At 62.6% G+C, this 56,718-nt stretch carries 56 protein-coding genes and 3 pseudogenes (1 of these 59 cut by a window edge); 22 read left to right on the top strand and 37 right to left on the bottom strand.

The features are described 5' to 3' along the window. Together BN9444_RS09600 and BN9444_RS09610 are read left to right on the top strand one after the other, a co-directional pair. The coding region (locus BN9444_RS09600) for an ATP-binding cassette domain-containing protein (RefSeq protein WP_141681585.1) at positions 1-405 on the top strand (405 nt) is incomplete at its 5' end. Positions 406-1,560: 1,155 nt separating this feature from the next. Further along, entirely contained in the window at positions 1,561-2,478 is a 918-nt protein-coding gene (locus BN9444_RS09610) for a S41 family peptidase (protein WP_068801825.1), read from the top strand. A gap of 62 nt (positions 2,479-2,540) precedes the next feature. Here the strand turns inward: BN9444_RS09610 and dxs are convergent, their stop codons facing one another. The 6 genes from dxs to dut all read right to left on the bottom strand — a co-directional run bounded on the left by dxs (position 2,541) and on the right by dut (position 7,404). After that, complete coding sequence (dxs, locus tag BN9444_RS09615) at positions 2,541-4,451, bottom strand: 1-deoxy-D-xylulose-5-phosphate synthase (RefSeq protein WP_066513458.1); 1,911 nt, start codon at positions 4,449-4,451, stop codon at positions 2,541-2,543. A 70-nt stretch (positions 4,452-4,521) separates the two neighbouring features. Further along, the gene (locus BN9444_RS15685) at positions 4,522-4,815 is read right to left on the bottom strand and encodes a hypothetical protein (RefSeq protein WP_077210071.1); all 294 of its coding nucleotides are present in this window, start codon (positions 4,813-4,815) and stop codon (positions 4,522-4,524) included. After that, positions 4,745-5,425 carry a TRAM domain-containing protein gene (locus tag BN9444_RS15690; protein ID WP_077210072.1) on the bottom strand — a complete coding sequence of 227 codons (681 nt, stop codon included), beginning with the start codon at positions 5,423-5,425 and terminating at the stop codon, positions 4,745-4,747. The genes BN9444_RS15685 and BN9444_RS15690 overlap by 71 nt, the downstream gene beginning before the upstream one ends. 3 nt (positions 5,426-5,428) lie before the next feature. After that, complete coding sequence (locus BN9444_RS09625; protein ID WP_082723337.1) at positions 5,429-6,040, bottom strand: DUF3159 domain-containing protein; 612 nt, start codon at positions 6,038-6,040, stop codon at positions 5,429-5,431. A 77-nt stretch (positions 6,041-6,117) separates the two neighbouring features. Further along, positions 6,118-6,918: a DUF3710 domain-containing protein gene (locus tag BN9444_RS09630; protein WP_066513460.1), complete on the bottom strand. Its 801-nt coding sequence runs from the start codon at positions 6,916-6,918 to the stop codon at positions 6,118-6,120. Positions 6,919-6,939: 21 nt separating this feature from the next. Continuing rightward, positions 6,940-7,404, bottom strand: a complete 465-nt coding sequence (gene dut / locus BN9444_RS09635; protein WP_181734599.1) for a dUTP diphosphatase — start codon at positions 7,402-7,404, stop codon at positions 6,940-6,942. Between the two features lie 45 nt (positions 7,405-7,449). Between dut and BN9444_RS09640 the strand changes: the two genes are divergently transcribed. Next, positions 7,450-8,019, top strand: coding sequence for a DUF3093 domain-containing protein (locus BN9444_RS09640; RefSeq protein ID WP_082723332.1), 570 nt, complete (start codon positions 7,450-7,452; stop codon positions 8,017-8,019). Positions 8,020-8,183: 164 nt separating this feature from the next. Here BN9444_RS09640 and BN9444_RS09645 read toward each other — a convergent pair whose 3' ends face one another. Both BN9444_RS09645 and BN9444_RS09650 read right to left on the bottom strand, forming a co-directional pair. After that, positions 8,184-8,474 (bottom strand): DUF4193 domain-containing protein, encoded by a 291-nt coding sequence (locus tag BN9444_RS09645; protein WP_066492996.1) that lies wholly within the window; start codon positions 8,472-8,474, stop codon positions 8,184-8,186. Between the two features lie 126 nt (positions 8,475-8,600). After that, positions 8,601-9,476 (bottom strand): inositol monophosphatase family protein, encoded by an 876-nt coding sequence (locus tag BN9444_RS09650; protein WP_066493276.1) that lies wholly within the window; start codon positions 9,474-9,476, stop codon positions 8,601-8,603. 222 nt (positions 9,477-9,698) lie between these two features. Between BN9444_RS09650 and ppgK the strand changes: the two genes are divergently transcribed. Further along, positions 9,699-10,469, top strand: coding sequence for a polyphosphate--glucose phosphotransferase (gene ppgK, locus BN9444_RS09655; protein WP_141681533.1), 771 nt, complete (start codon positions 9,699-9,701; stop codon positions 10,467-10,469). A 142-nt stretch (positions 10,470-10,611) separates the two neighbouring features. Continuing rightward, a complete protein-coding gene (locus BN9444_RS09660) occupies positions 10,612-12,045 on the top strand; it encodes an RNA polymerase sigma factor (RefSeq protein ID WP_066492992.1) in 1,434 nt (477 codons plus the stop codon). 140 nt (positions 12,046-12,185) lie between these two features. On the opposite strand, the gene BN9444_RS09665 is transcribed toward BN9444_RS09660, so the two are convergent. From BN9444_RS09665 to BN9444_RS09685, 5 genes are all read right to left on the bottom strand, one after another. Continuing rightward, positions 12,186-12,929, bottom strand: a complete 744-nt coding sequence (locus BN9444_RS09665) for an ABC transporter permease (protein WP_068801827.1) — start codon at positions 12,927-12,929, stop codon at positions 12,186-12,188. 4 nt (positions 12,930-12,933) lie between these two features. Then, positions 12,934-13,680, bottom strand: a complete 747-nt coding sequence (locus BN9444_RS09670; RefSeq protein ID WP_066492987.1) for an ABC transporter permease — start codon at positions 13,678-13,680, stop codon at positions 12,934-12,936. Continuing rightward, a complete protein-coding gene (locus BN9444_RS09675; protein WP_066492985.1) occupies positions 13,677-14,591 on the bottom strand; it encodes an ABC transporter ATP-binding protein in 915 nt (304 codons plus the stop codon). Before BN9444_RS09675 ends, BN9444_RS09670 begins: the two co-directional genes overlap by 4 nt. A gap of 73 nt (positions 14,592-14,664) precedes the next feature. Next, positions 14,665-15,342 (bottom strand): response regulator, encoded by a 678-nt coding sequence (locus BN9444_RS09680; protein ID WP_066492983.1) that lies wholly within the window; start codon positions 15,340-15,342, stop codon positions 14,665-14,667. Further along, a complete protein-coding gene (locus BN9444_RS09685) occupies positions 15,339-16,472 on the bottom strand; it encodes a sensor histidine kinase (protein ID WP_233423574.1) in 1,134 nt (377 codons plus the stop codon). Before BN9444_RS09685 ends, BN9444_RS09680 begins: the two co-directional genes overlap by 4 nt. A gap of 329 nt (positions 16,473-16,801) precedes the next feature. On the opposite strand from BN9444_RS09685, the gene BN9444_RS14810 reads away from it, so the two are divergent. Further along, the gene (locus BN9444_RS14810) at positions 16,802-17,182 is read left to right on the top strand and encodes a hypothetical protein (RefSeq protein WP_156452999.1); all 381 of its coding nucleotides are present in this window, start codon (positions 16,802-16,804) and stop codon (positions 17,180-17,182) included. Between the two features lie 185 nt (positions 17,183-17,367). On the opposite strand, the gene BN9444_RS09690 is transcribed toward BN9444_RS14810, so the two are convergent. The 3 genes from BN9444_RS09690 to BN9444_RS09705 form a co-directional block, all read right to left on the bottom strand. Then, positions 17,368-18,601, bottom strand: a protein-coding gene (locus BN9444_RS09690; RefSeq protein ID WP_199872861.1) for an IS3 family transposase whose coding sequence is annotated in 2 segments (ribosomal slippage) — positions 17,368-18,313 and positions 18,312-18,601 — 1,236 coding nt in all. Because the reading frame shifts where the segments join, the coding sequence is not laid out codon by codon here. A gap of 13 nt (positions 18,602-18,614) precedes the next feature. Next, on the bottom strand, positions 18,615-19,013 hold the full coding sequence (locus BN9444_RS09700) for an IS3 family transposase (RefSeq protein ID WP_084759296.1): 399 nt from the start codon (positions 19,011-19,013) through the stop codon (positions 18,615-18,617). Beyond that, positions 19,010-19,312: an IS3 family transposase gene (locus tag BN9444_RS09705; protein WP_068801830.1), complete on the bottom strand. Its 303-nt coding sequence runs from the start codon at positions 19,310-19,312 to the stop codon at positions 19,010-19,012. Before BN9444_RS09705 ends, BN9444_RS09700 begins: the two co-directional genes overlap by 4 nt. A gap of 39 nt (positions 19,313-19,351) precedes the next feature. On the opposite strand from BN9444_RS09705, the gene BN9444_RS09710 reads away from it, so the two are divergent. From BN9444_RS09710 to BN9444_RS09720, 3 genes and pseudogenes are all read left to right on the top strand, one after another. Further along, positions 19,352-19,912 (top strand): ImmA/IrrE family metallo-endopeptidase, encoded by a 561-nt coding sequence (locus tag BN9444_RS09710; RefSeq protein ID WP_082723184.1) that lies wholly within the window; start codon positions 19,352-19,354, stop codon positions 19,910-19,912. A gap of 36 nt (positions 19,913-19,948) precedes the next feature. Next, the gene (locus BN9444_RS09715; protein ID WP_066486381.1) at positions 19,949-21,508 is read left to right on the top strand and encodes a hypothetical protein; all 1,560 of its coding nucleotides are present in this window, start codon (positions 19,949-19,951) and stop codon (positions 21,506-21,508) included. A gap of 232 nt (positions 21,509-21,740) precedes the next feature. Then, positions 21,741-22,217 (top strand): annotated as a pseudogene (locus BN9444_RS09720) (response regulator transcription factor); the annotation flags it as partial. A gap of 100 nt (positions 22,218-22,317) precedes the next feature. Here the strand turns inward: BN9444_RS09720 and BN9444_RS09725 are convergent. From BN9444_RS09725 to BN9444_RS09760, 8 genes and pseudogenes are all read right to left on the bottom strand, one after another. Beyond that, complete coding sequence (locus BN9444_RS09725) at positions 22,318-22,905, bottom strand: CAP domain-containing protein (RefSeq protein ID WP_066512897.1); 588 nt, start codon at positions 22,903-22,905, stop codon at positions 22,318-22,320. Between the two features lie 141 nt (positions 22,906-23,046). Further along, positions 23,047-23,517, bottom strand: coding sequence for a hypothetical protein (locus tag BN9444_RS09730; protein ID WP_066486402.1), 471 nt, complete (start codon positions 23,515-23,517; stop codon positions 23,047-23,049). Further along, positions 23,517-23,885 (bottom strand): hypothetical protein, encoded by a 369-nt coding sequence (locus tag BN9444_RS09735; protein ID WP_066512894.1) that lies wholly within the window; start codon positions 23,883-23,885, stop codon positions 23,517-23,519. The genes BN9444_RS09730 and BN9444_RS09735 overlap by 1 nt, the downstream gene beginning before the upstream one ends. Positions 23,886-24,053: 168 nt before the next feature. Beyond that, the gene (locus BN9444_RS09740; protein WP_066512887.1) at positions 24,054-24,761 is read right to left on the bottom strand and encodes a hypothetical protein; all 708 of its coding nucleotides are present in this window, start codon (positions 24,759-24,761) and stop codon (positions 24,054-24,056) included. A 170-nt stretch (positions 24,762-24,931) separates the two neighbouring features. Continuing rightward, positions 24,932-26,159 (bottom strand): annotated as a pseudogene (locus tag BN9444_RS13660) (IS3 family transposase). Between the two features lie 337 nt (positions 26,160-26,496). Next, positions 26,497-28,026, bottom strand: a complete 1,530-nt coding sequence (locus BN9444_RS09750) for a tripartite tricarboxylate transporter permease (protein ID WP_066510155.1) — start codon at positions 28,024-28,026, stop codon at positions 26,497-26,499. A 3-nt stretch (positions 28,027-28,029) separates the two neighbouring features. Then, entirely contained in the window at positions 28,030-28,659 is a 630-nt protein-coding gene (locus BN9444_RS09755; protein WP_066486425.1) for a tripartite tricarboxylate transporter TctB family protein, read from the bottom strand. Continuing rightward, positions 28,656-29,636 (bottom strand): Bug family tripartite tricarboxylate transporter substrate binding protein, encoded by a 981-nt coding sequence (locus BN9444_RS09760; RefSeq protein ID WP_066486427.1) that lies wholly within the window; start codon positions 29,634-29,636, stop codon positions 28,656-28,658. The genes BN9444_RS09755 and BN9444_RS09760 overlap by 4 nt, the downstream gene beginning before the upstream one ends. A gap of 175 nt (positions 29,637-29,811) precedes the next feature. Here BN9444_RS09760 and BN9444_RS09765 point away from each other — a divergent pair, with 175 nt between their 5' ends. Continuing rightward, entirely contained in the window at positions 29,812-30,864 is a 1,053-nt protein-coding gene (locus BN9444_RS09765; RefSeq protein ID WP_068801831.1) for an AbrB family transcriptional regulator, read from the top strand. Positions 30,865-31,101: 237 nt separating this feature from the next. Then, positions 31,102-31,980 (top strand): hypothetical protein, encoded by an 879-nt coding sequence (locus BN9444_RS15185; RefSeq protein WP_233423575.1) that lies wholly within the window; start codon positions 31,102-31,104, stop codon positions 31,978-31,980. Positions 31,981-32,046: 66 nt separating this feature from the next. Here BN9444_RS15185 and BN9444_RS09780 read toward each other — a convergent pair whose 3' ends face one another. The 7 genes from BN9444_RS09780 to BN9444_RS09810 form a co-directional block, all read right to left on the bottom strand. Further along, a complete protein-coding gene (locus tag BN9444_RS09780; RefSeq protein ID WP_066510153.1) occupies positions 32,047-33,291 on the bottom strand; it encodes an NAD(P)/FAD-dependent oxidoreductase in 1,245 nt (414 codons plus the stop codon). A 409-nt stretch (positions 33,292-33,700) separates the two neighbouring features. After that, positions 33,701-33,973 (bottom strand): hypothetical protein, encoded by a 273-nt coding sequence (locus BN9444_RS14815; RefSeq protein ID WP_068802193.1) that lies wholly within the window; start codon positions 33,971-33,973, stop codon positions 33,701-33,703. 20 nt (positions 33,974-33,993) lie between these two features. Beyond that, positions 33,994-35,976, bottom strand: a complete 1,983-nt coding sequence (feoB, locus tag BN9444_RS09790) for a ferrous iron transport protein B (RefSeq protein WP_066486438.1) — start codon at positions 35,974-35,976, stop codon at positions 33,994-33,996. Further along, positions 35,973-36,281: a FeoA family protein gene (locus BN9444_RS09795; protein ID WP_231725009.1), complete on the bottom strand. Its 309-nt coding sequence runs from the start codon at positions 36,279-36,281 to the stop codon at positions 35,973-35,975. Before BN9444_RS09795 ends, feoB begins: the two co-directional genes overlap by 4 nt. Before the next feature lie 408 nt (positions 36,282-36,689). After that, on the bottom strand, positions 36,690-37,505 hold the full coding sequence (locus tag BN9444_RS09800) for an endonuclease domain-containing protein (protein ID WP_068801832.1): 816 nt from the start codon (positions 37,503-37,505) through the stop codon (positions 36,690-36,692). A 139-nt stretch (positions 37,506-37,644) separates the two neighbouring features. Then, positions 37,645-39,411 carry a DEAD/DEAH box helicase gene (locus BN9444_RS09805; protein WP_066486451.1) on the bottom strand — a complete coding sequence of 589 codons (1,767 nt, stop codon included), beginning with the start codon at positions 39,409-39,411 and terminating at the stop codon, positions 37,645-37,647. After that, entirely contained in the window at positions 39,408-39,662 is a 255-nt protein-coding gene (locus tag BN9444_RS09810; protein WP_066486456.1) for a DUF3039 domain-containing protein, read from the bottom strand. Before BN9444_RS09810 ends, BN9444_RS09805 begins: the two co-directional genes overlap by 4 nt. 49 nt (positions 39,663-39,711) lie before the next feature. On the opposite strand from BN9444_RS09810, the gene BN9444_RS09815 reads away from it, so the two are divergent. The 6 genes from BN9444_RS09815 (at position 39,712) to galE (ending at position 45,642) form a co-directional block, all read left to right on the top strand. Beyond that, positions 39,712-40,185 carry a DUF3099 domain-containing protein gene (locus BN9444_RS09815; RefSeq protein ID WP_233423576.1) on the top strand — a complete coding sequence of 158 codons (474 nt, stop codon included), beginning with the start codon at positions 39,712-39,714 and terminating at the stop codon, positions 40,183-40,185. Between the two features lie 9 nt (positions 40,186-40,194). Further along, positions 40,195-41,745, top strand: a complete 1,551-nt coding sequence (locus BN9444_RS09820) for a DUF7782 domain-containing protein (protein ID WP_068801833.1) — start codon at positions 40,195-40,197, stop codon at positions 41,743-41,745. A gap of 14 nt (positions 41,746-41,759) precedes the next feature. Next, positions 41,760-42,212 carry a D-aminoacyl-tRNA deacylase gene (dtd, locus tag BN9444_RS09825; protein ID WP_066486460.1) on the top strand — a complete coding sequence of 151 codons (453 nt, stop codon included), beginning with the start codon at positions 41,760-41,762 and terminating at the stop codon, positions 42,210-42,212. A gap of 193 nt (positions 42,213-42,405) precedes the next feature. Further along, complete coding sequence (locus BN9444_RS09830; protein WP_066486463.1) at positions 42,406-43,413, top strand: sigma-70 family RNA polymerase sigma factor; 1,008 nt, start codon at positions 42,406-42,408, stop codon at positions 43,411-43,413. Positions 43,414-43,742: 329 nt separating this feature from the next. Continuing rightward, a complete protein-coding gene (locus tag BN9444_RS09835; RefSeq protein ID WP_066510141.1) occupies positions 43,743-44,420 on the top strand; it encodes an iron-dependent transcriptional repressor DtxR in 678 nt (225 codons plus the stop codon). A 232-nt stretch (positions 44,421-44,652) separates the two neighbouring features. Further along, positions 44,653-45,642 carry a UDP-glucose 4-epimerase GalE gene (gene galE / locus BN9444_RS09840; protein WP_066486471.1) on the top strand — a complete coding sequence of 330 codons (990 nt, stop codon included), beginning with the start codon at positions 44,653-44,655 and terminating at the stop codon, positions 45,640-45,642. 75 nt (positions 45,643-45,717) lie between these two features. Here galE and BN9444_RS09845 read toward each other — a convergent pair whose 3' ends face one another. Continuing rightward, positions 45,718-46,875 (bottom strand): DUF4192 domain-containing protein, encoded by a 1,158-nt coding sequence (locus BN9444_RS09845; protein ID WP_077210074.1) that lies wholly within the window; start codon positions 46,873-46,875, stop codon positions 45,718-45,720. 298 nt (positions 46,876-47,173) lie between these two features. On the opposite strand from BN9444_RS09845, the gene BN9444_RS09850 reads away from it, so the two are divergent. Both BN9444_RS09850 and BN9444_RS09855 read left to right on the top strand, forming a co-directional pair. Next, complete coding sequence (locus BN9444_RS09850; protein ID WP_066510123.1) at positions 47,174-48,256, top strand: PAC2 family protein; 1,083 nt, start codon at positions 47,174-47,176, stop codon at positions 48,254-48,256. A gap of 33 nt (positions 48,257-48,289) precedes the next feature. Next, positions 48,290-50,842: a DEAD/DEAH box helicase gene (locus BN9444_RS09855; protein ID WP_066486477.1), complete on the top strand. Its 2,553-nt coding sequence runs from the start codon at positions 48,290-48,292 to the stop codon at positions 50,840-50,842. Positions 50,843-50,889: 47 nt separating this feature from the next. On the opposite strand, the gene BN9444_RS09860 is transcribed toward BN9444_RS09855, so the two are convergent. Continuing rightward, positions 50,890-51,462: a hypothetical protein gene (locus BN9444_RS09860; RefSeq protein ID WP_066510121.1), complete on the bottom strand. Its 573-nt coding sequence runs from the start codon at positions 51,460-51,462 to the stop codon at positions 50,890-50,892. Between the two features lie 86 nt (positions 51,463-51,548). Between BN9444_RS09860 and BN9444_RS09865 the strand changes: the two are divergent. Beyond that, positions 51,549-52,112, top strand: a pseudogene (locus tag BN9444_RS09865) (PTS sugar transporter subunit IIC); the annotation flags it as partial. 200 nt (positions 52,113-52,312) lie between these two features. Here BN9444_RS09865 and BN9444_RS14540 read toward each other — a convergent pair. The 3 genes from BN9444_RS14540 to BN9444_RS09875 all read right to left on the bottom strand — a co-directional run bounded on the left by BN9444_RS14540 (position 52,313) and on the right by BN9444_RS09875 (position 53,914). Further along, the gene (locus BN9444_RS14540; protein ID WP_154666913.1) at positions 52,313-52,456 is read right to left on the bottom strand and encodes a hypothetical protein; all 144 of its coding nucleotides are present in this window, start codon (positions 52,454-52,456) and stop codon (positions 52,313-52,315) included. Positions 52,457-52,679: 223 nt separating this feature from the next. After that, on the bottom strand, positions 52,680-53,204 hold the full coding sequence (gene ahpD, locus BN9444_RS09870) for an alkylhydroperoxidase, AhpD family (RefSeq protein ID WP_068801834.1): 525 nt from the start codon (positions 53,202-53,204) through the stop codon (positions 52,680-52,682). Positions 53,205-53,320: 116 nt separating this feature from the next. Beyond that, complete coding sequence (locus BN9444_RS09875; RefSeq protein WP_066486487.1) at positions 53,321-53,914, bottom strand: peroxiredoxin; 594 nt, start codon at positions 53,912-53,914, stop codon at positions 53,321-53,323. 170 nt (positions 53,915-54,084) lie between these two features. On the opposite strand from BN9444_RS09875, the gene BN9444_RS09880 reads away from it, so the two are divergent. After that, positions 54,085-55,041, top strand: a complete 957-nt coding sequence (locus BN9444_RS09880; protein WP_066486490.1) for a hydrogen peroxide-inducible genes activator — start codon at positions 54,085-54,087, stop codon at positions 55,039-55,041. Positions 55,042-55,124: 83 nt separating this feature from the next. Here BN9444_RS09880 and BN9444_RS09885 read toward each other — a convergent pair whose 3' ends face one another. After that, entirely contained in the window at positions 55,125-56,171 is a 1,047-nt protein-coding gene (locus BN9444_RS09885; RefSeq protein ID WP_066486493.1) for a hypothetical protein, read from the bottom strand. A 177-nt stretch (positions 56,172-56,348) separates the two neighbouring features. Between BN9444_RS09885 and hrpA the strand changes: the two genes are divergently transcribed. Next, positions 56,349-56,718, top strand: the 5' portion of a protein-coding gene (hrpA, locus tag BN9444_RS09890; protein ID WP_068801835.1) for an ATP-dependent RNA helicase HrpA. The gene runs 3,527 nt beyond the window's last position; only the first 370 of its 3,897 coding nucleotides appear in the window; its start codon is at positions 56,349-56,351; its stop codon lies beyond the right edge, outside the window.

A 56,718-nucleotide genomic window follows, 5' to 3' on the forward strand; every position in this document is an offset into this window, starting at 1 on the left:
GCCATGCTCACGGGGTCCTCGCGCGGCGCGGCCCGCAAGCGCGCGCAGGCGCTGCTCGATCAGCTGGGTCTGGGCGGTCTGGCTATGCGCCGTCCGGGCGACGTCTCGGGCGGCCAGGCCCAGCGCGTCGCCATCGCTCGCGCGCTTGCCGCTGAACCGTCCATCGTCTTCGCGGACGAGCCGACGGGCGCTCTTGACCAGTCCACCGGCCATGAGGTCATGCAGATGCTCACCACCATCGTCCGCCAGTCGGGCGCGAGCCTCGTCATGGTTACGCACGACCCCAAGGTCGCGGATTGGATGGAACGCCGCGTAGAGATCCGCGACGGCCTCGTCCACGACGACCGTCTCGTGGGCGGCGTGCGTATCGGAGCGCCCGCTGCAGCACAGGGAGGCGCACGATGAGCACGGCAACCCTCACTTTCCAACTGCATCGCGCCTCACTGCATGCCCGCACGGGCACGGGCACGCTATCGCTCCTGTCCATCCTGTCCATCGCCGTGGGTTCGACCGCTGCGTTTCTCGTCGCGGGTGGCACATGGATGTTCTGGGTACGCGCCCACCACCCTGAGCTCATCACTGAATCGATGCGCGCGACCTACGGCAACGAGCCGGGCTTCCTCTACTTGTGGTTCACGTTGGCGATGTTCGCGTGCGCGTNGAAATCCTCTTGCCATGGTGGGGCTACCTCGCAGTCGCCGCGACGCTGTTCTTCCTCGCGCTCGGCGCTGCGTTCGTGGGCATGCAACGCGTCCGCGTGAGCCCCCTCGGCGTGGCACGCCGCTCGACTCCGCCAGCGCTGAAGTACTGGCGTCTTATCGCATTCGTCCTTCTCGTCGCCGTCGTCGCCGTCATCGTGCGCAACTTCGACTTCGATGCCGCCATCGCAGCCATCGCCGGAATGATCGGTTTGCTCTTGCTTGTCGTGCTGAGCATCAATTTCGTGGCCCCCTACCTGCTGCAGGTGGCTGGCCACATCGTTTCCCGCTTTCCGGGCACCGCGCATTTTGTCGCATGGCAGCGCGTGGCCACGAACGGCAAGCGTGCCTGGCGCCGGGTGGCCTCTCTCGCCTTCTTCGGCTTCCTCGCGGGCTACCTCGTCTGCTCGCCGCTGAAGCAGGATAACCTCACGCTCGCCATGAGCGAGGAGGGCGGTACTCTCACCCTCTTCAAGGACGTCTCCACAGGTGCCTTGCTCACGCTGCTATTCGGTTTCATCCTCACCGGGTTGTCCATATTCCTGGGCCAGGCAAGCGCCGCCTTTGAAGGCGCTCAACTCTCGCGCTCGCTTCAGCTCATGGGAGTGCCGCGTCGATTCCACACCGCCGTGAACTTCATCGAGATCTCGGGCCCGGCTGTAGGCGTAAGCCTCCTTGGCTTTGCCCTCGGTGCCCCATTCGCGTTTGTCATGTTCTCCTCCATGGGCAGCGACGTCGACATTGCCGGCCGCCTGCTCATGGCGCTGAGCTTCCTCGGCGCCGGCTGGGGCATCACCCTCATCGCGGCACTCGCTGCCGAGCCCCTGCGCTCCCGCGTACTGGCCTCTGGGGGGCGCCACGAATGAAACTCGCACTCAAAATCACCGGTGCCGTTCTCGCGGTGCTCATCGTTGCAGCCCTCGCGCTCGTCTACGTCTTCGGCCCGTCGGTCGGCGCCGCGTACCTAGGCAAGCCCGTCTTCCTTTTCGGCGCCTCCGAGTCCCGCATCAACAAGGCAATGCTCGACGCCGCCGCCATGCAAGGTCTCTACGCCGACTCGCCCGAGTTCAAGCAAGCCTACGACGCAGCGAAAGAGGATTCGTCCCGAATCGAGGACGCCATCACAGCTGCCGGCGGCAAGCACTCCACCATCTTCACCCGCGGAGAAGAGGAATCCATGCCGCGCACCGACCCGAAGGTGGAACTGCGCGACAACGTTGTCTGGGCCACCGTGCCCGGCATCGGGCGCTTCGACGACGGCCAAGCCTACGCCGACACGCTCGCCCACGGGCTTTCCGATGCCCCCGCCTGCGCCGCCGTTGTCGACCTGCGCGGAAACGGCGGCGGCGACATGGGACCCATGCTCGCAGGACTCAGTCCCCTGCTCCCTGACGGTCCGGCGCTCTACTTCCAGTCCCGCTCGCGGAAGACTCCCGTCACCGTCGATGGTAACTACGTCGCGGGCGGCGGCACGCCCACCACGCCCTCCGGTGGCAAGCTGGACCTGCCAGTGGCGGTGCTCACCGATGGTGAGACGGCATCGTCAGGCGAGGCAACGCTGCTGGCCTTCCGCGGTCTAGACAACGTGCAGACCTTCGGCGAGCCCACCGCGGGCTACGCGTCAGCGAACGTGGTCATCGACTACCCCGACGGCCGCTCGCTCATGCTCACCGTCGCCAAGGACGTCGCCCGCACCGGCGAGGAATTCGCTGAAGACCCCATCGCCCCGGACGCGCCGCTGAGCGAGCTCGATGGCTGGCTCCACGACGTGTGCCGCTGACTTTTACGCCGACGAAGGCCCCAGAACACCACAGATCTGGGGCCTTCGTCGGATAAAAATTCCTACTCGGAGTCAGGGTCCTCGGTCAGATCCGAACACCATCCCATAATCGACTCCGCGATGCCAGCCGGGTCGAGGCCAACCTCTTGGAGGAGCTCGCCGCGCGAAGCGTGCTTCGGGTACATATTCGGGAACGCGAGGCGACGGTGCGGGGTGTCGACCTCGGCGGCGCTCAAAGCCTCGGAGACCAGGGAACCAATGCCCCCGCGCATCACTCCGTCCTCAATCGTCACCACGAGGTCGTGGTCGCCGGCGAGCCCGATGACGGACTGTGGGACCGGCACAACCCAGCGCGGGTCGACGATGGTGACGTTGACGCCCTCGGCTTCGAGGAGTGCGGCGGCATCGAGAGAGCGCTGCGACATCGCGCCGATGGACACGATCAGCACGTCGGGCGACGCCTCGTCCTTGTTGTCGCTGTAGTGGAGGATGTCCACACCGTCGGCCAAGGTGTCCACGGCCTGCTGGTCCTCGAGCAGGTTGCCCTTAGGGAAACGCACGACCGTGGGGCCGTCGTCGACCTCGATGGCCTGTTGAAAGAGCTCGCGCAGGCGCAAACCATCGCGCGGGGCCGCCACGCGAATACCCGGGACGATGGACGAAATAGCCATGTCCCACACGCCGTTGTGCGAGGCACCGTCCGAGCCCGTCACACCCGCGCGGTCGAGCACGAGCGTGACAGGCATGCCCAAAAGACCCACGTCCATGACGAGCTGGTCGAAGGCACGGTTGAGGAACGTCGAGTAGAGCGCCACGACCGGGTGCAGGCCCGCCAAAGCGAGACCAGCAGCGGAGGCCACGGCATGCTGTTCCGCGATGCCCACGTCGAAGAAACGCTCCGGGTATTTATCCGCGAAAGGCTGCAGGCCCGTGGGCCCAGCCATGGCGGCGGTGATCGCCACGATGTCATCGCGGCGCGCACCGGCGGCGAGAAGCTCCTCCGAGAATGCCGCGGTCCAGCCCGGCTGCGATTCCTTGAGTGCTACGCCCGAGACCGGGTCGATGGCACCCGTGGAATGCATTTGGTCGTTCGGCTCGTTGACGGCCGGCGCGAAACCGTGGCCCTTCTCCGTCACGCAGTGGACGATGATGGGGCCCTCGTAATCGCGGGCATAGGAGAACGCGTGGTTGAGCGCATCGATATCGTGGCCGTTGATGGGGCCGATATACTTCATGCCCAGCTCAGGGAACATCTCCTCCGGCATGACGGTGGACTTGATGCCCTCCTTCATCGCATGCAGGGCATCGAAGGCGCGCTCGCCTACCCAACCGAGCTGCTTGAGACGCTTCTTGCCGTGCTCCATGAGCTCGTCATAGCCGTGCTGCGCACGGATATAGGACAAGTTCTCGGACAGGCCACCAATCGTCGGCGAGTAGGAACGACCGTTGTCGTTGACCACCACGACGGCGTTGCGCGACTTTGTCGTCGCCAGGTTATTGAGCGCCTCCCAGCACATGCCGCCCGTCAAAGCGCCGTCGCCGACCACGGCCACGGCGTTGCGGTGCCCCTCGCCCTTGAGCGCAAATGCCTTAGACAGGCCGTCCACGATGGAAATCGCCGCCGAGGCGTGCGAGGATTCCGTCCAGTCGTGCTCGGACTCGCCGCGGTCGGTGTAGCCGGACAGGCCGCCCTTCTGACGCAGCGTATCGAATTGGTCTGCGCGACCCGTGAGCATCTTGTGCACGTAGGACTGGTGCGAGGTGTCGAAGACGATCGCATCATTGGGCGAGTCGAAGGTGCGGTGCAGCGCGATGGTGAGCTCCACGACGCCCAGATTTGGGCCCAGGTGACCGCCGGTGGCGGAGACCTTCTCAATGAGCAGCGCACGCACCTCGTCCGCGAGCTGACCCAGCTGCTGCGGGGTGAAGTTCTTCAAATCGCGGGGCGATTTCACCAGATCCAACAGTGCCATGGAGTGCTTTCTACCTCTTCTTGGAAAACAATGGGTTCTCTTCACGTTACCCGTTCAGGCACGCGGGAGACTAATACAACTCGGCGGGTTCCAGGAATGCCAGCGCCTCCATATGGTGAGTACCCGGGAAAGCATTGATGACGGCGAGGCGGCGCACGGCGTAGCCCTGCTCGCGCCACGTCGCCAAGTCCCGCGCGAAGGTCGCAGGGTCGCAGCCCACGTGCACCACAGCGCCCGGGCGTGCCGATGCTGCCTTTTCCACAACCTCGGCACCCGCGCCCGTCCGTGGCGGGTCAAGCACGATGGCATCGGGCTTGGGCAGCTGGTCGATGGCCTTTTCTACCAGGTCGTTGTGGAGCTCCACGTCGTAGTCTGCGAGCGCGTCCTGGCGTGCCTTCGCCGCAGCCGGCGAGTAGTCGACGGAGACGACGGTGACCTCGAGGCCCGAGGGGGCTTCCGAGTCCGCGTCGATATCGGCGTCGAACTCCTCGTCGAGCACGGAGGTCGCGCCGGCGGGCAGGCCGGGCGCGGTCGTGGCTAGGGTCTCGGCGAGCGCGGGGACGAAGACGCCCACGCCGCCGTAGAGGTCCCACGCCACGCGCTTGGAATCCGGGTACGGCAGATCCGCATACGCGCCGTCGACATCCGCGACAGACAGCCAGTTGCGCACGAGCTTCGCGTACGTATCCGGGGCCGCGGTATGCGCCTGCCAGAAGGCGGTGGCTGGGANCCGGGCACGAAGACTCGACGCGCAGCGGGCCGGCCTCGACGACGTCGACGAGCCGGGCGCGGCCAAAGCGCTTCTTCAGCTGCGTGAGCTCGGCGTCAACGGTGTCGCCCGGGTACGCGCCCGCGACGAAGATGGTGCGCCCGTCCGCGGCGTGGGCAATACCCCCGCCGCCGTGGGCCATGCGCTCCACGGTGAGCCGAATGGTGTCGCCTTTGGCGAGCTCGGGTGTTTCTGCGGAAGCCATGAATTATGCCTCTTTCTCGGCAGGTTCTGGAGTCTCGACGAGGCCTGCAGCCTCGACGGCAGCGTTGGCACGGCGGACCATCCAGATGGTGAGCAGGGTGACCAGGCCGGTAAGCGGCCAGCCCATGAGAATGCGGGTGACGCCCAGCGTCGTGGTGTCACCGTGGTTGTACATGCCGTTTTGGACGAGGAAGCGCGCGAGGAACACGGCGGCCCAGCCGGCGGTGGCGTAGGAGTACGCCCACATGGCCTTGGGCACCTGGCGCCAGACCATGGATTCGCCGTTGATGCCCTTCCACACCACACCCACGACGGGCCAGCGGAAGATGATAGAAGCGATGGACAGCACCGCGAGCACGAGCGAGACCCAGATGCCGTACAGGAAGTAGCCCTTCGCGTCGCCGGTAAACCACGCGATGGCCGCGCACAGCGCCACGCCCAGCAGGCCCGAGATCGCCGGCTGCAACGTCTCCTTGCGGATGATGCGCCACACCGTGATGACGAGCGCCACGCCGAGCGCGGCGAGCAACGCCGGGCCCAAGCCCCACTGATTATTGACCGGGATCAGCACGACGACGGGCAGCGTCGCCGAGACGAGACCCGTGAGCCCGCCCATCTGCTCGAGCAGCGTGGGCTCGCCCTCGGGAGCGTCGTCGGGCTCGTCGACAGGACGCTCAGTAGAATGATCTGCCACTAATTGTCTTCTTTCAGTTCACGCAGCTGTGCGGCCGCCTGTGCCTCGGCATCGGTGGGCTGCTTATTCGCCTCGGCCTTCTGGGCCTCTTCGCGCTGCTTCATGGCCTTCTGCATCTCCTCGACGAGCGGGGCCGGCATGACCACCGGCAGCGAGTTGCCGGCGAGCACTGGGTCGTCGCCACGGTAGACGAACGTGCGCGCGGCGACCTCGCGGCCGAGCACGGCGAGCTCATCTTCCATGCCCGCCGGCGCGGCGAGCGTAAGACGCAGCATCCAGCGCGGGCCTTCAATGCCCACGATGCGAATGACGCCGCTATCGCTATGGCCCAGTACCTCGCTGCCCCACGGGCCCTCCTCGACGGAGGTTGTGAGCCCATCTTTCTCGATGCCGCGCAGCAAGTCCCGCGCGGCCTCGGCCCACTGGCCCGACGAGCGCGGTGCGGCGAATGCGACCGGCGTAATCCGGCCCACGCGCGTCACGATATGGAGCATCTTCGGGCCTTCCGGGCCCATCTCCACCTGCACCTGCGAATCCTTGGGCAGCGGAATGCGCATGGAGCCCAAGTCGAGGATGCCCACCGAAAAATCCTTGAAGTCAAAAGACTCGATGTCGACCTGGTCGCCGTCGTAGGGACCATTCGCACCATTGACCGGATCGTGCGGGATGGTGACAATCTGCACGCCCGGCTGCGAGGCGGCCGAAGACTCGGCGCCAGCAGCCGCAAGGGTCGCAGAGGTGTCTGGGGTCTCGGCCGAGGGGGCATCGCCAGGCTCGGATTTCTTGCTAAAAGGCCACATAGTTTTCTCCTCAGAGTCGGGCTAGTTCACGCCGGTGGAGCCGTAGCCGCCGGCCCCGCGTTCGGTTGCATCGAGATCCTCGACCTCCACGAAGCCAGGCAACTCGACGCGCTGGACAACGAGCTGGGCAATGCGCATACCGCGCTCGACCGTAAAGGCCTCGCGCGGGTCGTGGTTGATGAGGCAGACCTTGAGCTCGCCGCGGTAATCAGCGTCCACTGTACCCGGCGTATTGACGATGGACAGGCCGTGCTTGGCGGCCAGGCCCGAGCGCGGGTGGATAAGGCCTACCGTGCCCAGCGGCAGAGCGATGGCAATGCCGGTGCCGATAAGGGCGCGCTCCTCCGGCTCGAGCGTCACGGTCTCGGCGGCATAAAGGTCAGCGCCGGCGTCGCCGCGGTGCGCGCGCTGCGGCAGCGGCAGCTCGGGGTCAAGGCGCTTGACGCGGATATCGGCGATGGGCTCCTGCGAAGTAGTAAAAGTCACGGGCCCCAGCCTACCGCCCCGCGTGCCCCGCGACCCCACCGGGAGATGGAACTTAAGTTGGACTGTCGTAGACTGTCCCTTGTGTCTGATTCCGTGTCTGATTCGCAAAACTCGCCCACTCCTGCCCCCACTGTCCTCTACCAGGAGCGGTTCTGGGTGCCGTGGTACTTCTGGCTGTACGGCGCCATCGTCATTTTCGTGGCCACCGCCACCTTCAGCTTGAACCGCGCGCCGATGTGGCTCTACATCATTGGCGCCGTCCTCACCGCGCTGGGCGTGTGGGTGCTCATCGCGTGGTCCGGCACCGTCCTGCGCGTTGAGAAGGACCCAGACGGCTCGCGCTGGCTCACCGTCAAGGGTGCGCAATTGCCTTCCGATGTCGTCTCGCGCTCTCTCGCCATCCCCTCCACCGCCCGCCGCAACGCGCTCGGCCCGCAGCTTGACCCCGCGGCCTTCCTCGTCACGAAGGGCTGGATGAAGGAGCACGTCATGCTCGTCCTCGATGATCCCGAGGACGACACGCCCTATTGGCTCATCGCCACGAAGCATCCGCGTGAGGTCCTCGAGGCCTTCGTGCCCGCCCAAGCCGAGCAGGCGGCGTCCACGCTGGACTAACCGGGTTGCTGTCGAAGACCTTCTCCCGGTGCACGATCGCAGCAGAATTCTCGGCAGGAACAACGTATTCGCCTGCGCCGCATCACAACAGCACAAAGCCCGACTCTCCCACCGCGCCGCCCCAAAGGCAGCGGCAGGAGGCCGGGCTTGCGCAGTTGTACGCTTTAAGCGCAGTCCATGCAGATAGGGTCGTCGCCTTCGTAATGGGACAGACGCTTATTGGACTGCACGAGGAAGCACGAGGCACACGTGAACTCGTTTTCCTGGCGCGGGATGACCTCGACGTTGAGCTCCTCACCGGTGAGGTCATCCATCGGCGGCGCGAAGGGCTCCACAATCTCGCCGTCGTCGTCCATGCCATTGTTTTCGGCCTCAGCGGCCTTGAGACCCTCCAGGGAGTCGGTCTCTTCCTCGTCCTCCGCGCGGCGGCGCGGTGCGTCGTAATCGGTAGCCATGATGGTCAATCCTTACAGGGTTAGGTGGGGACTTTTCTAGCTTTATCGGGGTGCATACTAAACGACGATTGGCCGCTTGTCATTCTCCGCTTGCCACGGGGTTAATCCCCGTTTACCCCCACCGCTCTACGCTGGGATTTTGTCGGTTCCCTTAGCCTCACTTAAGGTCGCCCACGCCGCCGGCGCGACGCTCGGCTGGGCGGCAAAAAAGATGGCACCATCCTTGCCGTCGGCCTCCATGCCCGGATGCACGACCGCGCACCCGGCTTCACGAGCGATAATCGTGCCCGCAGCGCAGTCCCACGCCTTGATGCCGTGCTCGTAGTAGACGTCCACGGACCCGTCCGCCACGCGGCAGATATCGAGCGCCGCTGCGCCAATGCGGCGAATATCACGCACCTGCGGCAGCAGTCGCACGAGGACTTCCGCTTGCGCGCGTCGCCGCGATGCCTCGTAGCCAAAGCCCGTCGCCACCAGGCTTAAGGCCGGGTCGGTCTCCGTACGCGGATGCACAGGCTGCGGCGACGAACCGCCGCGCACAACCGTCGCGCCATGCCCCAGCGCCGCCGCGTACGTCACGTCCTGTGCGACGTTGACCACGCAGCCTGCCACCGGCTCGCCGTCGACGACCGCGCCGATGGAGACGGCATAATCCGGCACGCCATACAGGAAGTTCACTGTGCCATCGATCGGGTCGACCACCCACGTCACCCCGCTCGAAGACTCACGTGCGGCGCCCTCCTCACCCAGCAGGCCGTCAAAGGGTCGCGCCGCCAGGAGCTCGCCCGTAATAAAGCTTTCCGATGCCTCGTCGACCTCCGTCACCGGATCCACCGCCGAAGACTTCGTGTGATGGGCATGCAGCCCCGCCCCCTGCGGTCCGGCCAGCTCCGCGCGGCGCGTACGGATGAGCGCCGCCGCCTGGCCCGCCACGCGGACCGCGAGGTCGCGCAGCTCGACGGCGTCGACGTCCTCCGGAACCTCAGGCGCCGCCGCGGACATCGTCTCCAGAGACGGCACCTCGCCGCACAGTTCCGGGTCGTTGTACGAGGACCCCACCAGCGCCGCGAAGGAGGAGCCAGGACCGGTTGGATTCTTAGGACTAGTCATGGTCTCCATCATGCCCACCCCACCACGCGCCCGCATCCCCACGACTTCGAACTAACAACACGGTTGCGCACAAACGCCCCACATCACGCGCAGCAACACCGTATGCTGGCACTTATGACTGAGAATTCCCTGCCCGCCAACGCGGGCTTTGGCATCGACGTGGGTGGCTCCGGCATCAAGGGAGCCATCGTGGACCTCGACACCGGCGAGTTCGTGGGCGAGCGCCATAAAATCGCTACCCCGCAGCCAGCCACCCCGGAGGCCGTCGCCGAGACCATCACCGCCATCATTGAGCACTTTCGTTGGGACGGCCCCGTGGGCATTACCCTCCCGTCCGTCATGAAGCACCAGGTTGCGCGCTCTGCCGCCAACGTCGACCAGCAGTGGATCGGCACCGACACCCAAGAACTCTTCGGCCGCCATCTGCCCGGCCGCGAGGTTACCGTTCTCAATGACGCAGACGCCGCGGGCCTGGCCGAGGTCGAATTTGGCGCCGCGGAAGCGCGCGAGGGTGCGGCTATCTTCCTCACGCTAGGAACGGGCATCGGCAGCGCATTCCTACTGGAAGGAAAGCTGTTCCCCAACACGGAGTTGGGCCACATGATCGTGGGCAAGAAGGAAGCCGAGAAGCAGGCGTCCTCCGCGGTCAAAGACAAGAAGGAGCTCAGCTACAAAGACTGGGCGAAGCGCGTCAACACGGTGCTCGAAGAGTACGAGAAGCTCTTTAACCCGGACGTCTTCCTCATCGGCGGCGGCATTTCCCGCAAGTTCGACAAATGGAGCGGCTACCTCACGCTCGAGACCCCCGTCATGCCTGCGAACCTGCGCAATCGCGCGGGAATCGTTGGCGCGGCGCTGGCCGCACAGCGCGGGGTGAAGCCCTAAAATCAACGGATAGTAATGGCCCAGTTGCGCGGCAAAAGATCCTTTTACGTTATACTGGGCCGCTGTTCATAGCAATGGCTATTTGAGGAGCGCCACACGGCGCCCCACCGGTCCATTGAAGGCACAAGGCGAAAAGGCTTACGTGGCAGCCACTGACTCTTCAGACAAGGCACTCGGCGACAACGCAGAGGTCGACGCTTCCGGCACGCGCACGGCCAAGAAGACGACGAAGAAGACCGCCAAGAAGACTGCTAAAAAGACGGCCAAGAAAACCGCCAAAAAGACTGCGAAGAAGACGGCTAAAAAGACCGCTAAGAAGGCAGTAAAGAAGACGGCGAAGAAAACTGCGAAGAAGTCGGCAAAGAAGACCGTCAAGAAGTCGACGCGTTCCAAGGCTACGTCCCCGGAGGAAACCAGCACGGCAACCGACGAGGAGGAGCTCGAGGATCAGGAGCACCTCGACGACGAGGATGACGACGTCGACTTCGACCCGAATCACGAGGACCTTGAGGACGAGGACCTCGGCGAGGACGATGACGTCGTAGACGACGAGGATGAGGACGAGGACGAAGAAACCACGTCCGTCTGGGACGAGGAAGAATCCGCACAGCTGCGTCAGGCCCGCAAGGACGCCGCACTCACCGCCTCGGCGGACTCCGTACGCGCCTACCTCAAGCAGATCGGCAAGGTCGCCCTGCTGAACGCCGAGCAGGAGGTCTCCCTGGCCGAGCGCATCGAAGCCGGCCTCTACGCCCAGCACAAGCTGGACCAGGCCACGGCTGCCGATGTCCCCAAGGAGGCCCAGCTCAAGCCGTCTGAGAAGCGCGATCTGCGCGCCATCGCCCGCGACGGCCGCAAGGCAAAGAACCACCTCCTCGAGGCCAACCTGCGACTCGTCGTTTCGCTTGCGAAACGCTACACGGGCCGCGGCATGGCCTTCCTCGACCTCATCCAGGAAGGCAACCTCGGCCTCATCCGCGCGGTTGAGAAGTTCGACTACACCAAGGGCTACAAGTTCTCCACCTACGCCACGTGGTGGATCCGCCAGGCCATCACGCGCGCCATGGCGGACCAGGCCCGCACGATTCGTATCCCGGTCCACATGGTTGAGGTCATCAACAAGCTGGGCCGCATCCAGCGCGAGCTCCTCCAGGATCTGGGCCGCGAACCCACCCCGGTCGAGCTGGCCAAGGAAATGGACATCACCGAGGAAAAGGTGCTGGAGATCCAGCAGTACGCTCGTGAGCCCATCTCCCTGGACCAGAACATTGGTGATGAAGGCGACAGCCAGCTCGGCGACTTCATCGAGGACTCCGAGGCCGTCGTCGCCGTCGACGCCGTCAGCTTCACCCTCCTGCAGGATCAGCTCCAGGACGTGCTCACCACCCTGTCCGAGCGCGAGGCCGGCGTCGTGCGCCTGCGCTTCGGTCTCACTGACGGCATGCCACGCACTTTAGACGAAATCGGCCAGGTCTACGGCGTCACGCGCGAGCGCATCCGCCAGATCGAGTCCAAGACCATGTCCAAGCTGCGCCACCCGTCGCGCTCCCAGGTCCTACGCGACTACCTCGACTAAAAGGCCAAGCTAGTCGAGGCAAGCGACAAGACGCGCATGCTTGCCGACGCCGCCCTCGCCTCCCCCGTTAGCACTAAATTGCGGAGGGACGCGAGGGCATTTTGCATCTGTGGCACAAAGAAGAGTCCCAAGGATGAGCCCTAAGCCTCAACGTCATGGGTTCGCAGCCAGGCAACAGATGCAATCCAAGCTCCGATGACGAAGCAGATAGAAGCAGCCATCCGGAACACAATACCGCGCACATCAGGGGTGTCATCTGCGCCGAAGGCGGTACTGCCGAGCGAAATCGTCGACGTAACCATAGCCGGTGGCAGCAGCATCGGGATGAGCCGAATACCGCTGTAGAGAATTCCGACTGAGGCAATCGCGCCCACAAGTGAAATCGCCACGGGCGTGGCAAAGCTGCGAATGATCATCGAGAAGAAGGATTGCCAGGCCCCGACTGCGAACGCCGGGATGATTGCTAGGAACAGCGCACTCACGTTGAGAGGCGAAATCTCTCCCTGTATTCCTAAGCCGCGTCCAATACCTAATGCCAGCGCAATGAACACCGCCTGCATTAGCGCGATGAGGACCATGATGGAGAAAAACTTGGCCGCGACTACTTCTCCCGCCGAGCGCGGTGAGGTCCAAATAGTGTTCCAATTGTGGTTGCGGTGTTCCAGACGCCAGGCCGCTGCAGCGATGATGGCCACTCCCACGGTCATAAAGATTAGGCCGTAGAACAGCGTTGCTTGGGAAAGATAGCTTGCCCATCCGGCATTAAGCACCGCCAAGTTGGCGTGATAATTCGCGGCCCCAATGCCGACTGCTATAGACGGCACGAGGAAGATGACAGCCCATACGTAGGAGCGTCGAAATTTCAGCAGGTCGATAACAAACATGAACTTATTCCTCCTGGGAGTCAAGCGTGCGGCAAAGCACGGTGAAGATGACGGTGACAACGGCGATGAACAGTGCCCATGGAATCCACAGTGGTTCGACGCTCACTAGGCCTTCGGGGCGGAAGGCAAACGGGGCCAAGACTGCGTAGTAGCCGAAGGGATTAATGAGCGTGACCGCGGTTGGGGAAAGCATTCCTGCCACACCAAGGAAGCCGCCTACTACCCCAGTGCTGAGCACCACGAGCTGGGATTCCACGCGTGCTGCCTGCCACAAGAAAATCGCCATCAGTGCGCACGAGGTTCCATATAGACCAGCTGCTGTAAGAACCCATGTGCCGGGTGAATCAATCGACGGAGCACCGAAGAGGAAGGGAGTGGTCAAGACCGCGAGCAATTCAACTACCTTTACTGCGGCTAGAACAAGGGTTAAAGCTGCGAATTTCGCGCGGAGCAGACCACCGCGGCGATATCCGGCGATGGAATTAAGCCGCCAGCCGCCGTGGAGATGCTCTACATCGGCTGCGCGACTGGCTAACAATGCCACCTGCACCGGAGTGAGGAAGGCCGTCACCATGATGTAGCCAAGGAGATATCCGCCCCATTGACTATGTGGATCTTGCTGAAATTGTTCGGCGGTGTTCTCACTCATCAGATTCATACTGGAAAAGGCAACGATGGCGAGCGTGATAGCAAGGGCAAGCGGCAGCATCCGGGTATGCCGCATCTTGGCATATTCAGTCTGCAGGATCATTGCAAGCCACCTCGTCCCGTAATCGAAATGAAGATCTCTTCGAGACTGCGGTGCGTTCTTAGCACCTGGTAGATGGGCACGCCATGGTTGACGAGCTGCGCGCAAGCCCCCGCGACGTCGCGCTCGCTTAAGTTCGGGACCCGAATACCACCTTCTACAAAACGCACTGAGATACCCGCGAGTGCTTGCGCCGCTTCCTTGGGGTTCGGGGTTTCGATAAAGACTTCAGGCGGCTGGGAATGGAAAAGCTCCTGCTTTGTACCTTGGAAGAGCAACTGCCCGCGATTGATAATGGTCAGCTCACTAGCCATCTTTTCGATTTCCGAGAGAAGGTGGCTCGAAACCAATACCGTTCGCCCCTCATCGGCAGCGAGGCTGACGATGAGATTGCGAATCTCTTCGATACCGGCAGGGTCAAGGCCGTTCGTTGGTTCATCAAGGATCAGAAGCTGCGGGTTACGAATCATAGCCATTGCGATGCCGAGGCGCTGCTTCATGCCCAAGGAATAGTTCGCAACTTTCTTGTCCAGCTGCTTTTCCAGCCGCACGAGGTGCACTGCGCGATCCACGTCGTCTGCTCCAGCGCGTAGAAGTCGCGCAGCGATGCGCAGATTCTCTCGCCCGGTGAGATGCAAATAGGCCGACGGCTGCTCGATGAGAGAGCCAGTGCGGGCCAAGGCCCGGCTGCGCGTCTTAGGCCCGAAAGGCTCGCCGAACAAACTGATGCTTCCCTCAGTCGGCTTTGCCAGACCCAAAAGCATTTTCATGGTCGTGGACTTGCCCGAACCATTCGGCCCCAATAATCCGTGGACGACACCGTGGCCGATTGCCATATCAAGGCCGTCGACGGCCTTGAATCCCTTATATTCCTTGGTCAAACCCTGAGTTTCGACAACATATTCTGTGCTCATAACTCAATTGTTTCCCGGCACGCCTACGCCGCACATCGCCGCGAGGCACGATTTTGCGAGTCATACCGGGGTATTAGGAGCTAAGCAGGTCTGCACGGGAGACAACTCCGGTGCGATAGGCGAAAAGGGCTGCGTGTACACGGTCCCTGGAACTCGTCTTGGCGAGCACTCGTCCAACATGCGTCTTGACGGTCGGCATAGAGATGAACATCCGCTCACATATCTCTGTGTTTGACCATCCCATCCCGATTGCTTCAAGGATTTCTTGTTCACGGGCAGTCAGCGATTCAAGTACCCGACGGTCTGCGCCGCTAATACTCAGCGTGTCCGTCGAATCATCCCTCATACTGTGGACAAGGCGCTTAGTGGCGCGGGGTGAAATTACCGCGTCTCCGCGATAGACAGTGCTCAACGCTCTTAGTAGCTCCTCTGGCTCTGCGTCCTTGAGCACGAAGCCACTCGCTCCTGCTCGCAGCCCGGACACTACATAGTCTTCGTCATCGAAGGTTGTCAGAATGATGACCTTCGTCTCCGGAAGAGTGGATGCGATCTCAGCAGTGGCGCTAATTCCATCGCGGACAGGCATCTGTACATCCATGAGCACCACATCGGCAGGCGTGGCCGCGCATTGGGTCAGCGCATCTTCGCCATCGTTTGCTTGCCAGATAACATCCATGTCTGGCTGCGAACTAATGATCTGAGCAATCCCGTGCAGGAAGAGAACCTGGTCATCTACCAATCCGACTTTCATTGCTCATTTCCTCCTACGGTGGGTAACTTTGCTTCTACTATCCATGTGCCAGCGTCACTGCGCTGGTTGAAGGTGCCTCCAACCAATTCCGCTCGTTCCTTCATGCCAGCAATGCCATGTCCCTCGTTTCGTACATCACCCATATATCCATTGCGCACCTCAAGGCGGACGATACCTTCAAGCCATTCGACTAGTACGTCTGCTTGCCCGCCACCATGTTTGTTTGCATTGGTCAAAGCCTCTTGGACAATTCGGTACAGGCTTAGTGACGTCGCGGCGGAAAGCTCTTCAGGTGGCGTTCCTGTGCAGCGATATCCCACAGCAATGCCAGCGCTTCTAACGCTGTTAATGAGTTCTGAAAGATCACCGAATCCCGCCATAGGCTGAGTGCCGCGCTTTTCCCCTGTGCGCAGTAAGCCCACGACTCCCCGCATCTCTCTCAAAGAGGTCCTTCCCACGCGGGAAATAGACTTCAAAGCTTCTTCTTGCGCTTCCGTGTCTTTGGTGTAGAGCGCCCCATCGGCCTGAGCAACTATGACCGATAACGAATGTGTGACGACGTCATGGATCTCACGTGCGATGAACGCCCGTTGTTCCGTCGAGCGTTTCTCGAATTCCAGGCGTTGTTTCTCTAAAGCACGCGAAATCTCCCGTGTGCGTTCTTCCTCTGCTCTCCTACGCAGTTCACCCACAAGCATGCATACCGCAAGGACCAGTAGGCTCCAGCCCACGACGAAAAGGCGCCGCGCAATATCCTGTGTTGCTTCCTGTACCGTTTGGCTCACCCAAAATATGCCGACAAAGCCCGCAGCAAGCATCCCTATAGTCACTATTCGACGTAGCGGCTCTTCCAGCCTGCGGCGAATAATGTAGGCGACCTGCCCCGCAAGGATTATGATGCCCACGGTGAGTTCCACCTGGAACAGGCTGGCGAAGAGCACCACTGATGCAACGAAGACCACCAGACGCGGCCACCGCCTGCTAATAATTGGCACTAGCACGACCAAGGCAATAATCAGGTAGTCAAAGAGCGGCCGGGACATCAGATCCCTACCGATGAGAGACACCGCTCCGCACAAAAGCGACACCGCAAGGTCACGAATCATTCGCCTATCAGAAAAGACTTCCACGCCTCTACGCTATCCGGTTCGACGAGTTAAGTAGTCATGCCTGAGTACGATTTCGTCGGCCCTTTTTATCCAAGGCCGGGCCTAAATAGACCTCCTTCGCCAATCAACTGATCTGCCGCAGAGACGTCTTCCGATGATGCGTGCGCTACAACACGTGCCGACGGCACACTTGGTGCGGGTACCAAACTCCCGATGAGTTCGTCCCAAGCCGCTTAAGGTCTGATAAGCTTAACCTACATTTTGTTCACCCCACGGTGTCTACTTTCCAGGGGTCGGGCCCTCCACAGCGACCCAAGAACCGGCCTATCGTTACTCACGCACAAAGAGGCGTGGAAATTACGTGTGTCGCCGGGACTGCGGCCACTGGCAATAAGGATGCCCAACCTGACGTTAAGCACCGGCGTGGCCCTGAAACGGCCAAAGCAACTGCCAATCAACTAGTTCTGTTTTCAGAAATTGATCTGCGGCCAACCCCTAGTAAGTCGGTTGAGATCAGTAAGCTCCGCGGGACGTGGTTTTACCTGTACCACGTTCACCATGATGGCCATGTTTCTCACGAACTGTCCTACCCCTCTGCCTTGGAAGAAGGCCGTGTCACCGCGTGGGAATTGCGCATCCTCCTGCCAGACCTGGAGCCGTCCGATGTTACGATGAAGGTTATTCCGACCGACGACGATGATTCCATTGTCTTCAACATTCAGGCCATGTAACCTGGCGTTTTCCCTGCCGCCTGACACTTCACGAGAAAGTCCAAACCATGCTCTCCTTCACGCGACTCGATACCGCGCGCACCTTTCGCGGTCTCAGCACTGAGGAAGCATGCACTCGCTTGGGGCTAGACATCAGGCAATGGCAGTCGTTCGAAGCAGACGGTGAAGTGCCCCGGGTTTTGTTCCTAGGCATTTGCCTTGATTTCCATTATTTCTCGACTGGGGTCGTGTTCCCAAAATTCGGCTTCGACTTCAGCTGGGGTGCGGTAGCCCAGGCTCTGGTGGAGCCGTGATTCGTTCCACCAGTTAACCCGCTCGAACGTCGCGATTTCCACGTCGACGACATCGGCCCATGAGCGCCTATGAATCAGCTCATTCTTGTAGGAGCCGTTGACATTCTCAGCCAAAGCATTGTCATAGGAATCACCAACAGTGCCGGTAGACGCCGTAATTCCGTGCTCAGCCAGGCGCTCGTTGTAGACGATACTCACATATTGTGAGCCGTGGTCTGAATGGTGAATTAGGCCCGCCGTTTCCTTGGCGCACACGATCGCCTGGTTCAACGCCTGCAGCGGCAACGCCTCAGTACGCATCGAATCAGACAACGCCCACCCGACAATCCTCCGGGAGTACACATCAGTGACAAAAGCTGTGTACACAAACCCTTTCCTGGTGCGCACATACGTAATGTCCGCTACCCACAGCCGATGAGGGCCAGGAGCCTTAAACTCACGATTAACCAAATCTGGGCGAAGATCCGGGCCTGTGGGTTTGCGCGTTGTGACAGGTGCCCCACCTTTTCCCTTGCCGGACAGTCCAGCGCTGCGCATCAGCCGGGCTGTCTGCTCGCGGCCAATGTCAACGCCCCGGCGTTGCAGCACGCGCCACATCTTCCGCACCCCGTAGACGCCGTAATTTTCAGCATGAACGTCGCGAATATGCTCTACAAGGGCAGCGTCGCGAAGAGCGCGGGAGCTTAAGCCCCGGGCCTTGGATTGGCGGTACCCACGCGAGCTAAGAAAACCGCCTTCGCGATGCGTGTTTAACGTCTGGCAAATGAACTCGACGCAGAAACGATTCCGGTACTCATCAATGAACCGGATCATTTCCGACGTTTCGGGTCGAGTTCCGACGCGAAAAAGCCGAAGCGGCTTTCAACAACTCATTGGTGTCCCGCAACTCTTGATTCTCGCGACGCAACCGTGCGTTTTCTGCAGCAAGGTCCTCGGGCATTGATTCCACAACACGTCCTTCGCGACGAGCGGCCTGCGTCCATTGCCTCGCCGTGTGCCACGACACACCCAGCTTTGGTGCCACGATCTTGCAGGCTGCCTGCATAGAAATGTTCTCCGCCAGGATGCGGTCTTCCACGAGGCGGACCACACAGTCTTTCGCATCCTGATCAAATTTTCTCGGCATGTTCCAAATTTTCCTATCTACTCAAACGGAACAAAACCTGGGGCACTTCATTTGTCACGCGCAGTGGTCTTGACCCTGCGCTTCTTTTTTGAAATCCGAACAGGTTCTGGGCCCGCATCAAACTAGCCACTCTCTTGCGATTGATGCGCTTAGCCGGAGGTGTAGTGCCGTTGTCGCGCTTGCGGTCGTTGAGTTCAGCAGTGATGCGACGAGCGCCCCAGATGCCGTTTTCAGCGTCGAAAATGGCCTGGATCTCCGCGGCCACCACAGCGTCATCTACAAGGCGCGCACGGCGCCGTGGAGCCGAGTTCTTCCACTTGTAATACGAAGACCGATTTAGCCCCAGGACTGTGCACATCCGCTTGACCGAGTAGTCGGCGAGATTGTCGTCAACGAACTGGAAGCGGATCACCAGGTCGTCTCTTCCGCAAAATACTTCGCGGCCTTACGCAGAATATCGCGCTCTTCACGAAGCCTTTTGTTTTCGCGTTCTAGCTGGCGGATTCTTTCCGCATCAGCAAGCTTTTCTACGGGTGACGCTGCATCTTCATCCTTGGCGACGTTAGTGCCGAATTGCTTGTACCAGTATCCCAAAGTCGAGCGATTGATTCCGAGTTCTTCTGCGACCTTGCGCATTGAGGTATCCGGGTTCGACTCGAACATCGCGACGGCGTCGCGTTTGAACTGTTCCGTGTAAACCTTGCGGGGCATGGTGGTAGATTACCTTCCTTCCCAACCACACTGGCTGGAATCAGAGGTGTCTACCTAACGGGGGTCAGGTCCCCTGTCGATGCCTTTTCATTGTGGGATGACGGTCGCCCCTACATCTTTACTGCGCGTCGCCGTAGCCCCGAAGGCGAAAGGTTCACGCTGGCTCACGAGCTCGGCCGCCTCGTTATGCACCCCAACGATCCCACGACGCCTGAGGCTGAATCCGAGGCCGATGCCTTTGCCGCAGAATTCCTCATTCCGCACACGGCGTGCTTCGAATATCTTCCCTACAACCCATCGTTGGAGAGGCTGCTCGAGTTCAAAACCGCCTTTCGCGTCTCAGCCATCGCAGCCGCACGGCGCGTGCACGAAGTCGGTCGTTGCTCAGACTGGCACTACACGGAGCTCAATCGCATTCTCACGCTGCGCGGATTCCGCTCCGCTGAACCTGGCGGTCGTACCTTTTACGAACGCTCGCGCGTCTTTGACACGATCGCAGGCAACGATAAGTATTCGCTTCACGATATGGCGACTGAGCTTGGCCTTCCCACCGAATTGGCCCGCAGTTTCGCGCTCCAAATACGCCTTTCGGTGGTCTAGTCTCGCACCTCGTCGCGTCACAGTACAGTATCCAGCATGACCACACCACCGCCTGCACCGGATGTACGCCAGTTCCTCAACGACGAATCCCCCGTCGACCTCATCGAGTTTCTCAATGGACTCTTCTACGTCGAGCGCGTCGCTCGCGAGGAGGGCATAGATGAAGGCACGCCCGTCGGCACGACATACTTCGAGGAGCTCTGGGGCGAGGATTCTCCGGAGTCCACCATGGCGCTGGCCGTGGCGGCAGTTCTAGATCCCAACGACGAGCGTAAGTCGCGAACGCAGGAAATACTCGCCTCCCGCGAGCACGAACTTCCGGCGTGGGCCGAAGGCCTCACCCAGGCGAGCATCGGCGAAGTCATCGAGTCCACGCAGTACGCCGGCGACATCGTCTACTACGCACTCGAGCTCGCCATCCCTGGCTCGGAGCCGGTGGCCGTGAACGTCTCGATCGACCTCACGGAGACCAACGGCGCCATCTACGACTGTTTCGCGACGGCACTCCCGCTCGACGCCGTCCGCGACGTCATGCGCCGCAATGAGGATCAGGAACGCACCATGACGGTCCCAGTAGCGGGTCTGAAGAAGGTGCTCAGCAACGCACTCTACCTCGACGAAATCACCATCCCCTCCCATGAGAACGAGTCGTGGCCGCTCAACCGCCCGCTGCTCACCTGGGTCATCTCGCTACTGCCCGACAATGAAGCACCAGCGAACGGGCAGACTTTCGCCGCAGCCCGCGCCCGTCAAGAAAACGATGACTTCAGCGACCGTGACAAGGTCCTCAAGGAGTTCCTCAAGGCCGAAAAGCTCACCGGCGATGATCGCGATGCCGCCGAGCAACTCTTCGAGATCGCCTCCAACTACACCATGGCCGACCTGCTTCATTGGTCCCCGCTGCGCATCGAGATCGTCCTCGACACCATCGCCCGCAAGGTGATCGCTGCGCAGGACTACCTGGAGGCCTTCCCACTCGTTCTGGAACGCCTCCTTGTGTGGTCGAAGAAGCAGATCAAGCGCCCCGCCGATCTCCACACGCGCCTCATGGAGGAGCTCGAGGAGCAGCACAAGAACTTCGCCAAAGAAGTCACGGAGGAACCGGAGTACGCCGAGGGGACGATAGGCGCTCTGCTGCAGAAGGGACGCCCACGCCTCGACGAGTCGCCGCTCCCTCTCGAGGCGCTCAACACCGAGGACCTCTCCCCGGAACTCGTCGACCGAGTCAAGGCGACCGGCAAACAGATTCTTCGATGGTTCCGCACCCATCAGACCGCCGATGTGGAAATCCTTACGGCCACCCGTCGTCTTCTCCACGATGTCGCCGTCGTGCGTCCCGACCTCATCTCCGATCCCCGGTACACACCCGCCCAACTCGGTGCCCTCATCGTGCTCGTGACCTATGACAACTCGCTCGTGCTCATCGACGAGGATTCGGTCCTGCGCGGGTTTGATCTCGCAGAACCTATCGACGAGGAGGTGGAGGACTTCTTCGAGGCTCTCGACGATATCGACGAGGAACTGGCTCGCCCCGCGGGTTATTTCCTCACCTCCGAGATGCGCAGGCGGTGGAACGTGGTCTATAAGACCACGTAAGCCTCACACGCGCCGAAGTAGGATCGACAGTAGAGACCCGAGCTCCCTGAAAGGCGGCAATCATGGCTTCGCCATGGTGACGTGCCACCTGGCGCACCTGCTACCCCGCCCTCTTTGCGGTCGGCCTCGGCTGCGCGTGCGCTGTCCTCGTGACGCTGTCTATTCCGGTGGGACTCCTCCTTGATTTCAGCGAAGCGGGGTGCATCTGGCTCCACGCCGCCTTCGTGTCTAGCGCGTCCTCCAGGTCGGCGTGCCCATAATCGTGCTCACCGCCCGCACCAATATCGAAGCCCGCGTCAAGGCCTTGGAGGGCGGCGCGGACGACTACGTGCCCAAGCCTTTCCAGTTCGCCGAGCTCTTAGCCCGCGTGCGCCTGCGGCTTGCCCCACGCGCCCCGGCGGCTGAGACGAGTTCAGCTCCCGAAACTTTCACCATCACGCACGAGGACGTGAGCCTCGACCTGCGCACCCAACGCGTGGAGGTCGCCGGCACGTCCAAAGACCTCTCCCGCCGCGAGTTCGGCCTGCTCGAGACCTTCCTGCGCCACCCCGGCCAGATTCTCTCGCGCGCGCAGCTGCTCTCCATGGTCTGGGAGATGGACTTCGATCCTGGTTCCAACGTCGTGGACGTCTATATCCGGACGCTGCGCAAGAAAATCGGCCCCGAGCGCATCGAGACCGTCCGCGGCTCCGGCTACCGCCTCGTCTAGTCTGCACAACCCCGTTGCGCATTCACGAAAAACACCGGAGAACATCAACGACCCCACCTCCCATATGACCATGGGAAGGTGAGGTCGCCGCATTCAAGCGTTAGCGCTCGTTGTGGTCATGCCAGAACTGCACGATGATCCAGTCGCCCTTGTTCGGGCCCGCGGTGTACTTCGCGAAGCCATGGCCCACGGCAACGGAGGTCGTGTAGTACATGCCCTCGCGGTGACCATCCTTCGAGCGCTTCCAGACATCGATGGCCGCGGTCGGGTCGCCGGCGATCGCGATGTGCTCGTGCGGGCAATCCGTGTAGGTCCAGCACTTCAGGGTGCTGTGGTTGAACGTGCCCTGCGCGGCCTCGTGCTCGGCCCACTTCTGCGCGATGGCGTTGAGCTCCGCAGACTCAGACACGGGTGCAACCCCCTGCGAGGCACGGAACTCGTTGAGCTGCCGCATAAGCGACGCACGCACCTGCTCCGGCGTGCGCTCCACCGGCTTCGGTGCCGGCTGCGGTGCCGGCTGCGGTGCCGGCTGGGAATTGGTCCCGCCCGACTGCGCGGTGCCATTGCCACTGATGCTCGAGGAAGCAGTATCGCCCTGGACCGCGCCGATGATGGCGCCGATAATCGAAATCACCGTAACGATAAGGCCGATGATTTTGTTGATGTCAATATTCATATTGACGTTCATAAAAACTCACTCCTGAAGAGACGATGAAGGAAATAGGGGTGCTGAGCAGACTGAGAAAGAAAAGCCTTAACGAGCACTCAGTTTAGTTTAAGGATTATGACAGGCGCCATTCGTGCCCCTTATCGGGGCCACGGGCGGCGGTCATCCTGGACCGTCACGCAGAAGTGCCTGTACGTTGACCCGCAGCTCCTCCGCGCCGAGGACGCTGCGCAGACGCTCCGGCTCATTCGGGGCGGTGCGCACCCGCACCGCCGCAGCCATAATCTGCTCGCGGATGCGCTCCGCCATGCGCGGGTCCTGTGCGAAGGCCTCCTGCAACGGGCTTCCGATGCCCTGGGTGACCGCCGCGTAGTCCCACTCCAGCAAGAGCGCATCAAGGTCCGCCGCGGATTCCACGCCCAGCGCGACAATCTCCGCGTCGAGCTCGTCCTGTACTGCGCCCTTGCCGGTGTCTTTCCACGCGCGGTAGATGAGCACCCCGGCGTAGCCCACACCGACCACGGCCACGGCCAAACCCGCGACCCACAGCGCAATGGCAAGCGCCCATACTGCAATGGCGATGAGAAAGACGAAGGCGATAATCCCGCCGCAGCCGCTACTCTTCGAGTTCATTAGCTGCCCTCCCTCAGGGATTGCATCCACTCGGCCGCGCCCTGCATGATGGTGATACCGACGAGCACGGCCACCGCGGCGAGCACGAGTGCCGCCACCGTAATGATGACGGCGGTGCCCACGCTCTTGCCTCGGTCCACGCGATACTCCGCGACGGCATCGAGCGTCGCCTCACGAAATTCGGCCAAGATGACCGGCCCCTGAATCTGCGCGCGCAACCACCGCAGCTTCGCCACATCAGCAACTGTGAGTGGCTGTGTCGCCGGTGCGGACGGCACCGCAGGCTGCTCCGCATGGTGCGCCACGAGCTGCTCTGTGGGCTGCCCGGGGAGCTGCTCAGCAGCAACTGGGTCGTACTTCTTATTCATGTTCCCTACCGTAGAGCCCACCCCCAACACGACCCCGCGACCGGACACTGGGCTTCGAACGGTTGTTTCTCTTTCCCGCTTCAAGACGTGAAAGAACCCCGCGTGGCGACAGTTCAATGAATGAGCCTCAGCGGGGTTCGTGCGACAAGAAACGCCGCAGCAGCGGCCTTACTGACCGAAGGAGCTATTGACGTTATCCTCGACGCACTTTTGCTGCTCGGCCGGATCCGTGATGTTCATGCACTCTTCCAGGTTCGCGCTGTCGAAGATACCCATGACAGCAACTGCGAGGACAACAAAGAACAGCAGCGACAGGACGGAGAGCACCAGACCCGTAACAGACATCCACGTGCGGCGTGCTTCCTTGGGCAGCTTGCGCGCCATGACGAGCGCGACGATGGCCAAGATGATGCCGATCGGGCCCAATACGACGGGCGGAATGATGAACAGGCACGACAGCAGCGCGATAATACCCACGCCAAGTGCCCACGGCGCAAGCTTCGACTTCTGTGCCGCAGCCGCGCCCCAGTCACCAGCACCCTGGTAACCCTGGCCGTAGCCCGGAGTACCTGTGGCACCAGGCGTGCCTGCTGCGCCGTAGCCCGTGTAGCCAGCACCCGCACCAGTGCCATAGTCAGCGCCTGCACCGGCACCTGCACCATAAGCAGTGCTGCCCGTGCCTTCAGCCGGATTCGAGGTACCCGTCGGGTTCGCGTCGCTCGAGCCGTAATTGGGCAGACCCTGGCCAGCACCGGCACCGGGGTTCGTGGAACCGTTCGAGGACGTCGCACCGTTCGCGGCACCATCGCCAGCACCATTCGCGCCGAACCCGCTGTTCGATGCGGAGTCGCCGTAAGGATTATTCGGGGTGGTCATCGTCGAGCCTTTCTCATGGTCGCTATCACTAATTCAGTGTCCCCACCCTACTGGTAGTCAGTGTCAGTGTGTCGGGGACTACCCCCACGTGATGGTGACACAAGCTCACAAAAGGGGCACACCCGATAAATACTCACCCCTGAAGCGTCCTGGGTTTAGTTCCGCTTCTTTTACGGCCCTGTGTTGATGGGCTGGGTGAGATAGTACTCGGTTTCTACTTCCTGTGGGGTAGCGTAGTCCAAAGCTTCATGAAGCCGCTTGGTGTTCCACCAATGCACCCACCGCAAGGTGGCCAATTCGACTTCTCCGACCGACGTCCACGGGCCCCGGGCATGAATCAGTTCAGCCTTGTAGAGACCATTGACTGTTTCGGCTAGAGCATTGTCATAAGAATCGCCGACTGTTCCCACACTCGGACGGATTCCGGATTCCGCTAGCGCAGTGGAATACTTCAGTGACACATACTGGCTGCCCCGATCACTATGGTGAATTAACTGGTTTCCATGGATTCGTCCTGCAGTCGTTAACGCATGCTCCAAAGCCTCCATGGGCAGCGCATCGGTACGCATCGTCGAGCGTGTAGCAACACCAACAATTTTTCGGCTGAATACATCCACGACAAACGCGGTATAGGCGAATCCTGACAGGGTGCGAACGTAAGTAATGTCGGCAACCCACAACCTGCCTGGTGCCTGCGCACGGAAGTTTCGGCACACAAGGTCCGGGCGATGATCCGGTGTCTTCGGGCTAATCGTTGTCACAGGGGTTCGCCCACGTCGGCGGCCGGAAACACCTGCTAGCTTCATCAGTCGTGCAGTCTTATCGCGGCCGATATGAAAGCCTTCACGGTTCATCGCGTGCCACATTTTGCGGATGCCGTAGACCGAGAAATTCTCCGCATGCACACGCTGTATCTCTGGGATAAGCAGGCTATCGCTTAAGGTCCTTGCGCTGGGAACACGAGTGGTCGCCTTGCGGTAGCCACGAGAGGTGATGAATCCACGATCTGCCTGTTTTAGAACTCTGCAGATGGGCCCGGGCCCCAAACTGATCTTTGTACGCGTCGATGTAGGAGATCATTTGGTCGTGGGTCGGTCGAGTTCCGCTGCGAAAAAAGCCGAAGCTGTCTTAAGAATCCCGTTTGCTCGTTTTAGTTCGCGGTTTTCACGGCGCAGACGCCCCAAGCTCTTCTTCCATTGTCTCGCCGCCTGAAGCGTCAGAGTCATCACGTACTGAAGCGCTGTCACGGTACCAGGCCCGCAACGTGTGGTGAGATACTCCAAGGAGCTCACCGACCTCCGTGTAGGCGCGTTGGAGTGAGCAAGACTCCAGGCGGACCATTTCGATGATCTGATGGACCGCCTTCTCCTTGAACTCGACGGAATACTTTCTAGGCATAGTTCAATCCTTCCTTAGCTGAGGTAGGAACTAAACCCAGGACGCTTCACCCCCGCCACCCACGTGAATATTGGCTTCAACCTTTGCTTCGCTGTTTCGCGGACACACCGGTATCCCTTCGGCTCAACAAGCTAGCTCAGTCTACTCAGAGAGGGGCGATTCGAATTGCACTTGGGCCTGCAACCAGATGTACGCATGCATACTCCTATACAAACGCTGGCTGGTACCAAACACAGCTCGGCCACGCCCGGAAATAACCGCTGGCTAGACCAAACCCCTGTCTATTTCGGGCCATATGCCCCCAAATAAAGGATGTGCGATGTCTAGCTAGCGATAACTAGACAGCGACTGGTTCCTGAGCAGCTTTACGCTCGCGGCGAATGCCGCGAAGGTGCTGGACAACCGTGACGATGGCTGCGCCGGCGAGGAAGATGTAAATGCCGATGGAAATGGGGCCATCGGCAAGCGCGGAGAGCTCGCCACCGGAAATGGTGAGCGCACGGCGAAGCTCAACCTCGGCCAGCGGCCCGAGGATGAAGCCCATAAGGACCGGCGCGACCGGCATGTTGTACTTGCGCATGAGGAAGCCCAGAATTCCGAAGCCGAGCATGAGGGCGACGTCGACGATGGAGGCACCCACTGCGTAGACACCCAGCGTGGTCAGGACAGCGATGCCGGCGTAGAGGTAGTTGTGCGGAATGTAGAGCAGCTTTGCCCACATCGGTGCAAGGAACAGGTTCAGCGTCACGAGGACGACGAGCGCCAGGAAGAGCGACGCGATGAGTGTCCAGACGAGGTCACCGGAGCGCTCGAAAAGGAGCGGTCCGGGCTGCAGGCCGAATTGCTGGAACGCCCCCAGAAGGATGGCTGCGGTCGCAGAGGTGGGCAGACCGATGGCGAGCAAGGTACCCAGCGACGTACCTGCAGAAGAGTTGCCGGCAGCTTCCGGTGCAGCAAGGCCGTTGATGGAGCCAGTCGTGCCGAAGTCCGTCTGGCCCTTCTTCTTCGCGATGCGCTTCTCCGTGCCGTACGCCATGAAGGTCGGCACCTCAGAACCACCGGCTGGGATGAGACCGAACGGCGCGCCGAACGCTGTGCCGCGCAGCCAGGATGGAAGCGCGCGACGGAAGTCTGCCTTAGACATGGTCGCCTTGGTGGTGCCGAGCTTGAAGTCAGGCGGCGAGACCTTGATGGTCGCTGCGGTGTGGAGGATTTCCCCCACCGCGAGCAGGCCGACGGTCACGACGACGATATCGATGCCGTCGAAGAGTTGCGGAATGTTGAAGGTAAAGCGCTCCGTTCCGGACGGGCCGTCGATACCAACGAAGGACAATGCAAGACCGATGGCGAGTGCGCCAAGACCGCGGATGATGGACTCCGAGACGACCGAGGAGATGGCGAAGAATGCGAAGACAGCAAGCGCGAAGTACTCCGCCGGGCCGAATTGGGTGGCGAGCAGGACGAGGTACGGCGAGAAGAACGCGACGATGAGCGTCGAGATGAAACCACCGATGAACGCACCAATCGCAGCGGTCGCAAGGGCCGTGGCTGCGCGTCCGTCGCGAGCCATGCGGTGGCCCTCGAGTGAGGAGGCAATGGCCGAGGCCTGGCCCGGCGTGTTGAGTAGGATGCCTGCGGTCGAGTCGCCAAAGAGACCACCGAAGTAGACCGCCGAGAACATGATGAAGGCACCGGTGGGATCGAGAGTGAACGCGATAGGCAGCAGCAGGGCCACTGCCATCGACGAGCCGAGGCCGGGCAAGACACCGACCGCAGTACCAAGCACGGCACCGATAACGAGGTAGATGAGGTTGGCTGGCGTGAGCGCCGCGCCGAAGCCCGCAATGAGTGAAGTCAGTTGCTCCATGATTTAGATACCTCCGAAGAAGCCGGCCGGAAGATTGAGTCCCAGACCCAAGGCGAAAATGAAGTAGGTCACTGAACCCACAATGAAGCTGATAGCGAGATCGCGCGGCCAGTTCTTGCCGCCCAATACCTGGGAGATGGCGAAGAAGAGAAGCGACGAGGTGAGGATCCACCCCAGGTACGGAAGCACCGCAATGGTGAGGACGAAGGCCACGACGACGGCACCCCACGTCTTCCAGTCCGTGGGCGGGTTGGCGACCTCCGCGCTGGGCGGGAGGTCTGCGTCCGCGTCGTCACTCAGCGTGGAGATGTGACGCTCGTCTTCGTCGATGCCGCCGAGGTCATCAAGCAGGTCCGTCGAGACGTTGCTGGACGTATTGTGCGTGGAGTCACGCAGGCGCTGCGGCTTAGCGAAGACATCCGCCGCCAGGACTGCGGCGAGCACAAGGCAGCCGATGCCCACTCCCGTAGGTAAGAAGAGCGGGCCGGGGATGGTCTCACCGATGACCTGGATGGTCGAGCGACCCAGCAGCATCCACAGGCCCACAAGCCCCAGGAGCGCGGCAAGCACGAGCTCGCCGTAGCTGCGCTTCGCCGGCGTCTTGTCCGGCTTTACTTTCGTTGCCGTTGTCATAGTCCAAGCACCTCCACGAGGTCGATTGCGTTCTTGTGTTCTTCTTCGAAGAAGCGGGTTGCGTCATCACCGGTGACCAGCGCGTCGGACCAGCTATTGCGCTCGGCCATCTGCGTCCAGTCCTCGGTGTCATGGACTTCTTGGAGGATGTTCGTGAGCTCCTGGCGAGCTTCCTCGCTGATTCCCGGAGGCGCGACAAATCCACGCCAGTTCGACGCAACAACGTCGACGCCCGACTCCGTGAACGTGGGGATGTCATCGAGTCCTGGTTGGCGCTCCGCCGAGGAGATACCCAGGACACGCAGCGTGCCGTTTTCGACCTGGTCCTGGACTTCCTTGTAGCCCGTGTAACCAACATCGACGGAGTGAGAGAGCAGCGAGTTGAGCAGATCGCCGCCGCCTTCGAACGGGATGTACTTCATTTCGTCAACGGTGAGACCAGAAGCGAGTGCCGTCTTCGACGCGAGCAAGTGGTCCGTGTTACCGATGGATGCACCGCCCACCGCAATAGACTGCGGGTTGGACTTCCATGCCGCGACGTAGTCCTCCATCGTCTGGAAGGGCGAGTCTGCGGGGACGACCACCACCGAATATTCTTCGGTGTACTTCACGACGGGCGTGACATCCGAGATCTGGACGCCGGGCTGCGCAATTTCCGCGGAGGCAATCATGCCGCCACCGGTGACGAGAATCGTATTCTCGTTACCCGTCATCTCCGAGAGCTTAGTGAGCGCAATCGTGCCGCCCGCACCCGGAATATTGACGACCTGGACGTTGCCCACAATGTTGTGGTCACGAGCGACTTGTTGGATGGCTCGAGCTGTCGTATCCCAACCACCACCGGGATTCGCACCGGCGATGATGGTGAGTGACGAACGCGATGTAGCGCCCGAGCCCACGGCAGCAGAGAACCAAAGTCCTGTTGCTGTGAGTACGAGCGCCACGACCGCGAGTATCGGTGTGAGTGCCTTTTTCACTTTTATTCCTTGGGGAGAGCGTTGTCATAACCTTTAGCCTCTTGTTGGGGCCTGGATACACAATGTAGCGTCTCCTGTGACGGAGGACACCCGCTCCCCTGGAGCGAGAGCCGAATTACATTCATTTGGTCTATCAACCCGCAAGGTAAATCTGTGTGACGTAGGATTCTTTTCTGTGAGTGCTCCGAAGTTCTTCCGCTGGACAGCAGCGATTGTTCTCGCGCTGCTGCTCGGTTCTCTCTTTTCCTACTTCGGGCTCGCCGCCGCGTGGATTCTGGCTGGCATTCTCGCCTCTGCCACCGTGGCGATGACGACACATCACGAACTCCCGCTTCACCGCCTGATTGACAAGTCAGCGCGGGGTGTCATTGGCGTACTGGCAGGCATCCCCATGGCGGTAGCGACACTCGATGAGCTCACCGCCGTCGCTTTGCCAGGCCTCCTCGTCTCGATCCTCACCATCGCGATTGGCTTCGGTTTTGGCCTCCTCCTCGCGAAACGGGAGCCAAGTATCTCCGGCCAAACGGGAATCCTGTGCCTGCTTCCCGGTGGGTCGTCGACCATGCCCGCTATTGCCAAGGAGACCGGTGCGCACTTCCAGCTGGTCTCGCTTACGCAATATCTGCGCCTCCTTATCGTGTCGAGTTCGCTGCCGATTCTGGGTAGCTTCCTTGACCACGGTGAGAACGCACCGCACGCATCCGCCAACTCGGACATCTCGAGCCCTGGCGTCTTGGCGCTCCTCGTCGTCTTTGCTGTAGCAGGTCCGCATCTGGGCAAGCTCCTTCGCTTGCCCGCTCCACACCTCTTTGCCCCGATGTTGCTCACTGTAGGGCTCGCGGCGCTCCTCCCCGATGCCACGATTGCACTGCCGTGGGAGATGAAAGTGGCCTCGCATATCCTCATCGGCTTTATGTGCGGTGGTGGCATCACGCCAGCAACGCTCAAGCTCTTCGCCAAGCAAATTCCGATGGTGCTCGCCGCTGTGGCGGCGACCATCGGGGCGTGCGCTCTCACTGCGTGGGGAATCATGGAATGGCTGGGCATCCCCTACTTTGACGCGTATTTGGCCACCAGCCCGGGCGGACTGGAGACCGTCATCTCGCTTGCCACGGAAGCCGAGCACAGCCCGACCATCATTACGCTACAGCTCATCCGCGTCACGATCATCATGCTGATCGCGGGCTACCTCGCCCCCATCATTAACTTCCTCACGCGGCGTCGCTAGCCCGTACCGCACGGTGTTTCTCGACCACGCGTTTTCGTGCTCCACGTTTCGTGTCGACGCACTCTTTTATAGTCTCCATTACGTGCCGTAGGGTCAGACTTTGTCCCCACCAAGCCAGACGCTAAAGCACAGCTCCGATGAAGTCCCTGGGCATAGACGCATCCAAGACAAGTCAGGCGCATGCAAATGTGCGACCAAAACCACCCCGAGGATCACTGCAAGGATTACACTCTTCTCATGATTAAAGACTCTCGTCTTTCTCTGCACACTCAGTCGCGCGCTGTTGCCCTCGGTGTTGGTGTTGCAATTGCCGCTTCAACGGTTGTCGCGCCGGCACATGCCGCTATCGTCTCCGGAAACACCTCCACCTGCACCCGCGAATTCACGTGGGCGGAAACGAATGAATTCAGCAATGGTCCGTTCCACTTCTTCGACGCACTGCGCGATGAAATGGAGAAGTCCCTATCTTCTGATGAGGCGCGTGCGCAGCTTGACGAGTACCAGCAGGCCGCGTACAGCGGCCTCAACGACGAAGCGCCGACCGACAAGGTCGTCGCGGAAGCGCTCGCTGCTGGCTACACGAAGGATGAAATCGACAACTACTTGCTGCTCATCATGGACTCGGAGCGTTCAGAAGCAGGTGTCGTCACGACGCACGAGCTCGCCCAGGATCCTGTCGACATGATTAGCTCTGGCGAAGCCAACTCTCACCTTATGCCCGTGCTGCCCGCCGAGTCCGAGCGCAGTGACGCTCTGAAGAAGGCGATTGCTGGAATCGATCCCAAGACCGCCGCGGAGTACGCGGCATGGTCGAAGACAGTCGCTGCCGCAGACGCGAAAGCCGTGGAGTTCTGCGAGAAGGGCACCATCGGCTCCTCCATCGTCGACTACCCCACCGGCGGTGCCAGCGATGCCGACATCCTGTCCTCTGAGGAAAAGATTGCGCTCTCCAGCGACGACCCGTCGAACCGGGTTCCGGAGTCAGTGTCCTCGCAGGCAGCCATCGCGGGTCCGATCCTGGGTGTGCTTGCGATCATCGCGGCCGTAGCGGGCGCGCTGCAGCTGCCGCAGGCTCAGCCCATCATGCGCCAGCTGCGCTCGTTGCTCGGGGTGTAAAACTCACGCGACGCCGAGGTTGGGGGCTCGGCGTCGCGAGGGGCATCGGCAAGCAGGGCGGGCTTGCTAGCGCAGCGGGTCGAAGTCCCGGATCTCCGGCAGGGTCTCCCCTGTCTCAATGAGGTGAGCGAGGGCGCGGCCGGAGGCGGGGCCTAAGACGACGCCCCACATGCCGTGGCCGCCGGCAACAAAGACGTTGGGGGCTTTGGTCACGCCGATAAGCGGCAGGCCGTCCGGGGTGACGGGGCGGGAGCCCACCCACTCGTCTTGGCGGTTGTCGAAGTTGAGGCCGGTGAACATTTCCTTGGCGGCCTTGACCATGGACTGGACGCGCTTGGGGTCGAAGGGAGCGTCGGCATCGCGGAACTCCATGGTGCCGGCAATGCGGAAGCGGCCCTCGTACGGGGTGCAGGCCAGGCGCTGCGCGGGCAGGTAGACGGGATACTCGGCGGGGTGCGCGCCGGTATCAACGCTGAATGAGTAACCACGTCCGGCTTGGACGCGGGTGCGCACGCCGAGCTTGCGGGCGAGCTTGGGCAGCCACGCGCCGGTGGCCAGGACCACGTGGTCGGCTTGGAGACGCTCGCCGGTGGAGAGCTCCACCACGGGCTTGCGGGTGGACTGGACGTCCACGACGGAGGCGCCGGTGCGGATGGTGACGCCGCGGTCGCGGAGGGCATCGGCAAGCTTGTGGCAGAACGGACCCGGCTCAAAGTAGCGCTGGTTGCCCAGCTGGAAGACGAGCTGCGCGTTATCGCTGAGGAAGGGCACGAATTCGCGAGGATTGGCGACCTCTTCAAACGGGACGTCCTGGCCGTGGCGCACGGCGCCTTCGACCTCATGAATAAACCCCTCGGCCTCCTGCTCGTTCTTGAAGGCGATGATGAACGGGCTCTTCTTCGTCCAGGACTCGACGCCGCCGTCGACCATCTCGTCATAGGCGTCGAGTGCCTTGAGATCGATGGGAGTGAGCGCAGCCATCGTCTTATCCCAGGCCTTCTGGGTGGCGTGCGCCATAAAACGCACGCCAAAGTCGATGACCTGCGGGCTGGGCGGAAGCGGGACGTGGAGGGCGGCATCCGGATTGAAGAAGGCCTGCGGGGTGTAGCGCCACAGCTCCGTGTTGGCGAGCGGAATGGTCTTGCCGGGGCTCAGCCACCCGGCATTGCCCCAGGAGGAACCGGCTGCGACGCCATCGCGGTCAATGACGGTGACCTCGTGGCCTTTCTGCCGGAGGAACCAGGCCGTGGACAAGCCGACCATGCCTGCGCCGACGACGATCGAATGTGGGGTGGACTGGGGTGCTGCCATGGAATGCTTCCTCTCAGGGTGTCGAGTGGGTGTGTTGTGCGTAGAGCCCTTGTGGGGCGCGCACAGTGGGGTGTTAATTGTGAGACATATTACTACCGTGTTGGTGGTTGTGTGGGGCGAAATGACGTCTCGATTGAGTGGGTGTTGTGGGGCCTCGGCGATGGTGGTTAATAGCTCGGTGCGGTGGGGTGACCTATGGCCCGGCGCGCGCGAAGCGCCGCCATCAAGGAAGGATGGCGGCGCTGTATGTGGTGACTGTTAACGGAGGTGATGGACTTCGGCCAGCTTGTAGACCGGGGTGTCAAGTCCCTCGTAGCGGGCCTTCAACTGGAGCGCGAGGTAGCGCGAATAGTGGCGCGACTGGTGGAGGTTACCGCCGTGGAACCAGAGGTTGTCCTTGTCTCCCCATCTAAGCCGGGCGGTGAAGGTGCAGCTCGATGGGAACCGTGCGGCCTGGAACGTGGGCTGCGCAGTTGCCGGCCCAGGAACAGCCGTCGCAGCTGGTGGCTTCGCACTCGCCGAGCGCTGCGCGCGTGAGCTCGCCGGTGGCCTCGAGGTGCGCCAGGACAAGGTCGACGGTCTCGGCGTCGAGCCCGGTCGCGGCGGCCAGCGCCGGGGTTCCGCTTATTCCCTGGGCCAACGCGGCGGTGACGGCGCGGGACGGTGGGAGGGATGGGGGCATCGGAAGGCTGCGGCGGAACATTACAGCACCAGCTTGAGGAGCTGGAAGGCGATGACGGAGAGCGTCCACGCAAAGGCGAGCTGCACGCCGAAGCCGAAGAGGGTCCACCGCCAGCCGATTTCGCGGCGCTGTGCGGCGATGGTCGCCACGCACGGGGTGTACGAGAGCAGGAAGAGCATGTAGGCCCACACCGCGGCCAAAGCATGGCCTTCCGATGCCGCCTCAAAGTCAGCGCGGATACTGCTGGCGAGGGGGCTGGCGGCTTGCTCGGTGGGATCAGCATCCGTGACGTCCGCGACGGCATAGGTCTGCGCCCACGTGGAGATAAGCGCTTCCTTCGCCACGAAGCCGGTGACGAGCGGGCCAGTGAGCGACCACGAGTCAAAGCCAGCAGGCGCGAAGGCCGGGGCGATGGTGCGCGCGACGGTGCCGTACGCGGAATCCTGTGGGGCGACCTCACCAATCCGGGCGTCCGTGCCGACGGGGATGGCCATGAGCAGCCAGATGACGATGACGGTGGAGACGATAATGCCGCCGGCGGTGCGCAGGAATCCTCTGAGACGAATCCACATGACGGACAAGGCCAGGCGCGCGGTGGGCAGCTGGTAGGAGGGCAAATCAATGACAAGTGCCTCGGCGGGCATGGCGCGCCACAGCGTGTGGCGCAGGAGCAGGCCGGTGAGCACGACGAGTGCGATGGAGACGACGTACATCGTGAAGACGGCGCTGCCTGCATGCGCCGGGAAGAAGGTCTGCGCGAGCATGAGGAAGACGACGAGGCGCGCGGAGCACGACGTGAATGGAATGAGCAGTGCGGTGAGGATGCGCTGTCTGGGCGCGGCGAGCACGCGCGTGGCGGCAATCGCCGGGACATTGCAGCCAAAACCCACGATGATGGGGATAAACGCCTTGCCCGGCAGCCCGATGGCGCGCATGACGCGGTCGGTGACCACCGCCGCCCGCGCCATATAGCCGGAGTCCTCCAGCACGGCCAGGCAGATGAACATGAGCGCCATGAGCGGGGCGAAGGTGAGCACGGTGCCCACGCCGCCGATGAAACCGTCGACAAGGAGGCCTTCCACCAGTCCCCCGCCCAGGCCGACTTTTTCGAGCCCGGCGCGCGCCGCATCAGAGACTGGCCCCAGGATGAACGCCTCGAGGCCATCCTGCAGCGGTGCCGCGACAGTGGTGGTGATCTGGAAGACGAGCCACATGACGCCAAGGAAGAGAATGGGCCCCAGGACCGGGTGGAGGGCGAAGCGGTCAATCTTCTCCGTGGCGGTGGTCGCGGCGGGACCGCGGGTGACGGCGGCCTTCACAGCAGCATCGACATCTCGGAATCGATCGTCGGGATCATGGGAGGTGCGGAGGGTGGTCTTAGTCGTGGCCAGTGCTGCGCGGACGGCGCGCTCTAGTTCTGCGATGCCGGAGCGCGTGCGTCCGTTGACAGTGACGACGGGCATCCCGAGCTGCTTTTCCAGCTTCCTGACATCCACGGTGATGCCGCGGGCGGCGGCCGTGTCCGTCTTACTCAGCGCGATGACGACGCGGTGCGGGTACTCCGCAACCTGCAGCGCCATGTTGAGACCGCGCGCCACGGCGGTGGCGTCGACGAGGACTACGACGGCATCGGGACGCTCGTCCACCGGATGCCTGATGAGCATGTCCCGGGTGAGCTCCTCATCCGGGCTCATAGGGTCGAGCGAATACGCGCCAGGAAAGTCGATGAGGTCGATCGCCTGCGCCTGGTGAGGGCAGTGGCACTCGCTGGTCCCGGCACACGCGCAGTCGTGCGCTGTGCTGAGCCGCCAGGCGCCGCGGGCGACCTCGACGGTGGTGCCTGGCCAGTTGCCGGTCTGGGCCTTCGCACCGGTGAGCGCGTTAAAGAGCGTGGACTTGCCGGAGTTCGGTGCGCCGACGAGCGCGACGATAGGCGCACCCGCGGGAGCTACTGCCCCGCCGGCATTGCTGTGACAGCTGGCGGCTTTGTGTGTGGTGCTCATCGTTGGACGTCCAGGCTCGCGAGGGTCGCCACGTCGAGGGCGTAGCGGCAGCCGTCCACGGTCACGACGCGGCCGCCGCCGGCCGTCTTATTGCCAATGGTGAGTGTCGCGCCCTCGCGCAAGCCGAGCTCGCGCAGGCGAAGGGCCAGCGCCGGATTCGTGACGCGGGCGACGCTGGTGAGCACGGCTTCGGCGCCGACGGGCAGGAGGTGGGCGCGGGCAGTGCATTCGCGCTCGACCGCGCCAGGCAGCGGTGCAGAAGTCGCGGCGCGGTGGCCGGTGGCAAAAAGCGACAACATAACCATGAGGACTTCCTCGTCAATGAGTGAGGCTGATAATTAATCTCATCGGTAGTTTAAATCGCGAAGGCTTGCCTTAGGAAGGCGATCCTTGGCTTGACTACTTTGTCACACCCAGGGGTGGATCCCCTCCTTGTTTCGGCGCCGCGGTACGCGGCCATCAATTGCACTTTGTGCAGGGTGTTCCCGCGTCGCTGCCTGCCTCTTGAAAGTCGCTACCGCGGCGGCCTGACCGTCGTGCAGGCCGCTCTCGTCTCGGGCAATTCTGAGAACTGCACTCGCGAATTCACGGGAACGCTGGCCGCATGCACCGGCCGAGTGCAGCGGCATGCGTCCCCTTCGGCAGGTGGGACTGCGAAGTATGAATGAGTCGCCGAAAACTCACTCTGTTTTTCGCTACTCATTCACGTTCCGTCATTCCAGAACAACCATCTCGTCGTGCATACCCCAATGCCACTGCCGTACGAAGAGCCTGTGCCACCGCTCGCTCAGTCGCGGGGCCTTCGCTGAGAGGATTTGCCCCACCACGTCCTCGAGATGATGTTTCACGCAAGAACCGGAATATCGAAGCGTCGTCCAGCCGCGCAGGACAGCATCATTATTCTTCCAGCGGTCATGGATGAACACGTCACGCTGGATGTGGAACTTGAATCCGTCAAGTTCGATTGCGACCTTCGTTTTCGGGATCACCAGATCCCAGCGGTAAAGCCCGATCAGGTGATTGACTTTTACCTCGACGCCATGTTCCCGCAGTGCACGGGCGACAGTGCGCTCGAGCAGGGACTCAGCCCCGACCGCGGCGCGGTTGATAAGTTCCCGCGTCCGCTTGGGAAGCTCGCGCACGTGCGAGAGATCCTCGTCGAGCAACCTCTGTCCCCTCTTTCCGCCGTAGCGGCTCGCGAGCAGCCGAATGGCCCGGTCGTCATTGGCGATATCGGCCACGGCGAGGGGGTGATACAGGATCTTAAGGTCGCCACGCGTGAGGTACACCAACCGGTTCCGTCGCGACACGGTCCATAGCTGCGAAGACGGTAGCGATGTGCGACTCACCAAGCGCAGCGGAAAGGTGAGCTGTTCACCCAGCAGCACCTGTGCGGCGCTCTCGCCGGTTAGATACGCACCCCTCTCGCAAGCGAGCGCCGCGAGCTGTTCCGGCGTCGGCTCTTCAGGCAAGTAAAGGCCCTGGCCTACTTTGAAAGCCCCCGGAAATTTTCTGTCAACAATCCCCATGCTGATCTCCCCCGTGTGTTGTGAGCATCAGCCTAACCGAAGGCGCCCGAGCGTGCAGCACAAGTATGAATGAGTCGCCGAAAATTCACCCGATTTTCGGCGACTCATTCACGTTTCGACAAGCGAGAGCACCTGCGCTCTACCAAGCCCGCAGAAAATCAATCCGCGCCTGCAGCTGCTCCGCGTTGCACAGTGCGGTGGGCGGGCCGCCGCAGGCCTTTCTGACCTCCGTGTGGATAGCGCCGTGCGGGCGGCCGGAGCTCTGCGCCTTGATGGAGACCAAGGTGTTGAGCTCCTTGCGCAGCTCGGCGATCTCATCGACAACACCGCTGGCTTCGCCAGCGGCATCGGAAGCAGCGGGCTTCCGGTTCTGCGGCGCGCTGGGCAGGCCGAAGATTTCGCGGCGGTGGGCCTCGGCGGCCTCGGCGGCGCGCTTGGCCTTCTCTTCCTGCTCGCGGCGGTCGAGTTCATCGGACTGCTTCTTGCGCAGCAGGTCCTTGACCTGATCGGCGTCGAGGAGGCCGGGGATGCCGATGAAGTCCTGGTCTTCCTGCGTGATATCGCCGGTGGTGAACTGGGAGCCGTTGAAGAGCAGGCCGGAGAACTCAGCCTCCGCACCCAAGGACTCGTAGGTCGGCTCGAGCATGTCCTGCTCGGTCTTCTTCTTGTTGGCTTCGGCCAACAGATCGTCGTCCCAGCCCTCCTTATCCGGGGACTTCTCCGCACCAAGGACGTGGTCACGGGACTTTTCCATGTTCTCCGCCAGGCCCAGGAGCACGGGGACGGAGGGCAGGAAGACACTCGCGGTTTCGCCCGGCATGCGCGAACGCACAAAACGGCCGATGGCCTGCGCGAAGAAGAGCGGCGTGGACGCGGAGGTGGCGTAGACGCCCACGGCCAGGCGCGGGACGTCGACGCCCTCAGAAACCATGCGCACAGCGACCATCCACTCGTCGGTGGACTGGGAGAATTCCTCAATGCGGTCCGAGGACGTCGGATCGTCGGAGAGGATGACGGAGACCGGCGTATTCGACAGCTTCTTCAAGATCTTCGCGTACGCGCGGGCGGTCTGCGTGTCCGTGGCGAGCACGAGGCCGCCGGCGTCCGGCATGTTGCGGCGCATCTGCATAAGCCGCGTGTGTGCCGCATTCAAAACGGTAGGAATCCACTCGCCCTTGGGGTCCAGCGCCGTCTTCCACGCGCGGGCGGTCTGCTCCGGGTTGAGGATGTCGCCCAGGCGGGCGGCATGCTCCTCGCCGGCGGAATCGCGCCAGCGCGACTCGCCAGAGTAAGAAAGGAAGACCACGGGGCGCACGACGCCATCGGCAAGCGCGTCACCGTACCCATAGGTGTGGTCGGACTGGCTAACGAGGTGGCCCTCACCGTCCTGCTCGTAGCGCACGAAGGGGATCTGCGAGTCATCGGAACGGAACGGCGTACCTGTAAGCGCCAGGCGGTGCTCCACGTCGTCGTAGGCCTCGCGCACGCCGTCGCCCCAGCTTTTTGCGTCGCCGGCGTGGTGGATCTCGTCAAGGATCACCAACGTGCGCTTGGACGAGGCCACGGCGCGGTGCTTGAACGGGTGCATGCCTACCTGGGCATAGGTGACCACAATGCCGTCGTACGCCGGGTTGACCGCAGACGAGTTCTTAAAGTTCGGGTCCAGCGACAGGTTCACGCGCGCGGCGGCGTGGGACCACTGCACCTTGAGGTGCTCCGTGGGGACCACAACAATGACGCGGTCGACCGTGCGGTCATCGATAAGCTCCGTGGCAATGCGCAACGCGAACGTCGTCTTACCGGCACCCGGCGTTGCCACGGCCATGAAGTCACGCGGTTTGGTTGCCAAGAATTTGTCCAATGCCGCCTGTTGCCAGGCGCGCAAAGGACCGCGGCGGGCGCTCACTTACGACGCAGCCCCTTATAGATTTTCTCGCAGTCCGGGCACACCGGAGAACCCGGCTTCGCCTGTTTGGTCACCGGGAAGGTCTCGCCGCACAGTGCAACGACGTATTCGCCGCTCACAGCGGAATTCAGGATCTTGTCCTTGCGCACGTAGTGGAAGAACTTCGGGGTGCCATCACCCGTCGACGTCTCTTCACGAACGTCGGGGCGTTCAATCGTCTTCGTCGTCGTAGTACTCACTCGACCTATCATGCCCCACGAGGGTTAAAAAATGCGACTCTAGGGGCTAGGCTGGGTTGTCATGAGCACTCGGGACAATGGCGACGACACCCCAGACGATCCTATGACCGGATCGTCGTCTAGCGATCCCTCCATTATTGAGGGCGTCGCAGAGGAAGCTCCCCGCCGCCGTTTTGCCCGCCGCAGTACCCTCATTACAGACGCGAAGGTCGGCCCCGGCCAGGATCGCCTCCGCCGCGAGAAGCAATACGCTTTTCTCCAGTTCCTCCGCGTGCCCTCCCTCCTGCTCGGCGCGTTCTTCCTCGTCATGCACTGGTACCTCGCCGCGACCATCGCGCTGGCCGTCTCCGTGCCGCTGCCGTGGATTGCGGTCGTGCTCGGCAACGGCCGCGGCCAGAAGCGCGACGAGCGCGAGCGCATGGTCTACCGCCCCGCCCTCGCCCGCCAGCAGCAACAGCACTACGCCCAGCTTGAGCGTGAACGCACCGCCGAGCTGCCCGCCTCCCGCACCATCGACCACGACGACACTCAGTAAAGGCCCGCTATGACCGACTTCTTCGCGCCGCTCAACCCCAAGTTCCCGCTTGCCGATGCCGCCGCGGACCTCGCCGCCGCCTTCGAATCCGCCGGCTTTACCGACGCCGGTCTCTCCGGCCACCTGGGCCCTGAGGTCACCGAGGCCCTCTATCGCGGCGAGTCCGGCCCCGTTCTGCTCGCCACCTCCGGCGGCACGCAGCTCGACGCGCTCATTCGCGCGTTTATCCTCCACGAGCCGCTAACCCCCGCCGAGCTTGCCGATGCCCTCTCTGCACCGCTGGCCACCCGCCTCATCGACGCCGGGGTCACCGTCCCTGCTGCTACCGCCGGGACGATCCGTATCGCCCTCGACGTACGCCCGCACGTCATCGCGGGCGCCAACCACTGGGTCTTTTCCGACGTGGACGCCACCTTCGTCGACCACGTCCCCGGCCCCGATCACGTGTTGGGCGTCGGTTCGGCCTCGCTCTCCCTCCTCCAGTCGACTCCGCACTCGCCGGTCGAGTCCGTCCTCGACCTCGGCACAGGCTCGGGAGTGCAGCTGCTCGGCCAGCTGGGCAACGCTACGCGGGTTGTCGCCACAGACGTCCATGCGCGCGCCCTCGAGCTCGCCCGTGCCACTGTCGCCGCGGCCGGTGCCACCGAGCGCGTCGATCTCCGCCAGGGCTCCTGGTTCGAGCCTGTCGACGGCGAACGCTTCGACCGGATCGTGGCCAACCCGCCCTTCGTCGTGGGCTTGCCCACCGTGGGCCACGTCTACCGCGACTCCGGCCTCAACCTGGACGGCGCCTCCGAGCTCGTCATCTCCCAGGCCCCAGAGCACCTCAACCCAGGCGGCACCGCGCACCTGCTCGCGGCCTGGGTCCACCAAGGCGACGTCCCCTGGCAGCAGCGCGTCGCGTCCTGGTTGCCCGCCACAGGCGTGGCCGCGTGGATCATCCAGCGCGACGTCGCGGACCCGTCGCTCTACGTCTCGACGTGGCTCAAGGACGAATCCGTGGACCTGCGCTCGGACACCGGCAAGGAGCAGGCGCAGCGCTGGCTTCAGCACTTCCATGCCCACGACGTCACGGGCATCGGCTTCGGCTTCGTGGCCGTGCAGCGCATCGGCGACGACGAACCCTCGGACATCCTGGCGGAGTACATGCCGCAGCCGTTTAACGATCCGCTCGGCCCCGAGGTCGAGGAGTACTTCGCGCGCGTCGCGTGGCTGCGCGGCCTCGTCCCCGGCCAGCTGGAGCGCTCTCACTTCGCGGTGCGCCCGGGCCTCGCCCGCGAGGACGTCGCCCTGCCGGACGAATCCGGCCAAGGTTTTCACCGCGCCGCACTGCGACTCACCCGTACCGAGGGCCCACGCTGGCAGCACGACGTGGACGAGCACCTCGCCGCCATCGTCGCGGGTCTCAACCCGGAGGGCCTCACACTCGCCGATACCGTCGGCGTCTACGCCGCACTCAACGACTTCGACGAGGACGAGCTCCTCGCCTCTGCCCTGCCTGCCGTCGTGGATCTCGTCCGCCACGGCTTGCTCATACCCACCGACCTGCTCAACGACTAAGGAGTCTTTCTTTCATGCGCGCCGTTCTCACTCGCGTCTCGTCCGCGTCCGTCACCGTCGAAGGCGAGGTGGTCGGCGCTATCGACTGCCCCGAGACCGGCGGGCTGCTCGCACTCGTGGGCGTGGCCCGCGAGGACTGCGACGACGCCAGCACGCTGGCGTCGAAAATTGACAAGATGGCAGACAAGATCTCGGGCCTGCGTATCCTCGACGGCGAGGTTGCCGTCCGCGACGCGGGCGCGCCGGTTCTCCTCGTCTCCCAGTTCACGCTCTACGGCCGCACCGCCAAGGGCCGCCGCCCGTCATGGTCGGACGCCGCGCCTGGCGAAGACGCCGAGCCCGTCATCGAGGCGCTGCGCACCGCGCTCGAGGGCCACGGAGTGCACGTGGAGACAGGCCGCTTCGGTGCCATGATGGAGGTCACCTCCGTCAATCAGGGCCCCTTCACGGTCCTCGTCGAGTGCTAGCCTCGCGGCCCGAGTCTGAATTTCCACTAATTTTTTGTTTTAAGTGGATCTCAGGAAACCGCAGGTTACCCCCGGTGAATTACCCCCATTTGTGCGACACTTATCGCAGCAATAATCGGCGGCGGGAACTCATTTCACCTCTCGGCCGTTGAACAATGTGTTACCGGCGAAACCTTATAGGAGGCCACAAACAATGAGCAGCTCTTCCGCAGCCCACACCACCGCAGAAAACGACGGCTTCGCGCCCGACGACGCGGACCGCGGCTCCCGCCGCAATCAGACGAACGATAATCCCTCCGCAGACTTGGTTCGTGTTTATCTCAACGGTATCGGTAAGACGGCGCTGCTCTCGGCCGAAGACGAGGTGGAACTCGCCCAGCGTATTGAGGTTGGTCTCTACGCGGAGCACAAGCTCGCCAACGCCGAGAAGCTCACCCGCGCTGAGAAGCGTGATTTGAAGATCCTCGCCCGCGACGGCAAGAAGGCCCGCTCCCACCTGCTGGAAGCCAACCTCCGTCTCGTCGTCTCGCTCGCGAAGCGTTACACCGGCCGCGGCATGCCGCTCCTCGATCTCATCCAGGAGGGCAACCTCGGCCTTATTCGCGCCATGGAAAAGTTCGACTACTCCAAGGGCTTTAAGTTCTCCACGTACGCCACGTGGTGGATTCGCCAGGCCATTACGCGCGGCATGGCTGACCAGTCGCGCACCATTCGCCTCCCAGTCCACCTCGTCGAGCAGGTCAATAAGCTCTCCCGCATCAAGCGCGAGATGTACCAGTCCCTGGGCCGCGAGGCCACGAACGAGGAGCTGTCGGAGGAATCCGGCATTGACGAGTCGAAGATTGAGATGCTCCTGCGCCAGTCCCGCGACCCGGTCTCGCTTGACATGCCGGTCGGCGCGGACGAGGAAGCACCGCTGGGCGACTTCATTGAGGACGCTGAGGCGACCGACGCCGAGTCCGCCGTCGTCGCCGCGATGCGCCACTCTGATATCCGCTCCGTCATCGGCTCTTTGGAGCAGCGCGAGCAGGATGTCATCCGTCTGCGCTACGGCCTGGACGACGGTGTGCCGCGCACCCTCGACCAGATTGGCCGCAAGTTCGGTCTCTCCCGCGAGCGCGTCCGCCAGATCGAGCGCGAGGTGATGGCTAAGCTGCGCGACGGCAACCGCGCCGCCCGCCTGCGCGAGTACGCCCAGTAAACAAGCCCACACTCATTCCGGGCACCACCGCGCCCCTTTCCACCGCTCTCGGCCAGCCGGCCGGGGGCGGTGTCGTATGTCACCTACAGGTTTCGGCGCTTAGTCGCCCACATCCCATAGTCCGCGACTATCAAAAATCGGCAGTTAAGAGTGTTTTCCTGCGCACGGGACCGTGCTTTTACGCTAAAGTATGGGAGTAAATCACACCGCGCGGCGGCAGGTCGTGGAAATAAAACGGCGTGCTGGCGCGTTGGCGTGGGCGAGTATTTCTCTATTACAGCAGCTGGGGCCGTCGCGCACGTCGGCTCCAGACAGAAAGGCCATACAGCATGCGCGATCTAGTCGATACCACGGAGATGTATCTTCGTACCATCTATGAGCTGGAAGAAGAGGGTATTACTCCCTTGCGCGCCCGCATTGCTGAGCGCCTCGAGCAGTCCGGCCCGACGGTCTCCCAGACGGTCGCCCGCATGGAGCGCGATGGCCTACTGCACGTGCGCAACGACCGCAGCCTCGACCTCACGGCGCAGGGCCGCTCACTGGCCACGGCCGTTATGCGCAAGCACCGTCTCGCTGAGCTCCTGCTCACCGACGTCCTGGGCCTCGACATCCACCAGGTCCACGACGAGGCCTGCCGCTGGGAGCACGTCATGAGCGAGGACGTCGAGCGTCGCCTCGTCAACATCCTGGACGAACCATTCCGCTCCCCGTTCGGCAATCCCATCCCGGCCCTCGACGAGCTGGGCGTGACCCCGCCGTCGCTCGAGGCGGGCGTGCGCGTCATCGATCTTCCGGACAACGAGGAGACGAAGGGCACCATCGAGCAGATCAACGAGATCCTGCAGGTCGATGCCTCCCAGTTCCGTAAGCTCTACGAGGCTGGCATCGTGGTCGGCGCCGCGGTCACCGTGGTCAATGACAACGGCACCGTGACGATGACGACGGACAACGGCGCCACCGTTGAGCTCGTCGACGACCTCGCTCACGCCATTCGCATTCGCACGTAGCGTGCCGGGCCGGTGCTCGCCTTTCGCACCGGCGTCTTCTCCGCGGCCGCGCTCCCTGTGCCGCTCGTTTCGCCCCTCACTGGGCCACACGAGTTTCGCACCGGGACCGCGGCCGCGTTCGCGTCTACAGTGGGAGATTGTTGTATACAGACCAACACTCCTGACTCGACTCGCCTGCCCGCAGCATGTACCGCGGGCATTGCCCCAACCGCCTAATGGAAAGGTCCTATTCATGAAGCTGCTTGTCACCGGCGGTGCCGGTTACGTGGGAAGCGTGTGCGCCGCCGTCCTCGTCGAGGCCGGCCACGACGTCACCATCATTGACAACTTCACCACGGGCAACCGCGAGGCCGTCCCGGCCGCCGCCCGCCTCGTCGAGGGCGACGTGCGTGATAAGGCCGCCGAGGTCCTCGGCGAAGGCGGCTTCGAGGGCGTCGTCCACTTCGCGGCACGCTCGCTTGTCGGCGAGTCCATGGAGGTGCCGGACGAGTACTGGCAGCACAACCTCGTCACCACGCTGGCGCTGCTCGACGCGATGCGCGCCAACGACGTGAAGAACCTCGTCTTCTCGTCCACCGCGGCGACCTACGGCGAGCCCGAGGTCGTGCCGATCACCGAGGACTTGCCTACCAAACCCACGAACACGTACGGCGCGACGAAGCTCTCCATCGACTACGCCATCACGTCCTACGCGAACGCCTACGGCCTGGGCGCGACCTCGCTGCGCTACTTCAACGTTGCGGGCGCTTACGGCGAGATTGGCGAGAACCGCGAAATCGAGACCCATCTCATCCCGCTCGTGCTCCAGGTGGCGCTGGGCCACCGCGACAAGATCTTTATCTTCGGCGATGACTACCCCACCCCGGATGGCACGGCCGTGCGCGACTACATCCACATCCGCGACCTCGCGGACGCACACGTCCTCGCGCTCGAGACGAATACGCCGGGCACGCACCGCATCTACAACCTGGGCTCGGGCGACGGCTACTCCGTCAAGCAGGTCATCGAGGCCTGCCGCGCCGTGACAGGCCACCCCATCCCGGCCGAGCTTGCCCCGCGCCGCGCTGGCGACCCGGCGACGCTCATCGCGTCTTCCGCCAAGATCAAGGAAGAGCTGGGCTGGAACCCGACGCGTACAGAGCTCACCACCATCGTGACCGACGCTTGGAACTTCACGAAGAACCTGGGCGAGCGCGCGCACTCCGCCAAGCGCGTCCGCTAAGCGTCTTCCACACACGAGTCCCGACGCCGATTACGGTGCCGGGATTTCGTCGTTTCGGGCATGGACACACGTCCGCTAGGCACACAAGGCGCGCTCGCCGTCCTCGTCGAGGCCGAGGCTCGCACGCGCCTTGGCGGATCCGCGCCGGAAGTTCGCCACCATCTTGTCCTGCAGCCCGGCGCGATACCCACGCATAAGCAGGCCCGCGAGGGTGTGCTCCGGGTCTTCCTCGAGGGCGACGGACAACACGGTGCCGGCGACCATCGGCAAGCCGAGCGCGACCTGCGCCATGGCATAGAGCGCCAACGCGTTGGTGCGCGCGAGTCCGTGAACCGTCTGCGCCACGGCGAGCAGCACTCGCGCCGCGCCCTTGGGTTGGTCGCACAGAGCGCTCACGATGAGATCGCGCAACGCGGTGTCGTACAAGATGGTCGCCATGCGGGTGAGCAGGACGGCATCGGCACGCACAGGGTCGTCCTCCGGCGGCTCACCCGTCATATTCGACAGCTCGCTAAAGACCCGCGTCGCCAGCGGCACGATGTCGCGGACCTCGAAGCGCAGGCGGACGTCCTCGGCCACGGTGCTGGCCGCCCCGCCGGCTGCCATGGGCACAGGCCGCGCGGGACGGCCTTGGGCGAGCAAGGGGGCATCGGAAGCAGCGGCTCTCACCATGGCTGCGATATCGCGCGGGCCGAAGTGAGGATTGGCCTCGTCGAAGCAGGCGAAGGCCTCGTCACGGGAAATCTCTGGCAGGCGGCCAGCCTCGCGCCAGCGCTCCATAGTGGGCGACGCGGCGATGGAGCCAATGGTGCCCTGTTGCCATTCCGCGGTGTGCGTGAGCGGAATCTCCGCCGGGGCAAAGCACATCTCATAGGGCTGGCCGACGGAAATCTCTGGGGTAAACCAGCAGGCGTCGACGGTGCGGTCAGTGTCGTCGAGGTCAGCAGAGAAGTCGAAGAGGAGATCGGTGAGGTCATGAATGGCGGGGTCGGGGCGGTGGGAAACGATGAAGGCGAAGACGACGTCCGCCCCCGCGGCGACGACGGCGAAGGCCTCAGGCAGTTGGCGCGAGGCCAGCGCGATGTCGAAACGGGCGACGGGCCCTAAGACGAGGCGATTGTCCTCTGAGCTAAAGCCCATGAGGATGATGGAGTCGCTGGGATAAAATCCGAGCGCCCCAGGGATAGAAGCGAGCAGGTAACCAGGTGTAACAGCATCATGTGAAGTAGTCATGCTTTCACTGTGGCGGGTTACTTTACATGGTGTCGAGACCGGCGCGTTCGTGCCTGTGGAAAACGTGGGTGCATTGCCCAATAGAGTGTGCAGTCCCCCGGGGATTATCCACAGATGCACACATTGGTATTGACTCCACAGGAATAGATGGGGCACAACCGGCACGCTTGGCAGGTTTTTCGCGCTAAAATAGTTGGCCACCTACCCCATTGCCGCACCCCTGAAATTTGATTGCGTGCAAGGGAATAACAACGGTGAGGTTCGCTGTTGTGGAGGGTATAGACGCTAGGAGGACACCATGGCGAACGAAGATCGCATGTATGAGCTGGAGTACCCAGCACCGGCGGTGAACGACACCGCGGCCGGTGAGACGGACGGCCCCACCCTTATCGTCGCCCTGCACGGCTACGCGGACGCAGGCCAGGCGGTCGAGCACAGTGCCGACCACCTCAAGGCAGCGCTCGATAACAGACTTATCGCATCCTTTAACGCGGACGAGCTCATCGATTACCGCTCGCGCCGCCCTGCGGTGACGCTCGATAATGACGCACCGATAGAGATTGAGAATCTCGATCTCGATATGCGCGTGCTGCGCGATAACGCGGACAAGGCTTTCCTGCTGCTGTCTGGCCCCGAGCCGGACCTGCGCTGGCAGGCTTTTACCAAGGCCGTCACTGACCTGGTTGAGAAGTTCGACGTCAAGCAGACGGTCGCGCTATATGGCGCGCCCATGCCGGTGCCGCATACGCGCCCCATGGTGATTACGGCCCACGGCAACTCACCGGAGCTCGTGAGCCGCATGTTCCGCCTCGACTCCACAATGATGGTCCCGGGTGCGGCGCAGATGTACATCGAACGTGCCCTAGCGAAGGCCGGCCGGAACGTGGCGGGCTACACGGCGCACGTGCCGCACTACCTGGCCAACTCCCCGTACCCACAGGCCACGCTCGAGCTTCTCGAGTCCGTCGCCTCCGTGACGGGGCTCAAGCTGCCACTGCGCGCCCTGGAGGCCGATGCCGCGCGACTCAACCACCAGATTGAGGAGCAGGTCAACGACTCCGAGGAGATCGCACAGGTCGTGGGCCAGCTAGAGAACCAGTACGACGCCTATATGGAGCGCTACCGCGAGGAGCACCCGCAGGCCATCATGCCGGGCGAGCAGGGCGCGCCTACCGGCGAAGAGCTCTCGGAGGAATTCGAGCGCTTCCTCGATGCCCTCGGCCACGAGAATTCCTGGCGCGACCAGATCCTCACCGCGGACATCAACGACCGCGAGGATAACTTCGGTCGGGACTCTTCGGGCCCGCAAGAGCTGGGTGGTCCTTCTGCCGGAGACTCGGATGCTTCCGATGACTCGGACGATTCAGGCAAAGCCAAGTAACTCGCGTCGGCCTGCCTTGTAGACTGGTGAGTCGTGAATACCGCGACGTTGTCTGACAAGCTGGCCGACCTTGAGGATGTCCCCTCCTCCCTCTTCGACGAGGCGGTGTGGGACACCTTCATCGCGTGGACGAAAGACCGCGGGATTAGCCTCTACCCCGCCCAGGAGGAAGCCTCGTTGGGCATCCTCGCCGGCGACAATGTCATCCTTGCGACACCCACCGGCTCCGGCAAGTCCATGGTGGCTAACGCCGCGCACTTTATCGCGCTCGCCCGCGGCCAGCGCAGCTTCTACACCGCCCCCATTAAGGCGCTGGTCTCCGAGAAGTTCTTCGCGCTGTGCGAGATCTTCGGCCCCGATAACGTGGGCATGATGACGGGCGACGCCACCGTCAACGGCAACGCGCCGATTATCGCGGCCACCGCGGAGATCGTCGCCAATATCGCGCTGCGCGACGGCGCGGAGGCCTCTATCGACCAAGTCGTCATGGATGAGTTCCACTACTACTCTGAGCCCGACCGCGGCTGGGCCTGGCAAGTACCGCTCCTGGAACTGCCCAAGGCGCAGTTCCTCCTCATGTCCGCCACACTCGGCGACACGTCGTGGCTCGAGGAGGACCTCACCCAGCGCACCGGCCGCGACACCACGCTCGTTGCCGGGACCACCCGTCCCGTGCCGCTCGACTTCTCTTATGTCTTTACGGGCGTGCAGGACACCATCGAAGAACTCCTCTCCACGGGCAAGGCACCCATCTACGTCGTGCACTTCTCCCAGCGCGAGGCCTCCGAGCGCGCCCAAGCGCTCACCTCCATCGGCACAATCCTCACGCCCGAGGAAAAGGACGCAGTCGCGAAGGAAATCGGTGGTTTCCGCTTTACCACGACCTTCGGCCGGGACCTGTCCAAGCTGCTACGCAAGGGCATTGGCGTCCACCACGCCGGCATGCTGCCCAAGTACCGCCGCCTGGTCGAGCGCCTCGCCCAGCGCGGCTTGCTCAAGATCATCTGTGGCACGGACACCCTGGGCGTGGGTATTAACGTGCCCATCCGCACCGTGCTTATGACGGGCCTGGCCAAGTACGACGGCACCCGCCAGCGCATCTTGAAGTCCCGCGAGTTCCACCAGATCGCCGGCCGCGCCGGACGAGCCGGCTACGACACCGAAGGCACCGTCGTTGTCGAGGCCCCCGAGCACGAAATCGAAAACGCCAAGGCCCGCCGCAAGGCCGGGGACGACCCGGCGCGCCTGAAGAAGCTCAAGAAGAAGTCCGCCCGCGACGGCGAGGTCACCTGGTCAGAGAAGACCTACCTGCGACTCATCGATGCCGAGCCTGAGCAGCTCACCAGCCAGTTCAAGGTCTCCAACTCCATGCTGCTCAATGTCCTTGCCCGCCACGGCGACGGCTACGAGCACATGCGCCACCTCCTGCGTACCAACCACGACACCCGCTCCAAGCAGAACCAGGATATCCTCACGGCGCTGGATCTCTTCCGCGGGCTCGTGCGCACCGGCGTCGTCCAGAAGTCCACCAAGGGCCTCGACATCTACGGCCGCCCCTACCACGTGGTGCGCGAACTCCCCCGCGATTTTGCGCTCAACCAGCCCCTGTCGCCTTTCGCGCTCGCCGCACTGAGCCTGCTCGACCCAGAGTCGGACACCTACACGCTCGACATTATCTCCGTCTTCGAAGCCATCCTCGACGACCCCCGCCAGGTTCTCATCGCCCAGCAGAAGCAGCGCCGCGGCGAGGAGATCGCCCAGCTCAAGGCCGATGGCGTGGACTACACCGAGCGCATGACCATCGTCGAAGACATCACGTGGCCCAAGCCCCTGGAGGAACTCCTCGAGCAAGCCTATGACACGTTTGCTGAGACCAATGCCTGGGTCAAGGAATTCCAGATCGCGCCCAAATCCGTCGTGCGCGACATGCTGGAGAACGCCATGACCTTCTCCGACCTGGTGGCCACCTACGGCCTCGCCCGCAGCGAGGGCGTCATCCTGCGTTACCTCACCGACGCCTGGCGTACCCTCCGCCAATCCGTCCCCGACGAGTACTACACGGACGAGCTTGCCGATGTCGTCGAATGGCTCGGCGAGCTCATCCGCCAGGTCGACTCTTCTCTCGTGGACGAATGGGCTCAGATGGCCGGCGAGGACAACCCCATCTCCCAGGAGGACTTGGACCGCGAGCTCGCCTTCGGCGTCGAGGACCCCACGGCCCTTACCGCCAACCGCCGCGCGTTTACCATCATGGTGCGCAACTACTTCTTCCGCCTCGTCCAGCTCTTCGCCCTGGAGAAGGAAGACCGCCTGGCCGAGCTCCTCGACTATCTTGACGAGGTCCCCGACTTCGGCGCTGTGCTCGACGATTACTTCGACGAGTACGACGACATTGAGACCGGCCCCTCCGCCCGCGGCCCCGAGTTCTTCCGCGTGAACGACCAAGAGACCCGCGCCTGGACCGTCCGCCAAATCATTTGCGATCCCAAGGGCGAGCACGCCTTCCAGTTCGTGGGCACCGTCGACCTCGATGCTTCCGATGCCGCCGGTGAGGTGCGCCTGTCCTCCTTGCGCGTCGAGTACTAGACGTCGAGTCCCAGACGCCCCTCGGCTCCGGCTTGCCTAACGCTGTTCTAACGCTGCGCGAGCGAGGAGAGAACCTCCGGGAACTGCTCCGGGTACTGCGTCAAGATAGACGACAAGATGATGGCGTTGACCGAGGACGTAGTGACCGGAACCAGGCCACCGCCATTCGCGGACAGAGCGAAGTTCGTGGCGTCGCGAATGGCATTCACCGGGAGATCCGGGCTGATGTACATTCCTTCCCAACCCTGGCCAACGAACTCGAGCTTCTTGCCGTGCTGATAACACGGGCCAACGACCCACCGCGTGTGGACGCACACGAGGCCATCGTTGCCCTGCGGCGAGACAATCCGGTTGCCGCCCACGTTCTGGTTCCAGAACGCCGAGTCGCTCGGCGTAAGAAACTTCTCGGTGTCCCACGAGCGCTGAGAGTTGGTCGGCGACTGGTACGGCAGGACGACCTTGCCGCTCGTCACGGCGTCGAGCTCCTGCTGGAACTCGCGGTCAGACTGCTCATCCGCGCTCGCCACCGTGGGGCTGACCGCAGCCATTCCTGCAGCGAGGACGGCAGCCACCGCCGCGCGGATCGTGAGGCGGGAGCTGGACTGGAAACGAGACGACATAAAGAGTCCTTTCATCATGCTGGTGTGAGTGTTACCGCTGGGGCTTATGTTACTCTTCGGCGCCCCGCGCTACCATCCCGGCGCCTGGCCCACCGCTTAGCGCTGCGACGACGCTCGAGCCCGTACTCATGGGCATCGTGCTCTCCACGCTCTTCGCATTCCTTATCGTCTCGCCGATTTCCACCGTCGGCATCGCCACCGCCATCTTCATGGAGGGCGTGGCCTCCGGTACGGCGGACCTCGGTGCCGTCGCCACCGGCTTCACGCTGCTCATCATCGGTTGGAAGGCCAATGGCTTTGCGACATCCATCCTCCACGTCCTCGGCTCCCCCAAGGTCCAGATGGCGAATGTCTTTTCGCGCCCCATTACCCTGCTGCCGATTTTAAGCTCTGCGGCCATCCTCGGCGGCATCGACGGCGCCGTGGGCATTTCCGGCACGCCTATCTCGGCCGGCTTCGGTATTTCCGGCCTCATCGGCCCGCTCGCCGCCCTCAATTACGAAGGTTGGGGCTGGAGCGCTGGCAACGTCATCATCGTCGCCCTCGTCTTTGTCGCCGCCCCCATCGCTCTCGGCTTCCTCTTTACTTTCGTCTACAGCACGCTCCTTGGCAGGGTGAAGCCGGAGCACTACAAGCTGGACTTCGAGTAGAGCTCCGGCACCACGCCGCTGCAAGGAACGCCGTTACCTCAGACGGTGCGCGTCGGCGGCGGCTTCGGCACGCAGCCACTCCCCATAGGCCAGGGCATCTCGATAGGCCTCCCAACGCTCACCACATTCGCGGAAAAGCGGGCACAACGCGCGACGCTCCTGGAGTTCCTCGCCGCGGAAAGCACGGCAAAGCCGTACCCCTAAAATGTCGCGGGGCTCTCGGTTTCCTCAGCCGTGGCGTCGTGCGGGCTGGCAACGGCGGAGCCGTCAGAAGAAAAGGCGGCGATCCCCAAGGCCGCGGCAGCGACCAAACCGCTAAATGCGAGGCGCGACGACGTGCTCATAGACCTTCCTTAACTAAAAGTGGGCAGGATGCGAAGACCTAGTCAATGCAGTTCTCACAACTGCTCTTAATTTAGCGCACAACGCACGCCCGTTCTAGCTCAAACGGAAATGATCTCACCTGTGGATTTTCCCCAAGGATCACAAAAAGGCCCTGCGCTCGTGTGAACGCAAGGCCCAGTGCAAGAGAACTGGAAGCTCCACCGGTTCTAGGAGTGCATGCTCTTAGCGAGCAGCCTCAATCTGAACAGCCTGTGCAACAGCCTGAACGGTGGCAGCCACGCGGATGCCCTCCCAGACCTGCTCCTTGGTCAGGCCCTCCTCCTGGAGGGTCTTGGTGTGAGCAACGAGGCAGTGCTCACAGCCGTTGATGGCGGAGACAACAGTGTTCCACAGCTCGAAGTTGGCCTTCTCAACGCCCGGCTTGGAAATGATGTTCATGCGCAGGCCGAACTTGACCTGAGCGAAGTCATCGCCCAGCCAGCCCTTAGCGCGGTACGCAACGTTATTCATTGCCATGACGGTAGCGGCGCCGAGGGCAGCCTCAATAGCCTCAGCGGACAGGTGCTCCTTGGCCTCTTCCATGATCTCGGAGAGGACGGTGTCGTTGCGGGTGGCAGCGGCCGCGGCGAGGATGGAGCCCCACAGCTGCTCCTCGTTGAGCTCGGTGGAACGAGTGAGGGTGCCCAGGTTCAGCTTCTGGTCCTTGGCGTACTCCGGCAGGGAAGACTTCAGGTTTTCGATAGACATATTCTTTGCTCCTTACAGCGTTTTATAGGTGTTTTTCAATCGATGGTCAAAAGCAAGCCCCGCAGCGTGTGCGAGGCTTGAAAGCTCATGGCCTAATGCCTGAGATGGGCGCAGCCTTAGAGCGAGGACTGGACGACGTCGAGCTTGTTGATGTTCTTGGTCGGGTCGTTAGCTTCCCAGTTGCAGGCGCACACTTCCTCAGACTGCAGAGCGTCGAGGACACGGAGAACCTCGTCAGTGTTACGGCCGACAGCGTCCGGGGTCACGGAGACGAACTGGATGATGCCATCCGGATCGATGATGAAGGTAGCGCGGTCTGCAACGCCGTCAGCGTTCTCGACACCGAGGGCGCGGATGAGGTCGTGGCGGACGTCAGCGAACATCGGGAACGGGATGGACTTAAGCTCCGGGTGGGTTGCACGCCAATTGAAGTGAGCGAACTCGTTGTCGGTGGAACCGCCCAGAACCTGGGTGTCGCGATCCTCAAACTCCTCGTTCAGCTTGCCAAATGCAGCGATCTCAGTCGGGCAGACGAAGGTGAAGTCCTTCGGGTAGAAGAAGACAACCTTCCACTTGCCCTGGTACTTGTCGAGCGAAACCTGCTCGAAGTAATCCTCCGGCTGCTGCGCGTTCACGTCGTGCAGGTCGCCGCCCTTCAGAGCGGTGAGGTCGAACTCCGGGAACTTCTCGCCAACGGTCAAGATAGGCATAGTGTGTGTTACTCCTTAGGGTGCAAACAACTTGAATGGTTTCACTACTGGCCGTTTCCGCAGGCCCCGCTCACAATGACCGGGACTGTGTGGCCAACATGCTCCATTATGCCTATCAAATCGCGGGCTGTCAATAGCTAAACTTATTAAGAAGTGTTAGAGTTATAGGCATGCACAATAAAGAGTATCGTCCCACGCTTGCTCAGCTGCGCACTTTCGTGACGATCGCCGAGAATAAGCACTTCGGCACCGCCGCTACCAAGCTGCAGATTTCCCAGCCTTCCCTCTCCCAGGCGCTCGTCGCGCTCGAGCAAGGCCTTGGCGTCCAACTTATCGAGCGCTCCACCCGCAAAGTGATTGTTACTACAGCGGGGGAGTCTCTCCTCCCTTATGCCAAGGCCACGCTCGAAGCTGCCGATGCCTTCTTAGCCCACGCCCGCGGCGCCAACGGGACCCTCACAGGCCCGCTCACCATTGGCATTATTCCTACGATCGCGCCGTATATCCTGCCGGACCTCCTCACTTCCATCGCCGAGCGGTTCCCGGAGCTCGAACCGCGCTTCGTCGAAGAGCAGACGGATAACCTCGTCCAGCGCCTGCGCGACGGCCAGCTCGATGTCGCCATCATGGCGCTGCCTGCGGAGTCGCATGGTCTTGTCGAGGTGCCGCTCTACCACGAGAATTTCCGGGTCGTCACCAATGTCTCGCACCCACTCGCCGGCCGCACCGACCTTGAGCTCAAGCAGCTCGATGACCTCGATCTGCTCCTCCTCGATGACGGGCACTGCCTGCGCGATCAGATTCTCGACCTCTGCCGCACCGCGCACATTAATCCGGCAGAAGCGACGAACGCCGTGACTCGCGCCTCCTCGCTCACGACCATCATGCAGCTCGTCATGGGCAACCTGGGCAGCACGCTCGTCCCCGAGTCCGCGCTCGCCACCGAATGCGGCAACCCGGAGCTCGCCGTGGGCCGTTTCGCCCCCGACGTCGTCGCCGAGCGCACCATCGGCCTCGTCTTCCGTTCCTCGGCCGCGCGCTCCCAGGAATTCGAGGAGCTGGGCGCGCTCGTCACCGCCGCATTCCACAACGCCGTCGAGCGTTCGGCACCGCTCTCCCCTGCCTAAAGCGCCGAACTGCCCCCGCGTTCCATAGCAAAGCGCGCCGCCCACAGACCGGGCGGCGCGCTTCGCTGTATACGTGGAGGTGGCTATGCCTTGCGGCCTGCTGCGGGAATCTCGCCGCCCACGACCTGGCGGTAGTAGTGTGCAGTACCCAGCGTATACGCCGGTAGCAGCACGCACGCGCCTAGGCCCAAGGTCACGATGAGGCCAAACATCATGATGAGACCCATGAGCAGGGTGAAGCCCAGCAGCGGGAAGAAGTGACGCAGGCCGGCACGGAAGCCCTGCACGATGGCGTCCTTGACGCTGGCGCCGTCCGCCGCGTGCCACTGCATCAGCAGTAACAGCGGGGTCATGATCACGGTGACCACGAGAACGACGAGCAGCATGAGCAACAACGAGCCCAACGCCGCAAAGAGCTCGTCATTGCTCACATTCGGCTTGTCCATCAGGTCGATCATGCCGAACAACGGCGACGCGATAAGCGCGAAGGTCACGATGCCCGGGATGATGGAGGCGACAAGCCCCGCACCCAGTGTCGGCCAGAACTTCACGTCGCGGCCAACGAAGCCCCACTCCGTCGTGGGGTCATCGATCTGCCACAGCGCCAACCGGAGGATGAACGGCATGACGATAAGCGACAGAATGCCGGAAACGACATCGACAAATGTATTCGAGCCCTCATCGCCGCCGAGCGCAGCGCCCAGCGCACCGAAGGCCGCGGCAGCCAGGAAGTAGACGAGGCCGCCGACGATCCACAGCTTGGCGTTGCCGAACGTCGCCTTGAAGCCCCACCCGATGGCATCCGTGACGGACGTCTCGGGTCCGGCCTTCACGGTCGCCGCGCCGCCGTAACCGAAGAGCGCCTCGTTCGCGCTGTAGCCCTGGTAGCCCGGTCCCGGCTGGCCGCCCGGAATTGCTCCGCTGCCCTGCCCCGGGTAGCCCGGGTAGTTCGGAATTCCACCCGCGGGCTGCTGACCAAAGCCCGGCGCATCCTCCGGGTGATTCGTGGGGCCATACTCACCGTAGCCATAGTTTCCGCCGTTTCCGTAGACACCACCGTTCTCACCAGTGCCGTCAGAGTTGTAGTCACCGCCGCCGAACGGATTGCGTGGATCCTGTGGGTTCGTCACGTCACTGCTCCTCACACGTTGTTGCTACGGGGACTCTCCCCGCGCTGCTGAACGGTTCTAGAGTAGCGAAGAACCGCCACTGATGTGCTCACAATCCACAGCGCGGGAGGCTGTGGGGCGCCGGGCACGGCGGCATCGGAAAGCTACGCGCAGCGGCGGGTAGACTGGTGCGCAACTATGTCTGAAAACACCACAGCCCCTTCGCGCGAGGAACTCTTCGCCGCGCTTGAAAAGGTATCCCTCGCCGAGGCACGCAGTTTCAAGCGCCGGCTCCACAAGGCACGCTCCGAGGGTGCCCGCACCGCCATCGGCCGCGATATCGAGGCAGCCCAGGAGCGCGTCGCGCTTATCGATGCCTCCGTTCCGGAGATAACCTACCCCGACGCGCTTCCCGTCTCGGCGCGCAAGGATGACATCGCGGAGGCCATCCGCGACAACCAAGTCGTCATTATCGCTGGCGAAACCGGTTCCGGTAAGACCACGCAGATCCCCAAGATCTGCTTGGAACTCGGCCGCGGACGCCGCGGACTCATCGGTCACACGCAGC

It is taken from the genome of Corynebacterium phoceense, from assembly GCF_900092335.1.
Taxonomy (GTDB): domain Bacteria; phylum Actinomycetota; class Actinomycetes; order Mycobacteriales; family Mycobacteriaceae; genus Corynebacterium; species Corynebacterium phoceense.

Coding starts and splice junctions, on each gene's coding strand:
- BN9444_RS09610 (WP_068801825.1), top strand. CDS start 1,561: ATGAAACTCGCACTCAAAATCACCGGTGCCGTTCTCGCGGTGCTCATC.
- dxs (WP_066513458.1), bottom strand. CDS start 4,451: ATGGCACTGTTGGATCTGGTGAAATCGCCCCGCGATTTGAAGAACTTC.
- BN9444_RS09625 (WP_082723337.1), bottom strand. CDS start 6,040: ATGGGCGGGCTCACGGGTCTCGTCTCGGCGACGCTGCCCGTCGTCGTG.
- BN9444_RS09630 (WP_066513460.1), bottom strand. CDS start 6,918: ATGTGGCCTTTTAGCAAGAAATCCGAGCCTGGCGATGCCCCCTCGGCC.
- BN9444_RS09640 (WP_082723332.1), top strand. CDS start 7,450: ATGGAACTTAAGTTGGACTGTCGTAGACTGTCCCTTGTGTCTGATTCC.
- BN9444_RS09645 (WP_066492996.1), bottom strand. CDS start 8,474: ATGGCTACCGATTACGACGCACCGCGCCGCCGCGCGGAGGACGAGGAA.
- BN9444_RS09650 (WP_066493276.1), bottom strand. CDS start 9,476: ATGTCCGCGGCGGCGCCTGAGGTTCCGGAGGACGTCGACGCCGTCGAG.
- ppgK (WP_141681533.1), top strand. CDS start 9,699: ATGACTGAGAATTCCCTGCCCGCCAACGCGGGCTTTGGCATCGACGTG.
- BN9444_RS09665 (WP_068801827.1), bottom strand. CDS start 12,929: ATGTTTGTTATCGACCTGCTGAAATTTCGACGCTCCTACGTATGGGCT.
- BN9444_RS09670 (WP_066492987.1), bottom strand. CDS start 13,680: ATGATCCTGCAGACTGAATATGCCAAGATGCGGCATACCCGGATGCTG.
- BN9444_RS09675 (WP_066492985.1), bottom strand. CDS start 14,591: ATGAGCACAGAATATGTTGTCGAAACTCAGGGTTTGACCAAGGAATAT.
- BN9444_RS09680 (WP_066492983.1), bottom strand. CDS start 15,342: ATGAAAGTCGGATTGGTAGATGACCAGGTTCTCTTCCTGCACGGGATT.
- BN9444_RS09705 (WP_068801830.1), bottom strand. CDS start 19,312: ATGCCCCGCAAGGTTTACACGGAACAGTTCAAACGCGACGCCGTCGCG.
- BN9444_RS09715 (WP_066486381.1), top strand. CDS start 19,949: ATGACCACACCACCGCCTGCACCGGATGTACGCCAGTTCCTCAACGAC.
- BN9444_RS09725 (WP_066512897.1), bottom strand. CDS start 22,905: ATGAACGTCAATATGAATATTGACATCAACAAAATCATCGGCCTTATC.
- BN9444_RS09730 (WP_066486402.1), bottom strand. CDS start 23,517: ATGAACTCGAAGAGTAGCGGCTGCGGCGGGATTATCGCCTTCGTCTTT.
- BN9444_RS09735 (WP_066512894.1), bottom strand. CDS start 23,885: ATGAATAAGAAGTACGACCCAGTTGCTGCTGAGCAGCTCCCCGGGCAG.
- BN9444_RS09740 (WP_066512887.1), bottom strand. CDS start 24,761: ATGACCACCCCGAATAATCCTTACGGCGACTCCGCATCGAACAGCGGG.
- BN9444_RS09750 (WP_066510155.1), bottom strand. CDS start 28,026: ATGGAGCAACTGACTTCACTCATTGCGGGCTTCGGCGCGGCGCTCACG.
- BN9444_RS09755 (WP_066486425.1), bottom strand. CDS start 28,659: ATGACAACGGCAACGAAAGTAAAGCCGGACAAGACGCCGGCGAAGCGC.
- BN9444_RS15185 (WP_233423575.1), top strand. CDS start 31,102: ATGATTAAAGACTCTCGTCTTTCTCTGCACACTCAGTCGCGCGCTGTT.
- BN9444_RS09780 (WP_066510153.1), bottom strand. CDS start 33,291: ATGGCAGCACCCCAGTCCACCCCACATTCGATCGTCGTCGGCGCAGGC.
- BN9444_RS14815 (WP_068802193.1), bottom strand. CDS start 33,973: ATGCCCCCATCCCTCCCACCGTCCCGCGCCGTCACCGCCGCGTTGGCC.
- feoB (WP_066486438.1), bottom strand. CDS start 35,976: ATGAGCACCACACACAAAGCCGCCAGCTGTCACAGCAATGCCGGCGGG.
- BN9444_RS09795 (WP_231725009.1), bottom strand. CDS start 36,281: ATGGTTATGTTGTCGCTTTTTGCCACCGGCCACCGCGCCGCGACTTCT.
- BN9444_RS09800 (WP_068801832.1), bottom strand. CDS start 37,505: ATGGGGATTGTTGACAGAAAATTTCCGGGGGCTTTCAAAGTAGGCCAG.
- BN9444_RS09810 (WP_066486456.1), bottom strand. CDS start 39,662: ATGATAGGTCGAGTGAGTACTACGACGACGAAGACGATTGAACGCCCC.
- BN9444_RS09815 (WP_233423576.1), top strand. CDS start 39,712: ATGAGCACTCGGGACAATGGCGACGACACCCCAGACGATCCTATGACC.
- BN9444_RS09820 (WP_068801833.1), top strand. CDS start 40,195: ATGACCGACTTCTTCGCGCCGCTCAACCCCAAGTTCCCGCTTGCCGAT.
- dtd (WP_066486460.1), top strand. CDS start 41,760: ATGCGCGCCGTTCTCACTCGCGTCTCGTCCGCGTCCGTCACCGTCGAA.
- BN9444_RS09830 (WP_066486463.1), top strand. CDS start 42,406: ATGAGCAGCTCTTCCGCAGCCCACACCACCGCAGAAAACGACGGCTTC.
- BN9444_RS09835 (WP_066510141.1), top strand. CDS start 43,743: ATGCGCGATCTAGTCGATACCACGGAGATGTATCTTCGTACCATCTAT.
- galE (WP_066486471.1), top strand. CDS start 44,653: ATGAAGCTGCTTGTCACCGGCGGTGCCGGTTACGTGGGAAGCGTGTGC.
- BN9444_RS09845 (WP_077210074.1), bottom strand. CDS start 46,875: ATGACTACTTCACATGATGCTGTTACACCTGGTTACCTGCTCGCTTCT.
- BN9444_RS09850 (WP_066510123.1), top strand. CDS start 47,174: ATGGCGAACGAAGATCGCATGTATGAGCTGGAGTACCCAGCACCGGCG.
- BN9444_RS09860 (WP_066510121.1), bottom strand. CDS start 51,462: ATGTCGTCTCGTTTCCAGTCCAGCTCCCGCCTCACGATCCGCGCGGCG.
- BN9444_RS14540 (WP_154666913.1), bottom strand. CDS start 52,456: ATGAGCACGTCGTCGCGCCTCGCATTTAGCGGTTTGGTCGCTGCCGCG.
- ahpD (WP_068801834.1), bottom strand. CDS start 53,204: ATGTCTATCGAAAACCTGAAGTCTTCCCTGCCGGAGTACGCCAAGGAC.
- BN9444_RS09875 (WP_066486487.1), bottom strand. CDS start 53,914: ATGCCTATCTTGACCGTTGGCGAGAAGTTCCCGGAGTTCGACCTCACC.
- BN9444_RS09880 (WP_066486490.1), top strand. CDS start 54,085: ATGCACAATAAAGAGTATCGTCCCACGCTTGCTCAGCTGCGCACTTTC.